This is a genomic window from Pseudoxanthomonas sp. Root630 (assembly GCF_001427585.1).
GTDB lineage: Bacteria > Pseudomonadota > Gammaproteobacteria > Xanthomonadales > Xanthomonadaceae > Pseudoxanthomonas_A.
In genome coordinates this window covers 56,215-111,875 of sequence record NZ_LMGY01000001.1, presented here as the reverse complement: position 1 = coordinate 111,875, position 55,661 = coordinate 56,215, and the positions used below count along the sequence as shown (strand labels likewise).

The following is a 55,661-nucleotide window of genomic DNA, read 5'->3' as shown; positions in this document are numbered from 1 at the left end:
CGTTGCGGGTCTGGTGGTCGTCCACGGCCTGCGGGAACGGCACCAGCACACTGCCTACGCCGACGGCGCAGAGCTCAGCCAGCGTCGACGCGCCCGCGCGGCAGACGACGAGGTCCGCCCACGCATACGCCACCGCCATGTCGGTGATGAAGGCTTCGACGCTCGCGGCGACGCCGGCATCGGCGTAAGCCTTGGCGGCTTCGTCGCGCATTTTCTCGCCGCACTGGTGGCGCACCTCGACGGCGCCCGCCGGCAATATGGCGAGTGCGCGCGGCACGGCCATGTTCAACGCGCGCGCGCCCTGGCTGCCGCCCAGCACCAACAGGCGCAGCGGACCATCGCGACCGGCCAGGCGTTCTGCCGGCGGTGCGACGGAGGCGATCTCTTCGCGCACCGGATTGCCGACCACTTCTTCGCGGCCTGGGAACGCACCGGGGAACCCCGACATGATCCGGCGCGCGACCTTGGCGAGCATGCGGTTGGTGAAACCGGCGGCGCGATTCTGCTCATGCACCAGCAACGGCGTGCCCATCAAGCGCGCCGCGACGCCACCGGGACCGGAGGCGAAACCACCGAAGCTGACCACGGCGCGAGGCGCGCGACGGCGCAGCACGAAACCCGCGGCGCGGATCGCACGCAGCACACGCACCGGCGCGCCGAGCAGGGCGAGCTTGCCCTTGCCGCGCAGGCCGGTGATCGCCAGCGTGTCCAGTTCGATGCCGTGCTGCGGCACCAGCCGCGTTTCCATCGCGCCGTCCGCGCCCAGCCACACCACGGGCACACCGCGCGCGCGCAGCACCTTGGCCACAGCCAGTGCGGGGAAGATGTGGCCGCCGGTGCCGCCGGCCATCATCATCACGGGCGAAAATTGAGTCCCCGCATATGGATGTGCGGGCTTCTGCGAGGGATTCGCAGCATGCGCGGTGCTCATGCGATCCTCTCGAAGGTGGGTTCGACACGCGAACGCAGACGACTGGTGCCACGCAGCGTCTCGGACAGCGACGGCGCCGGCTTTGGCGTTGCCGGTGCGGCATCGGCGGGGGAACGCGCTTCGCCATTCGGCGTGGTCTGCAGCGCTTCGCCGCGCAAGGCGACCTGGCGCTGGGTGCGCTCGAGTTCGTACGACACGCGCAGCAGCAGGCCCATCGCCACGCAGGTCATCAGGATGCTGGAACCGCCGGAGGAGATCAGCGGCAGCGTCAGGCCCTTGGTCGGCAGCAGGCCCAGATTCACGCCCATCGACACGAAGCTCTGCATGCCGATCCACAGCGCGACGCCGAAGGCGACATAGCCGGCGAAGTGCCTGCGCATCTCCACACAGCGCAGGCCGATCACGAAGGCGCGACCGACCAGCAGCGCGTACAGCGCGATGACCAGGCAGACGCCGACGAAGCCGAGTTCTTCGCCGATCACGGAGAAGATGAAGTCGGTATGCACTTCCGGCAGGTAGTTGAGCTTGAGTACGGAACCGCCCAGCCCGATGCCCGCCCATTCGCCGCGACCGATCGCCATCAGCGCGTTGGTGAGCTGGTAGCCGCTGCCGAACGGATCCGCCCACGGATCGGAGAACGAGGTCAGACGGCGCATGCGGTACGGTTCGGCGATCGCGATGACCGCGAGGATCGGCAGGCCCACCAGCACCGGGCCGAACATGCGCGGCATGTTCACGCCCCCCAGCACCAGCATGCCGGCGGTGATCGCCAGCAGCAGCGAGGACGAACCGAAGTCCGGCTGCATCAGCAGCAGGGCGACCAGCAACACCACCACGCCCAGCGGCTTGAGCATCGCGGCCCACGTGGCGTTGACCTCATCCCGGAAGCGCACCAGGTAGCTGGCCAGCCAGACGATGAAGAACACCTTCACCACTTCCACGACCTGGAAATTTGACACGCCCAGGTTGATCCAGCGGTGCGCACCCTTGACGCTCACGCCCAGGCCCGGCACGAACACCATCAGCAGCAGCACTACGCAGCCCAGCAGCAGCAGGTGATTGCGCGCCTCGATGCTCTTCAGTTCGGTGCGCGTCACCCACCATGCCAGGCCCGCGCCCGCCGCCAGGAACATGCCGTGGCGGACCAGGTAGTAGAACGGGTTGCCGTGCTGGTAGATGGACGCCGATGCGACCATCACCACGCCCAGCGACGCCAGCGCCAGCATGGCGCCGAGCAACCAGGGGTCGAAGCGGCCCCCGATGGCTTCCAGTCGCGTGGCTTGGCGCGGCGTGTCGTTCATCAGCGCACCTTCAACGTGGCCAGGCCGATGAGGACGAGCACGACGGAGATGATCCAGAAGCGCACGATCACGCGCGGCTCGGGCCAGCCCTTCAGCTCGAAGTGGTGGTGGATCGGCGCCATCCGGAACACGCGCTTGCCGGTCAGCTTGAACGACGCCACCTGGATCATCACCGACAGCGTCTCGATGACGAAGATGCCGCCCATGATCACCAGCACCAGTTCCTGGCGCACGATCACGGCGATGGTGCCCAGCACCGCACCCAGCGCCAACGCGCCGATGTCGCCCATGAACACCATCGCCGGATAGGTGTTGAACCAGAGGAAGCCCAGGCCCGCGCCCGCGATGGCGGCACAGATGATGGTCAGCTCGCCGGCGCCCGGCACCTGCGGGATCTGCAGGTAGTTCGAGAACACCGCGTTGCCCGAGGCATAGGCGAACACGCCCAGTGCGCATGCCACCAGTACCGTCGGCATGATCGCCAGGCCATCGAGGCCATCCGTCAGGTTGACCGCGTTGGAGAAACCGACGATCCAGAAGTACGCGATGGCGACGAATCCGATGCCGGCCAGCGGCATGGCGATGGACTTGAAGAACGGCACATAGAAGGTCGTCGCCGCCGGCACGTCGGCGTACAGGTACAGGTACAGGCCGGCGGCCAAGCCGAAGATCGACTGCAGCAGGTACTTCCAGCGCGACTTCAGGCCGTTCGGATCGCGGCGGACGATCTTGATCCAGTCGTCGTACCAGCCGATCACGCCGAAGCAGACCATGACCAGCAGCACCACCCACACGTACTTGTTGCGCAGGTCGCCCCACAGCAGCACCGAAGCCGCCACGGTGATCAGGATCAGCGCGCCGCCCATCGTTGGCGTACCCGCCTTGGAGAAGTGCGACTGCGGGCCGTCCTTGCGGATCGGCTGGCCGCCCTTCAGCTGGCCGAGCCTGCGGATCACCGCCGGGCCCAGCCACAGCGACAGCGCCAGCGACGTCAGCGCGGCCAGGATGCCGCGGAACGTCAGGTAGCCGAACAGGCCGAAGAAGTTCTCCAGGCTCTGCAGCCAGCGAGCCAGTTCAAGCAACATGCGGTTTGTCCTCCCCGGTGGACAGCAAGGTGGCGACGATCCGGTCCATCGCGCTGCCGCGCGACCCCTTGACCAGACAGCGCACACCGGCCCGCAGCTCGGCGCGCAGGGCGTCGGCCAGCGAGGCGTGATCGTCGAATGGATGCGCGCCCTCGCCGAACGCGGCGGCGGCGGCGGCGCTGAGCGGACCCAGCGTGTACAGGCGGCGGATACCGGCGCTCTTCGCGCGACGACCGGCCTCGGCGTGCAGCGCTTCGGCGTCGGCGCCCAGTTCGCGCATGTCGCCCAGTACCAGCCAGCCCTCCCCGTTCGCCTGCGCGCTGGCCGCCGCGAGCGTGTCGATGGCGGCCATCAGCGAGCCCGGATTCGCGTTGTAGCTGTCATCGATCACCACGGCACCGTTGGCGAGCGTGCGGGCGACCTGGCGGCCAGCGACCGGCTGCGCGGCGGACAGACCTTCGGCGATCGTCGCCAGCGATACGCCGCAGGCCATCGCGACAGCCGCGGCGGCGAGGGCATTCAGCACGTTGTGGCGGCCCGGCAAGTGCAGACTGACCGGCACTTCGCCATGCGGCGCCACCAACACGAACTCCGTGCCCTCGGCACCCGGGCGCAGCGCGCGCGCGGTGATGTCGGAGGTCGCTTCCAGGCCGAACCGCAGGATCCGGCGATCCGGCACGCGGCTGGCGAAATACTCGGCGAAGGCATCGTCGGCGTTGATCACCGCGGTGCCGTCGGCCGGCAGTGCTTCGTAGATGGCGCCCTTGGTCTCGGCCACGCCCATCAACGAGCCCATGCGTTCCAGGTGGGCGGCGGCGATGTTGTTCACCAGCGCCACTTCCGGCGTCAAGATGTCCGTCAGGTAGGCGATGTCGCCCGGCTTGCCGGCACCCATCTCGTACACCGAGAAATCGGCATCGTCGGGCGCGTCGATGACCGCCATCGGCAGGCCGATCTCGTTGTTGCGGTTGCCGGGATTGAAGTAGGTGACGCCCGCGCGCTGCAGGATAGCCACCACCAGCGTCTTGACCGTCGTCTTGCCGTTGCTGCCGGTGATGGCGACGACCTTCTCCACGCGGTCGCGCTGCAGCCCGGCCGCGATGCGCGCCAGCGCCAACAACGTGTCGGGCACGACGACCTGCGGCACGTCGACCTTCACTTCATGGTCCACGAGCACGGCGGCCGCACCACGCATGGAGGCGTCGTAAGCGAAATCGTGGCCGTCGAACCGCTCGCCGCGCAGCGCCACGTACAGGCTGCCGGGCACCAGCGTGCGGGTGTCGTTCGTCAGCGAGCCGATCACCAGATCGTCGCCGAGCAGTTCGCCGCCCGCCCAGTGCGCCAGCAATGACAAGGGAAGGCGCTTCATGCGCGTTCCTCCAGGGCCTTGCGCGCCACGTTGGTGTCGTCGAACGGATGCTTCACGCCCTGGATGTCCTGGTAGGGCTCGTGGCCCTTGCCAGCGACCAGCACGATGTCGTCTGCACCCGCCATCGCGATGGCGTGGGCGATCGCCAGGCCGCGGTCGCGCTGCACGGTGGCCGCGCCCGGGCGAGTGAAGCCGGCGAGGATGTCCGCCACGATGCGGTCGCCATCCTCGGTGCGCGGATTGTCGTCGGTGACGATCACCACATCCGCCAGGCGCTCGGCGATCTCCGCCATCTGCGGGCGCTTGCCGGCATCGCGGTCGCCGCCGCAACCGAATACGCAGACCAGGCGGCCCTGGACGTGGTCGCGCAGGCTGGCCAGCGCCTGTTCGAGCGCGTCCGGCGTGTGCGCGTAATCGATCACCACCAACGGGCGGCGGCTACCGGATGCATCGGCGTCGCCACCCAGGCGGTTCATGCGGCCATGGATCGGCAGCAGGCGCGACAGCGTGCGCGCGATCTCGGACGGCGTGTCACCGAGCGCATGCAGCGCCCCGGCGACCGCCAGCAGGTTGTCGACGTTGAAACGGCCCAGCAGGCGCGACTGCACCGGCTGCTGCTCGTCGCCGATCACCAGGTCGAACGCGATGCCGTTGCCGTCCAGGCGCAGCGCATCGGCGCGCACGACGGCCTCGCCCTGGCCGCGCGAACTCACGCCCACGCGCTGCAGGCCGTGCGGCAGGCGGGTGAAAAGTTCGCGCCCATAGGCATCGTCGAGATTGACGACGCCCGCCTTCAAGCCATTGCGCGTGAACAGCAGCGACTTGGCGGCGCCGTAGCGCTCCATGTCGCCGTGATAGTCCAGGTGGTCGCGCGTGAGGTTGGTGAACACGCCCACGTCGAAGTGGACCGCGTCCACGCGGCCCTGGTCGAGCGCGTGCGAGCTGACCTCCATCGCGACCGCCTTCGCCCCGGCGTCGCGGAACTGCGCCAGCAACGCATGCATCTGCAGGACCAGCGGCGTGGTGAAGCCGGTGGGCACCACCTCGCCGTACATGCCGGCGCCGAGCGTGCCGACCGTCGCGCAGCGGACGCCCCGCAGGTGCCATGCCTGCGCCAGCAGCTGGACCGTCGAGGTCTTGCCGTTGGTGCCGGTGACGCCGACCATCTTCATGTCGTGCGACGGCGCCGCGTGGAACCGGTCCGCCATCGCGCCCATGCGGGCACGCAGACCCGGCACCGGGATCGCATCGCGGGGCGCTTCCAGGCCATCCGGCACCGGCGGCTCGAACAGCACCGCACTGGCGCCGTTCTCTTTCGCCTGCACGGCGAAGTTCAGGCCGTGCGCACCGAAGCCCGCGATCGCCACGAAGGCATCGCCCGGCTGCACGGCGCGACTGTCCAGGGTGAGCCCGCGCACGACGATGTCGCGCGGCACGTCCACGTCGGGCAGCAGCTCGGCGAGGGCCATCATGCGCCTCATCGCGCGGCCCCCGTCGTCGGCAGCGATGCATGCGGCGCATCGAAGGCGGAGGTGTCCGTCGTGTCGATGGCATCGTCCACGATGGCCGCCGGCACGGATGCCGGTGCGCCGCCATTCGGCTTCTGCGTGTTCTTGGCCTGCGCGGCGAGCCAGGTTTCGATATCGTCCGGCGGCACGTCCATCAGCCGCAGCGCACCATCCATCACGTCATGGAACACCGGCGCGGCGACCAGGCCACCGTAGTAGCCGCCTTCCTGCGAATCGTTGATCACCACCACGGCGGCGAAACGCGGATTGCTGGCCGGCACCAGGCCGGCGAAGAACGAAGCGTAGCGACCCTTCGCGTAGCCGCCGCCAGCCGCGATGCGGGCGGTGCCGGTCTTGCCCGCCACGCGGTAGCCCAACACGCCGGCGCGCTTGGCGCCGCCCTGCGTCACCACGGTCTCCATCATGCCGACGACTTCGCGTGCGATCGCCGGATCCAGCACCTGCGGCGCCTCGGCACGCTGGCCCTTCACGAAGGTCGGCGTCACCAGCCTGCCGCCATTGCCCAGCGCCGAGTAGGCGCGCGCGATCTGCAGCGGCGTCACTGCCAGGCCGTAGCCGTACGACATCGTCGCCTTCTGCAGGCCGTTCCAGCGGTCCGGCGGCGCGAGCACGCCGGCCGATTCGCCCGGAAAGCCGCTGCCCGGCTTCTGCCCGTAGCCGAAGCTGTGGATGCTTTCGTAGAAGTAGGTGTTCTGCAGCTTCTCTGCGATCTTGATGGAGCCGATGTTCGAGCTCTTGGTGATCACGCCCGTCACGGTCAGCACGCCGTTGTTACGGGGCACGTCGCGGATGGTGTAGCGGCTGTTCAACGCCATGTAGCCGGGGTTGGTGTTGATCAGCGTGGAAGGCGTGACCACGCCGGCCTTCAACGCCGTCGAGACGGTCAGCGGCTTCATCGTCGAGCCTGGCTCGATCATGTCGGTCAGCGCGCGATTGCGGCGCGCATCCGGCTTCACCCGCTCGATCGCGTTCGGGTTGTAGGTCGGCAGGTTGACCATCGCGAGCACTTCGCCGGTGGTCACGTCCATGATCACGATCGAGCCGCTGCTCGCCTGGTGCTCGAGCAGCGCGTTGCGCAACTCGCGGTGCGCGAGATACTGGATGCGGCGATCGATGCTGAGCGTCAGGTCCTTGCCCGGCTGCGCGGAGCGGATCAGGTCTACGTTCTCGACGATGCGGCCGCGGTTGTCGCGGATCACCTTCTGCGCACCCGGCGTACCGCTGAGCCATTCGTCGAAGGCCAGTTCCAGGCCTTCCTGGCCGCGGTCGTCGATGTTGGTGAAGCCCAGCACGTGGGCCATCGCCGGCCCCTGCGGATAGAAGCGACGGAACTCGCGCTGCGAGAACACGCCGGGAATCTTGTGCGCCAGGATCTTCTGTGCCTCGTCCGGGTTGATCCGGCGCTTGAGGTACAGGAACTCCTTGTCGGCCTTCTGCGAGAGGCGGTTGGTCAGGTGGTCGAGCGGCACGCCCAGCGCCTGCGCCAGTTCGGGCAGGCGGTCGGGCGCCTTCAGCAACTCCTGCGGGTTGCCCCACACCGATTCCACCGGCGAGGACACCGCCACCGGCTCGCCGTTGCGATCGGTGATCATGCCGCGCGAGGTCGGGATCGGGATCTCGCGCAGGAAGCGTGCATCGCCCTGCCGCTGGTAGAAATCGTGGTTGATCAGCTGCACGTAGGCCGCGCGCCCGACCAGGCTGATCGAACACAGGCCCATCGCGCCCAGCACCAGCGCCAGGCGGCCGCGCAGGTTGAAGCGGGCGCGGTTACGGTTCTTGGCGGGCGCGGCGTTCATGGGCGCACCACCACGATGTCGGCCGCTTCCGGCGACTTCATGCCCAGGCGCACGCGGGCGATCTGGTCGATGCGGGTCGCTTCGGCGACGGTGGCCTGCTCCAACTGCAGGCGACCGAACTCGACGTTCAGTTCGTCGCGTGCGCGCTCCAGGCGCGTCACCTCGTCGAACAGCACGCGGTGGCGGTGGCGCGCATAGACCACGCCGATCGCAGAAGCGATGCTGGCCAGCACCAGGACCGCGAGGAGGAAGCGCGTCATGCCGCCACCTCCAGCTTCTCGGCCACGCGCAGCACCGCGCTGCGGGCGCGCGGATTCGATGACACCTCGTCGGCTTCGCCCTTCCGGGCACCGCCGATGGCGCGCAGCGTGGGAACGAAGTCCGTCGCGACCGGCAACCGGCGATTGGCCGGCGGCGCCTTCGCATGCTTGTTGATGAACTGCTTGACGATGCGGTCTTCCAGCGAGTGGAAGCTGATCACGGCCAGCCGGCCGCCGACCCTGAGCCGCGCCAGCGCGGCGTCCAGGCCGGCTTCCAGATCCGCGAGTTCGCGGTTGATGTGGATCCGGATGCCCTGGAAGCTGCGCGTGGCGGGATGGATCTTTTCGCCGCGCGGCATCACCGACGCGATCACCGCGGCGAGATCGGCGGTGCGGGTGAACGGCTGCTCGGCGCGGCGCGCGACGATGGCGCGCGCGATGCGGCGGCTCTGCTTTTCTTCGCCGTAGGTCCACAGCACGTCGGCGATCGCGCGCTCGTCGGCCTGCGCGATCCACTCGGCCGCGCTCTGGCCGGCATCCGGATCCATGCGCATGTCCAGCGGACCGTCCTTGCCGAAGCTGAAACCGCGCTCGGCGACATCGAGTTGCGGTGAGGACACGCCCAGGTCCAGCAGCACGCCGTCCAGGCCGGCGGCCGTGGCATCCCATTCGGCGAGGGCGGCGAAGCTGGCACGGCGGATCGCAACGCGCGCGTCGCCCGCGAACGTCTGTTCGGCATGCGCGATCGCTTCGGGATCCTTGTCCATCAACAGCAGCCGGCCTCCCGGGCCGAGTTGTTGCAGCACGCCGCGCGCGTGGCCTCCGCGCCCGAAGGTGCCGTCCAGGTACGTTCCGTCCTCCTTCACCTGCAGCCCTTCCATGACCTGCGTGTACAACACCGGCAAGTGCAGCGCTGGGAGGTGACCGGCCGGCGCGGACTGCCGCTTGCCGTCACCCTTCCTCACAAGCGCAGCTCAAGCATGTGTGCGCTCAGATCGTCGTCAGTGAGGGTCTGACGGATCTGCGCGTGGTGCGCCTGCTCGCTCCAGAGTTCGAACTTCTCGCCCATGCCCAGCAGCACGGCTTTCTTCTCGATGCCCACCGCGCTGCGGTGGCTGGCGGGAATGCTGATGCGGCCGTTGCCATCCAGTTCCACCGGAGAGGCCGCGCCGATCAGCTTCAATTGCAGGCTGCGGTGGGCGCGCTGGGTGCTGGGCAGCTTGTTGACGTCGTCGCGGACGCGCTGCCAGACCTTTTCGGGATACAGGTACAGGCTGCCGGCTTCGAACGGGTTGTAGGTGATCACCAGGCGGTTGCCGCAGTCGCGCGCGACGACATCGCGGTACGCGGTGGGCACCGCGAGCCGTCCCTTGTCGTCCACTGTGATGGCGGTCTCACCTTGAAACACAACCCCTGCCCTTCGATCTGCCGCTGGACGGTCATTGAACCACGAAAAACCACGAAAACCCCGGTTTTCCCTCTGTTGCCCACCTTAGCACCGCGCACAAGGTTGTCAACAGGAAACCGAGGGGGAAATCGCTTGGCGGATCAATGGCTTGCAGCGAACTTCAGAGACTTGTTCAAACCTTATCCACAAGTCGCTGTTTCGTCTCAAATTTTGAGATTGGGCGACGATTCAGTGAGGTGACCATCGCTTCACATGACGCGCCTCCCAGCGGGCGGGCGCGGAGTGGAAGTGCGCGGACCGGGGGTCCAGAATCCGGGGATGTGCCTGGTCGCGCTCGCCTGGAACGTCCATCCCCGCTGGCGGCTCGTGCTGGCCGGCAATCGGGACGAGTTCCATGCCCGCCCGACCGCAGGACTGGCGGTCTGGACAGACCCGTCCGGCCTCCTCGCCGGACGCGACCTACAGTCCGGGGGTACCTGGGCCGGCACCGACCGGCAGGGGCGCGTGGCAGTGGTGACCAACGTGCGGGACCCGGCCATCGTCGTGCCCGGCGCGCCTTCGCGGGGCCAGCTCGCAACGGGATTCCTGGCTTCGCCGGATGGCGCGGACCATCGCAGCGCGGGGCTGCTGGTGGCGGCGGAGTCCTTCGCCCCCTTCAACCTGGTGCTGGCCGACGACACGACCTGCGAGTACCTCAGCAACTACCCCATTCCACGGCGCATCCCGCTGGCGCCCGGCGTGCACGGGCTCTCCAATGGCGACCTCGATGAGCCGTGGCCGAAGACGGTGGCGTTGAAGGCGCGACTGGCGGCCTGGATCGCGGCCGGCGACGAGAATGCCGATCCGCTGTGGAAGGCGTTGGCGGACGAAACATCCGCACCCGACGAACGCCTTCCCGACACCGGCGTGGGCCTTGAACTCGAACGCATGCTGTCGCCTGCCTTCATCCGCGACGCCCGCTACGGCACCCGCGCGAGCACGCTCATCGCGATCGACCACGCGGGCCATGGCTGGATCAGCGAGCGGCGCTTCGGGCCTGACGGCGTGTTCGAGGGCGAGACGACGTTGCGGGTCGGCGTCGCGGCGTAGCGCTATCGCGACTTACGTCGCTCCCACAAGCGCAATCGGAACCGCTCTTCAAAGCCCCCTGAGTCAGGGGGCGGCGAGCGCACCGCGCGAGCGGGGGTGTGGCAACGAAGGCCTGGGGCCCAAAGTTCGCCATGCGAACTTTGGGCGCTTCAACGCGCTTCGCGCGTTGAAGCTGGCGGCGGAGCCGGCCGGTAAGCCGGGTTCTGTCGTGGACAGTCATTCCTCTAGGCGCAACGTCACCGTTACGCTCAAGCAACCTACCCGGAGACACTGCGGGCCGCAGCATAGCCTCCCTATTTGGTCTTGCTCCCGGTGGGGTTTGCCGTGCCGGTCCGTTGCCGGACTCGCGGTGCGCTCTTACCGCACCATTTCACCCTTGCCGTCCTGCCGAAGCAGTCTTAGGCGGTATCTTTCTGTTGCACTTTCCGTCGGCTCGCGCCGCCCAGGCGTTACCTGGCACCGTGCCCTGTGGAGCCCGGACTTTCCTCGGCATTGTTTCCAATGACGCGACTGTCTGGCCGGCTCCGCCGACGTGCATTCTACGGCTTCGCCGTCGAATACCCCAATGTCCGCTGCGCAGACATCGCGCCCCGCTGCGCACGTCCACACCCCCATTCGCACCAAAGGCGCGAATCGCCCCCCGACTCAGGGGGCTGGCCCCGCGCCCTATAGCGCTTTGCGCGGCGCGCCGGTGATTCCCGCCATCAGCGCCGCCGCACCGTCCAGGACGTCCATCGGAAGCGGCCCGGACGCCAGGATGAAGTCGTTGTAGGCGCGCGAGTCGAATCGCGCCCCCAAGCGCTGCCGGGCCTTCTCGCGCGAAGCGAGTATCTGCTGCTTGCCGACCATGAAACTGCAGGCCTGCCCCGGGTAGACGCAATAGCGGTCGATCTCACGCTCGGCGGCGTCGCGATGTTCGCCGGCGTTGGCCACCATCCAGTCGATGGCCTGCTGGCGGGTCCAACGCGCGTGGTGGATGCCGGTGTCGACGACCACGCGGCAGGCGCGGAACAGTTGGCCTTGCAGGTAACCGATGCGCCCGGCCGGATCGCCGTCATAGGCACCGAGCTCATCCGCCAGTTGTTCGGCATACAGGGCCCAGCCCTCGGTCCAGGCCGAGAAGCGCACCGACCGCCGGAACAGTGATAGCCCGCCCGCATCGCGCAGGACGCTGTCCTGGAAATGGTGCCCGGGTATCCCCTCATGGTGCAGCAGGGTCGGGATGCGCCACAGCGCGTTCTCCGCGACTGAGCGCAGGTTGAGGTAGATGGTCGAAGGCTGGGCGGGATCGCTGCTGGCGCTGTAGAACGCGCCCGGCGCGCCGTCCTGGATCGCGGGCGAGATGCGCCGCACCTCGACCGGTCGATCCGGAATCACGTGGAAACCACGCGGCAGCAGGCCCTTGATCCGATCCAGGTGTGCGCTGGCGTAGTCGATGATCGCCTGGCGTCCCGCTTCCGTATCCGGCTTGAGGAAGCGCGGGTCGCGATCCAGGGCGGCCATGCGCTCACCCACCGATCCGCGGGCCAGGCCCTGCGCACGCAGCAGCTGATCGATCTCGGCAGACAGTTCCTTTACCCAGGCCTGGCCGAGTTGATGCAGTTCCCCCGGCGCATAACTGGCGGTGGTGTTCGAATGCAGGGCCGAGGCGTAGTAGGCCTCGCCGTCGGGCTTGGCCCAGATGCCCGCCCGATCGTCGGCGCGGGGCAGCAAGGCCGCGAGCGCTTCGCTCTGGCGTTGCAGGGCAGGAACGATACGCCCGACGAAGATCGCCGAGGCGCGACTGTCCAGATCGGCAATCCCGGCATCGCGGGCACGCGCGAGCGCCGACGTCGTCAGTGCATTGCCGGTCGGCGCGGCATCGCGCAAGGTCGCGAGCTGCTTCAGGGTCTTGGCCAGAATGAAATCCGGCGGGATGACACCCAGGCCTGCGTCGTGGTGGATCTGTTCGGTCTCCTGGTCCAGGGCCACGGCGAACTGGCCCAGCCTGTCCAGATAGCGGTCGGCATCCGCCGCGTCCTTCATGGGCGAGCGTCCGCCGATATCCTCCGGCAGCCAGAAGTAGGCACCGTTCATCTGGCTGACGACATAGGGGCTGGGCCGCAGGTTGATGTCGGAAAAGCCGTAGCGCCCGTACTGGTCCGCCATGGCCTCGTAGACGAAGCGGGCCGTGTCGTAGTCCAGGGCCGCGGCGGCCGAAAGTGCGGCACGGTCGATCCCGCCCAGTTCGTCCAGGCGCCGCACCGTCGCCTGCCGGTGACGCGCGCGTGCGGCCAGCGAATAGTCGGCCAGACGGTCCGGCCCACCCTCCTCTGCTTTCAGGGCCTGGGCATGGCGTTGCAGCAGGTCCGCCAGGCGGACGTCCTCGGCGGACGCATCCCCCATCGTGTCGGAGGCAGGAATCGAACCCGCCATGCGCGCGGCCAGGGGCCACGTCATGCCAAGCGCCACGGCGCCGACCAGCAGTTCACGACGACGCATCAGGTGCACCTCCAAAGCAAAGCGTCCCGAGCCTCGAATGCCGAGAGGCCGGAACGCAGAATGAGATCACGCAATCTCTCCGAACAGGACGCGCACCCAAGGCCTACCGTGCCGCCTCGCTCGACATCAACCAGCGGTCGATCTTGGCTTCCAGCACATCCAGCGGCAGCGCGCCGGTGTCCAGTACCTGGTCGTGGAAACGCCGGATGTCGAAATCCGGGCCCAAGCGCTCGGTCGCGCGGCGCCGCAGCTCCTGGAACTTCAGCTCACCCACCTTGTAGGCGCAGGCCTGGCCCGGATTGGTGATGTAGCGGTCGATCTCGACCGCCACGTCGCGCGGGGCCATGGAGGTATTGGCCAGCATGTAGTCGATCGCGCGCTGGCGGTCCCAGTGCAGGGCGTGGAGACCGGTATCGACCACCAGGCGCACGGCGCGCAGCATTTCCATGTCCAGGTGGCCGAACCACTGGTAGGGGTCGGTGAACATGCCCAGTTCCTGGCCCAGGGATTCGGCATACAGGCCCCAGCCCTCGGTGTAGGCGGTGGCCGGCACCTGGCCGAAACGCAACAGCTCCGGCAGGCTCTCGTCCTCCTGGACCAGTGAAATCTGGTAGTGGTGGCCCGGCACGCCTTCGTGCAGCTGCAAGGTCTCCAGGGTCGGGATGGGACGCGTGTTCAACATGGCCATGTTGAAGTACAGGACACCGGGCTCCGACGCGTCCGGCGGACCGGCGCGGTAGTAGCCCGTGCCCCGCTGGTCTCCCAGCGCCGGCAGCGGACGCAGCTCGAATTCGGCACGCGGACGACGCGAGAACAGTTCGGGCATCCGCTCCCAGACCTTGTGCTCGATGCGTTCGAAGTGGTCGATGAGGTCTTCCGGTTTGGAATAGTAGAACTCGGGCCCGGTGCGGACGTGTTCGAAGAAGGCCGGCAGGTCGCCGTCGAAGCCGGTCGCCTGGCGCGCCTGTTCCATCGCGGCGCGGATCCTGGCCACTTCGGCCACGCCGAGCTGGTGGATCTGCTGCGCGCTCATCGTGGTGGTGGTGTGTTGGGCCAGCAGGGAGGCATACACCCGCTCGCCGTCCTTCATCGCCCACAGGCCGACACCATCGGTGGCGACCGGCAGATAGCGTTCGCGCAGGAACGTGCGCCATCGCTCGTAGGCTGGCGTGGCGCGGTCCTCGATGGTCCGGCGATAGGCGGCCTGCAGGCGACTGCGGTCTGCCGCTCCAATGGCGTCAGGGAAACGCGTGACCGGCGAGTAGAAGGGATTCTCCTCGACCGGCAGCTTTAGGAAGGCCTCGACCTGCCCCAGGACGTTGTTCACCACCACCTTCGGCGGGTGATAGCCCTGGGCCATACCCTGCTCCATCCGATCCACCGTGCGGTCCATGAAGTCGGCGAAGCCCTCGAGCTGGGCCAGCCCCCGTTCGTAGTCTTCGACCGTCTTGAACCGGGCGCCCGACAGGTAGTCGGGGAACTCGACGTGCAAACCGAAGGAGGCGTTCAACGGCACCAGGTTGCGGATCGCATGGATGCCGCTGTCGATTTCGCCAAGCGCCTGCTCGGCCTGGTAGCGGAACGCGTCGTAGGCAATCTGCTCCTTCTCACCGAGGGAGGCACGGTCTATGCCGGCCAGGCCCGACAGTTCGGCACGCTTGTTCGTCGCCAGCTGCCGGGCAAAGGCCTCGCCCTGGGGGTCGACGAAAACGGCCCCGGTCGGGGGCAGGCCGCGCTCGGCGAGACGCAGTGGATGGAGCGCGTCGTCGGCCTTCTGGCTCTCCGCCACCAGCAGGCCAAAACGCGCACGGGCGTCCGGCGGGGTCGACGCGATCGCGGCGGGCGATGCCGCCACGACGATCAGCATCGCGACTGCAGCGATGCGTAGTTCACGCATTCTCATCTTCATCCCCTTTCATTCGAGGCCAGCCAACACGGCCCACTATCGCGCGCCATACAACTCCTTTCTCGGCGCGCCGGTGATCTCGGCAGCGAGCTTGGCCGCCGCCGACGGCGGCAGGTGGGCGTTCAGCAGCGCGTAGACGCGGCGGCCCTCGGCCAGGCGCGCCTCCATGTCGTCGCTGGCGCCCTGCACCATGACGACGAACTCGCCCTTGCGCTGGTTGTCGTCGGCATCGACGCGCGCCTGCAACTCGGCCAAGGTGCCGTCGAGCACGGTTTCGAACAGCTTGGTCAGTTCGCGCGCCAACACGGCCGGTCGGTCGTCGCCGAACGCGGTGCGCATGTCCGCCAGCGACTCCGCGATGCGGTGCGAGGACTCGTAGAACACCAGCGTGCGGGCCTCGCCTGCCAGGCGCTGCAATTGCTCGCGCCGCGCGGACGCCTTGGCCGGCAGGAAACCTTCGAACGTGAAGCGATCGCTGGGCAACCCCGCCACGCTCAAGGCCGCGATCGCGGCACAGGCGCCAGGCAGCGGACTGACCTTGATGCCGGCCGCGCGCGCGGCGCGTACCAGGCGGAAGCCGGGATCGCTGACCAGTGGCGTGCCGGCATCGCTGACCAGCGCCAGCGAATCGCCCGCCTGCAGGCGTTCGACGATCCGCTGCGCCAGGGCGTCCTCGTTGTGTTCATGCAGCGCCACCAGCGGCGTGGAGACGCCGAAGTGCGCCAGCAGCTGACCGCTCCGCCGCGTGTCTTCGGCGCAGATGGCGGCGACCGAGCGCAGCACCTCCAGCGCACGTGGGGTCAGGTCGCCCAGATTGCCGATCGGGGTGGCGACGATGAACAGGGTTCCGGCGGGCATTCCAGTGAGGTTCCTTGGCTGAGGGTAGAATCGTAGCCGGTTCCCCTGCCTGAACGCCGACGATGCCCATGGACCTGCATGATGCCCGCACGCTCTCCACTCGCGTGCGCCTAGGACGGACCCTCGCCGCGCTGATGTTCGCCTTCGTGCTGGTCAGTTGCGCCACCACGTCGGGAACGGGACCGGCCACCTCGACGGCTCGCGTCTCGCCCGCATTCGCCAGCGCCGGCACGCTCGCCCGCCAGGACGGCGCGCTCAGTGGCCAGGCCCGCAGCGACAACGCACGCGAGATCGACCGGCTGCTCGGCACGCTCGACGACGCCACCCTCGCCCGCGATGCCGCCACGCTGCCGGCCGGCGACCCGCTGTACAACTTCGCCGGCCGTGCGCTGCAGCGCCGCGGCCTGCCGCTGCCGCGTCCGTTCGATCGCGGTACCCAATGGCATTTCGATGCAGGCAACCGCCCGGCGGCCGATTCGGACGGTTATCGCCCGCCGATGAAGCTGGCCGTGCTGCTGCCGCTGTCGGGCACCCTGGCCACGGCAGCCGCTCCGGTGCGCGACGGCCTGCTGGCCGGCTATTACGGCGAGCATCGCCGTCGCCCGGACATCCAGTTCTACGACACGACCGGTACCGCCGCCGGTGCCACCGCGGCTTACGCGCGTGCCGCCGCCGAAGGCGCGGACTTCGTGGTCGGTCCGCTGGGCCGCGATGAAGTCAGCGCCCTCTTCCAGCAGCCCGGCCTCGCCGTGCCGATGCTGGTGCTCAACCGCGGCACCGTGGCGCCGCCCGACGGCAAGGCGGGTTTCTCGCTGGCACCGGAGGACGATGGCATCGCCGCCGCCGAATACGTGCGGGCGCGCGAGCGCAAGACCGTGCTGATCATCGAAGGCAGCGACGACAACGGTCGTCGCGCCTCGCAGGCGTTCCGCGAACGTTTCGTCGAACGCGGCGGCAAGGTCGCGCGCGTGATCAGCGTGCCCGAGACGCCGGGCGACCTGTCTGCTCCGCTCGGCACCGCCGCGCAGGAAGGCGTGGATGCCGTGTTCCTGGCGGTACGTGGCAGCACGGCGCGCAGCCTGACGCCGCAGCTCGCGCTGGCCGGCCTGGGCGGCAAGACCCGCGTGGGCACCTCGCAGCTGACCTCGGGCACCGGCAAGGTGGAAGACGACGCGGCGCTGGACGGCATCGTGTTTCCCACCGAAACCTGGACCTCGCGCGGCCTGGCCGCGTTGCCCGCCGCGGGCATGACCGGCGAACGCGTGCCGACGGCCCGCGGCCCGGCGGCCCGCCTGTTCGCCTTCGGGTACGACGCGTGGCTGTTGACGGCCTATCTGGAAAAGCTCGCGCTGGGCGCCAACACCGAAATCCGTGGCGCCACCGGTCGCCTGCAACTCGACGGCTTCGGCAATGTCGTGCGCGCACCGTCGTGGGCCACCTTCAGCGGCGGCCAGCCCGTGCCCGTCGCGGATGGCGGCTGATCGCCGCACCGACGGGCGCGCGGCCGAAGCCGCGGCCCGCACCTTGCTGCTGAAAGCAGGCCTTACCGAGATCGCCGCCAATGCGGCGTACCGCGGTGGCGAGCTGGACCTGGTGATGCTCGACGGCACCGTCACCGGCGCCAGGACCGTGGTGTTCGTCGAAGTCCGCTTCCGGCGTTCGCGCGCCTTCGGGGGCGGCGCGGCATCGGTCGATGCCGGCAAGCGCCGCAAGCTGGTGCATGCGGCGCTGCGCTTCCTGCAGGACCACCCGGCGTACGCAAACGCGCCGTGCCGGTTCGACGTCATCGATGCCGACGGCGATCCCGCCGCGCCACGACTGGACTGGATCCGCGACGCGTTCCGCGCGGACGAGGCCTGATCCCTACAGGCCTGCGGACAGGGCCAGTTCCCGTGCAACCGCGCCGCGCCGGGCGAGACCCGCGTGTTGCGTTTCCCGCAGGCGCACCGCCAGCGCCGCCGCCGCCGCACGCAGTTCGGGGACCGCCGTGATTTCCCACGACTGCCCACGCAACAACGGGCCGAGGCAGAACAGTCCGCGCACGACGTCGCCCTGGCGGTCGCGCACCTGCAAGTCATCGCCCACCTGCACGCCCAGCCCGTGCGGATCCGCCGCCAGCAGGCCTGCGTCGACCAGGTGGGATACCAGGGGGTGGGTGCTGCGGACGATGTCGGTATCCAGCCCCGTGGCCCGGATGACGTAGTCGTACTGCTCGACATCGACGCGGTCTTGGCCGCGTCCTCGCAACAGGACTTCCGCGCCCTGCGCGCGCAGGCCGGCACGCAGCAGGCGGGCGGCGCGCACGCGCAACTGGCCGCTGGCCTGCAGCGTGGCCAGCGTATCGGCGACCCGCGGCGCGATGCGGTGGCGTGCCACTTCCCAGTACGAACGCAGGTGGCGCAGGAAGCGCGCGCGCTCGGTTGCGGACAAGCTGCGCCAGAACGCTTGGGTGTGCGGCCGCAGCGCATCCACGACGCTGCGCCAGTCCGGCGCCACGCGCACGACCGAACGCACCGCCGCGAGCAGCGCGCGCACGCTGCGCCCACGCAAGGCGATCTGCACGCTGGGGGGCAGCTCGATCGCCTCGCCCGGTGTCACGGCATGCGCTTGGGGCAGCAGTCCGTGGCGCGAGATCGCGGTCAGCCCACCGCGATGACCGCGCGCAACGAGCGTGGCCGCGACATCGGCCATCGTCAGGCCGGTGCCCACGATCAGCACGCGCGCGTTGGCGGGAATCCGGTCCAGTGCATCGTCCTGCCACGGCCAGCCGATATAGCGCGCGCTCTGCGCCAGGCGCGGACCGATGCCGGCCAGCCGCTGCGGTGGCAATGCGCCGACGGCGAGCACCACGCGGTCGCTGGCGAAATAGCCGCCATCGTCCAGGTGCACACGGAAGCCTTCACCGACACGGCTGATCGCGATGGCCTCCTGGCGCACCAGCGACAGATTCCCCGACGCCTCGTTGGCCTCGCGCAGGCGCTCGGCGAGATAGTCGCCATACGCGACGCGCGGCAGGAATTCGTCTTTTCCTCGCGCGCCGAGACTCAACCAGCGCGCGAAGCCGCCGGCATCGTCGGGATGCGCGCCGAGGTGCCCCGCACGCACGTTCAGCAGGTGCTCGGGCCTTGCCTCGCCGTAGGCCACGCCGCGCGCGAACGTCTCGTCCACGCCGACCAGGCAGACATCCGGCGCGCCGGCGTCGGTCGATGCCAGCAAGGTCGCCAGCGTGCTGCCGCTGAAACCCGCTCCCACGATGGTGATGCGCATGGTGTGTCTCCGCTCGGTTGGGCCGGCGTTTTCTATCAGGCGGAACCGGGGAGGGTGTAAGGAATCGGTTAGCGGCGTGCGTCCGGACCGGCGCGCGCGGTGAGCGCTCGCACGCAGACGTTGATTTACCGGGCCTGACGCGCCGTTCGGCGCGATCATGGCGATCCGGCATCAGCACATGCCGCGGCGGCATCAATGCAGGACGCCGCACGACGAATCCGTAGAATGCACGCATGGATGCAACGCTGCCCCCCGACCTGCACGCCGCGATGTCGGCCCGCCTCGGCGACGGCTGGCTGACCGGCGACGCCTGCCGCCCGTTCGGTGGCGACGATTCGCGTCGCTGGGTCATGCCGTCTGCCGTCGCATTGCCGCGCACGCCTGACGACGTGGTCGCGCTTGTGCGCGCGTGCCGCACGCATGCCGTGCCGATCGTCGCGCGTGGCGCGGGCACCGGCACCACCGGCGCAGCGGTGCCCACGCAGGGTGGCGTGGTGGTGTCGTTCGCGCGGATGAACCGCATCCTCGAGGTGCGCGCGGCGGATCGCTGCGTGGTGGTGGAACCCGGCGTGTTGAATGGCGAGCTGCAACTGGCGCTGGTGCCGCACGGCCTGTTCTGGCCGCCGGACCCGTCCAGCGCGGACCTGTGCAGCGTGGGCGGCAACCTCGCCACGAACGCCGGCGGTCCGCGCGCGGTGAAGTACGGCACCGCGCGCGACAACGTCCTGGGCCTGGTCGCGGTGACGGGCGCGGGCGAACTGATCCGCTGCGGCGGCGCGTACACCAAGGACGCGACCGGTTACGACCTCACCCATCTGATCGTCGGTAGCGAAGGCACGCTGGCGCTGATCGTCGAAGCGACGCTGAAGCTCGCGCCCTGCTCGCGCGCGCAGGCTGGCCTGCGCGTGCTGTATCGCGACGCCGCCACGGCGGCGGCGGCGGTCTCGCGGATCATGGCGCGGCCGGCGACGCCGACGATGCTGGAATTCATGGATCGCAGCGCCATCGCGCTGATCCGCCGCAACGGCAGCGACGTGCCCGAGGCGGGCGCGATGTTGCTGGTCGAAGCCGACGGCGACGACGACACGCTGCCCTATGCGCTGCAGGCGCTGGCCGAGGCAGCAGAAGGCGACGGCTTGATCGCGCTGGATGTCGCGACCGACGGCAGCGCGCGCGACCGGCTATGGGCTGCACGCCGCGCACTCTCGCCGGCACTGCGGACGATCAAGCCGGGCAAGATCAACGAAGACGTGGTGGTGCCGGTGTCGCGCATCCCCGACCTGGTCGCGGCCATGGAAGTGCTGGCGTCGGAGGTGGACCTGCCCATCGTCGTGTTCGGCCATGCCGGCAATGGCAATCTGCACGTCAACATCATGTACGACGATGGCGACACCGCCGAAACTTCACGCGCGCACGCGGCCTTGCCGCGCGTGTTCGCACAGGTGCTGGCGCTGGGCGGCACGCTTTCGGGCGAACACGGCATCGGCCTGAGCAAGCGCGACTTCATGACCGATGCGTTCTCCGCCGCCACGCTGGATGCGATGCGCGCGGTGAAAGCGGCATTGGACCCGGACGGCATCCTCAATCCGGGCAAGGTGTTGCCGCCGCGCCAGGAATGAATGTGGGAGCGACGCAAGTCGCGAACATGCAGTTGCAAACGAACACTGGCCGCCTCTGCGCCCCGCATCGCGACTCACGTCGCTCCCACACCTGCGAGCGTCTCTAGACGCTGTCGAAGTGGTCATAGCCCCGTCGCGCCGGCTGCCAGGGTTGGCCATCGCGCCGTACCGCCTGCACCTGCTCGCCTTCCACGATGCGGCCGATGCGCGTCATCGGCAGGTCGAGCGATGCCAGCGCGAGGATGCGCTCACGCTCTGCGGCGGGCGCGGTGAAGCACAGCTCGTAGTCGTCGCCGCCACTGGCCTGCAGCGCAAGGCGATGGGCGTCATCGAACGAGGCCCGCAGCGCACCGGACGCCGGCAGCGTGTCGACGTCCACCTGTGCGCCCACGCCACTGCGCCCGCAGATGTGCCCGAGGTCGGCGAGCAGTCCATCGGAGACATCGACACAGGCGGTCGCGATGCCGGCCAGGGCACGACCGGCGTTCACGCGCGGCGTCGGACGGTCCAGGCGCGCGCGCAACACGGGCGACGACGCACGCTCCAGATGAGCGAGACCGCCCGCCGCATCGCCGAGCGTCCCGGTCACCCAGACGTCGTCGCCCACGCGCGCGCCGTCGCGACGCAATGCGCGGCCGGGCGCGACCAGGCCCATCGCCGTCACCGAGACCGACAGCGGTCCGCGCGTGGTGTCGCCACCGACGAGGGCGATACCGTGCTGCGCGGCGAGCGCAAGGAAGCCATCGAGGAAACTGTCGATCCATGCCGCCTCGGACTGCGGCAACGACAGCGACAGCGTGCACCAGGCCGGTTCCGCGCCCATGGCCGCCAGGTCGGAGAGGTTCACCGCCAGCGCCTTCCAGCCGATGTCGGCCGGCACGGTGGCATGTGGAAAGTGGACGCCGTCATTCAACGTGTCGGCGGTGACGACCAGCTGCCGATCCGGCGGCAGCGCCAGCAACGCCGCATCGTCGCCGATGCCGAGCACGATGTCGGCGCGCGTGCCCGCGCGTGCGCGGATGCGGGCGATCAGGTCGAATTCGCTGGCGGCCATGACGGCGTCAGGCCCGCGAACGCGCGAAATCCACAGCCGACTGGATGGCGACGCGTGCCTGCGGACTGTTCTTCCAGCAGGTGGAGCCGGTCAGGCCGGCCGCGCTGGCAACGATCTCGGACGGCTCGGCCGTCGCCAGCTGTCGCAGCGAGGTGACGCCCATCTGTTCCAGCCGCTGCAGGACAGTGGGGCCGACGCCCTTCAGCGCGAGCAGCGCGTCGCGTTCGGCGGCGGAGAAGCGCGCTTCGCCGGCCGCCATGTCAGCGCCGCGCCTGCGCCTCGGCCGGGCGCCAATCGACGGCGGCATGATCAAGCACGCCGTTGACGTAGGTGTGGCCGTGTTCGGCACCGAAACGCTTTGTGGTTTCGATGGCCTCGTTGATGACCACGCGGTACGGCACGTCCAGGCGATGGATCAGTTCGTACGCGGCGATGCGCAGCACGGCGCGCTCGATGGGGTCGACTTCTTCGACGGCGCGATCGAGGAAGGGCAGCAGTGCCTCGTCCAGCGACGCGCGGTGCCGCACGACGCCACGCACCAGATCCTCGAAATACTCGAGGTCGGCGATCTCGTGCGCCTGCTCGTGCGCGAACTGGGCGATCACCTGGCCGACTTCGCCCCCCGACATCTGCCACGCGTACACGGCCTGCAGTGCGCGGCGACGCGCGCGTGCGCGGGTGACCGGGTCAACGCCGTCCTTGCGGTTGGAATGGGGATGTCGGCTCACGGTGGCTCCTGTGCTGCGTGTTCGTTACGTTCGGAAGATCAGGACAGCTGCGAAAGCAGGTGCGCCATCTCGATGGCGGCCAGCGCCGCTTCTTCGCCCTTGTTGCCGTGGCTGCCACCGGCACGCGCTTCCGCGTCCTCGATGCGCTCCACCGCCAGCACGCCATTCAGCACGGGCACGCCGGTGTCCAGTTGCACGCGCATCAGGCCTTCGGCGCAACGATCGGCGACGTGCTCGTAATGGCGCGTGTCGCCACGGATCACGCAGCCCAAGGCGATGATCGCCGCGTGCTTGTTGCCTGCCGCCAGTCGCGCGGCGGCGACCGGGATTTCCCAGGCGCCGGGCACGCGGACCACGTCGACGGCGGCCTCGCCCACGCCATTCCCGGCCAGACTCTGGCGCGCACCGGCCACCAGCACATCGGTGATGCGCGGGTTCCAGCGGCTGGCGATGATCGCGAAGCGGGCGCCGTCGGGCGCGCGCAGATCGCCTTCGTAGTGGGACATGGCGGGTTCCTTGGGGGTGGGGAAGTCTACCAGCCGGGGCGACCGGCCGGTCCGGGGATCACGGCTGCACGTACTCGACCACGTCCAGGCCGAACCCGGCCAGGCCTACCTGGCGGCGCGGCGTACCGAGCACGCGCAGCCGTCCCAGACCGAGGTCGGCCAGGATCTGCGCGCCCGCGCCATTCCGGCGCCACTGGCCCACGTCCTTGGCGTTGGCGCGCACCTCGGGCTGCTTGCGCAGGCGGGCCAGCAGGGCCTCGGCGTTGCGGGGCTCGGAGAGCACGACCATCACGCCCTGCCCTTCGGCCGCGATCGCGCGCAGGGCATCGGTCGCGTGCACGCCGAAATCGTCGCGCCGCCAGTGCAGCAGGTCGCTCAGCGGGTTCTCCACCTGCACGCGCACCAGCGTGGGCGTGGTCTTGTCGGGCGTGCCGCGGACCAGGGCGAAATGCAGGTCGTGGGCGATGCGGTCGCGGTAGGTGACCAGGCGGAACGGACCGAACTCGGTGTCGATCTCGCGTTCGTCGAGGCGCTCGACGGTGTGTTCGGTGGCCAGCCGGTAGGCGATCAGGTCGGCGATCGACCCCATCTTCAGGCCGTGTTCGCGCGCGAACACTTCCAGTTCTGGACGCCGCGCCATGGTGCCGTCCGGGTTCAGCACCTCGACCAGGACGCCCGCCGGCTCCAGACCCGCCAGCAGCGGCAGATCGTTGGCGGCTTCAGTGTGGCCGGCGCGGGTGAGTACGCCGCCGGGCTGGGCGATCAGCGGGAAGATGTGGCCGGGTTGGCTGAGGTCGGTGGGCTTCGCGTCGGGACGCACGGCGGTACGCACCGTGTGTGCGCGGTCGTAGGCGGAGATGCCGGTGGTGACGCCTTCGGCGGCTTCGATGCTGACCGTGAAGTTGGTGTGGAACTGCGCCGTGTTGGTCTGCACCATCGGCGCCAGGCCCAGCTGTGTGCAGCGCTCGCGGGTCAGCGACAGGCAGACCAGGCCGCGCGCATGGGTGACCATGAAGTTGATGTCCGACGGCTTGACCAACTCCGCCGCCATGATCAGGTCGCCTTCGTTCTCGCGGTCCTCGTCGTCCACGATGACGACCATGCGGCCGTTGCGGATTTCCTCGAGCAGTTCGGGAATCGGGGCGAAGTTCATGCGCCGCTCCTCTCGCCCAGCAGGCGCTCGACATAGCGCGCGACCAGGTCGATTTCCAGGTTCACCGCATCGCCGACGGCGGTCTGCGAGAACGCGGTGTGCGAGACGGTGTGGGGGATCAGCGCGACCTCAAAGCCTTCGCCGTCCACCTCGTTGACGGTCAGGCTCACGCCATCGACGCAGATCGAGCCCTTCTTCGCGATGTATTTCAGCAGCGGCGCCGGGGCGGCGAATCGCCAGCGTTGCGCGCGCGCGTCCTCGTGCACCGACAGCACGCGGCCGACGCCGTCTACATGGCCGCTGACCAGGTGGCCGCCGAGGCGATCGGTCGGGCGCATCGCCCGCTCCAGGTTCACCAGCGCGCCTGCGGCCAGGCCGCCGAGCGTCGTCAGCGAAAGGGTTTCGGTGGAGGCGTCGGCCTGGAAGCTGGCGGCGTCGAACGCGATCACGGTCAGGCACACGCCGTTCACCGCGATGCTCTCGCCCAGCTGCACGGCGTCGAACGGCAGCGTGCCCACGGCCACGGTCAGGCGGACGTCGCCGCCGACGGGTTCCAGCGCCGCGATGCGGCCGACGCCCTCGATGATGCCGGTGAACATCAGCAGGCCTCCTGCAGGAGGACGGGGGAAGCAGTGGGAAGCGTGGAAGGCATGCAACGTCTCTCGCGAAAGCAAAGCGGAGACGCCTCCGGGCGCGAAGGCAGGCGCACGACGCCGCGCTTGCGCGCGGTTCGGCGATGCCGTCTTCTTTCATCCGGACTATGACCGTCGGCTCCGGCATCTGACCGGATCTGCTGACCCTTCGGTGGCATTTGAAAGTCCGCACAGGGATGTGCGGGCTCTTGCGAGGGAATCGCATGCCGCCCAAGGCGCTCGCGGGCTCGTCGCTGGGCGACCTACCGCCGGTGGGGAATCGCACCCCGCCCTGAAGACGTCGTTGGTGGTGTGCCGGCGAACCGGCCCGCGCATTCTACACCGCGCCTCCGGCGCAGGCCGGCGAACGGAGTGTTCCGCGGGGGTTTCAGGCCGGCTTGCGGCGCAGGTGCAGGATCAGCGGCCAGCGCATGGTGCGCCGACGCTGCGGATCGCCCCAGACCTCGGCCAATGCCGGGGTATGAGCATAGACAGGGTCCTCGCCGGTTGCGGCGCGGTAGCTGCCGGTCGCCGAGAGGCTGCCGAAATAGCCCAGCAGCGTGGGCAGGTTCCATTCGGCGGTCAGCCACAGCCGCGGTGTCGGCAGGGCGTCGAACGGCCACACGTAGTCGCCGTAGCCCATGTCCACGTCGGCGCGTTCAGGCGGCCAGTACGGGTCGATGTCGTCACGGACCTTCTCGGCCACCTCGGCCAGATCGTCCTCGAAGATGATGTCCTGGTAGGTCCAGGCCGCCAGCACGCCGCCCGGACGCAGCACGCGCTCGCAGGTGGCGAAGAAGCGGTAGCGGTCGAACCAGTGCAGCGCCTGCGCCACGGCGACCAGGTCCACGCTGGCGTCCGGCAGCGCGGTCGTCTCCGCCGGTTCGATGGTCAGGCTGACGTTGCTGCCCGGCTGGCCGTGCGCCCAATGGCGCTCGATCTGCGCCGCGCTGGGGTCGGTGGCGTGCACATGGGCGAAGCGGGCCGCGAGGCCCCGCGTGGCCTGCCCGCTGCCGGCGCCCGGCTCCCACACGTGGGCGCTGGCGGGCACGGCGTCGGCGATCACGTCGTACAACGCATCGGGATACGTGGGACGGGAAGCGACGTAAACGTCGGCGACCCCGGAGAAATGGTCCTTGAAGGCCACCATGGCGAGCGTCAGCGGGCTGGTTGCAGCAGGAGGCGGTGATCTTCGCCAATCATGCGGCTGTCCACAATCTCCAGCTTCAGCCGCTCCGCCATCGCCTGGATGCCCAAGCCGCCGAACAGGGGTCGCGCCTGGTCGCCCAGCAGCACCGGCGCGACATACAGCAGCACCTCGTCGGCCAGGCCCGCCGCCAGGAATGCGCCGGCCAGGGTGGCGCCGGCTTCCACGTGGAGTTCGTTCACCCCCCGCTGCGCCAGCAGTTCCAGCACCGCCTTGAGATCGAAATTGCTGCCCGTCGCGGGCGCCACCACGCGCTGCACGTCGGTTTCGCGCGGCGGCTTGGCGTCGGCGGTATGCACGTAGAGCGTGGGCGCGTCGCCCTGGCGCACGTTGCCCCGGGCCACGGTTGCCAGGCCGGGGTCGAGCACCACGCGCAGCGGCGGCGCGAACGCGGTGTCGTCGCCGAAGCGCACCGTCAGTGACGGATCATCGGCCAGCACCGTACCGGCACCGGTCAGGATCGCGCCGGCCCTGGCACGCCAGCGCATCACGTCGCGACGCGAGGCCTCGCCGCTGATCCATTTGGAATCGCCGTTGGCCATCGCCGTGCGGCCATCCAGACTGGTGGCCAGCTTGACCCGCACCCATGGCCGCCCGCGTTCGATCCGCGAGAGGAATCCGCGGTTCAACCGCCGCGCCTGCGCTTCCATCAGCCCGGACTGCACGCCGATGCCTGCCGCGGTCAGCTTGTCGAAACCGGCACCATCCACCTGCGGGAAGGGATCGCGCATGGCGGCGACCACGCGGCCCACGCCCGCGGCGATCAGCGCGTCCGCGCAAGGCCCCGTGCGTCCGGTATGCGCGCAGGGTTCCAGGGTGACGTAGGCGGTCGCACCGCGTGCACGGTCGCCGGCCGCCTGCAAGGCGAAGACCTCGGCATGCGGCTCGCCCGCCTTCTGGTGCCATCCCTCGCCGACAGTCTCCTCGCCCTGCGCGATCACGCAACCCACCATGGGGTTGGGCCGCGTGGTGTAGGCACCGCGCTCGGCCAGGCGCAGCGCGCGCGCCATGCACTGGTGGTCGAAGGCGGAGAAGGCGATGGACATGCGTCAGCCGTGCGACGAAGGGGCGCCAGTATGCGCTACCCGCTCGGCGGGTACGATCGACATGATCACGACCGGCGTGCCGTGCAGCGCGGTGCGTTCTGCGACCTGCCAGCCGAGCGCGGCATAGAAATCCTCGTGCCACAGCGTGAACAGCCGCAACAGCGCAACGCCCTCGCGGGCCGCATGCGCAACGGCGGCGTCGACCAGCACGCGCCCACCGCCCCGCCCTCGCGCCTCGGGCCGCATGTAGAGGCTGCCCAGCCAGGGGCTGCCACGGTCCTGCAACGCCGGCGCATCTTCGATCAGCACGCTGACCGACCCCAGCAGCGTGTCGCCGTCCATCAACAGCAGCGTGGTGGGTAACGACGTGCGCGTCGCGTGATCGACCAGCTCGGCCGTCGCCGCTTCCAGCGTCCAGTCGTCGTAGAGCGGCCCCCACTCGGCGTGGTGCCAGGCGGCGAGGTCCGGAATGTACTGCGGGTACCGGCCGATCGCGTCGATGCGCACGGCTCAGCGCTTCTTGTTCTTGTCCGCGTGCTTGTCGAACGGGACGACGTCGCCGCCCAGCAGCGAGAGCTGCCCGGCACCGGCCGGCAGGTCGCGCTCCAGCTTCTCGATCTCCTCGCGGAAATCGGCGACATCCTCGAAGCTGCGGTACACCGACGCGAAGCGCACGTAACCCACGTGGTCGAGCTTGCGCAGCTCGTTCATCACGAACTCGCCGATCTTGCGCGAGGCGATCTCGCGCTCGCCGCTCATGCGGATGCTGTGCACCACCGCGCGCACCGCGGCCTCGATCTGTTCTTCCGACACCGGCCGCTTCTGCAGCGCGCGGTCGAAGCCCGCGCGAAGCTTGCGGGCATCGAACGCGTCACGACGGCCATCGCCCTTGATGACCGCCGGCAACTTGATCTCGATGTTCTCCAGCGTCGAGAACCGCTCCCCACAGGCCTCGCACTCGCGACGGCGCCGGATCGTGGCGCCGTCCTCGGACACGCGCGAATCGATCACGCGGGTGTCGGTGTGCTGGCAGAAGGGGCAGTGCATCGTCGTCGGTCAGCCGTAGACCGGGTACTTGCGGCACTGCGCGGTGACGTTGTCCCGTACCTTGGCCAACACGGCTTCGTCGGTCGGTGCGTCGAGCACGTCGCAGATCCAGTTGGCCAGGTCGATGCAGTCCTGCTCGCCATAGCCGCGCGTGGTCACGGCCGGGGTGCCGATGCGCAGGCCCGAGGTCACGAAGGGCTTGCGCGGATCGTTCGGCACGGAGTTCTTGTTGACGGTGATGTGCGCCTTGCCCAGCGCCTCTTCCGCGTCCTTGCCGCTGACGTCCTTGCCGATCATGTCGACCAGCATCAGGTGGTTCTCGGTGCCGCCGGACACGATCTTGTAGCCGCGCGCGATGATCGTCTTCGCCATCGCCTGGGCATTCTTCACCACCTGCGCCTGGTAGTCCTTGAACTCCGGCTCCAGCGCTTCCTTGAAGGCCACGGCCTTGGCCGCGATGACGTGCATCAGCGGACCGCCCTGGATGCCCGGGAAGACGATGCTCTGCAGCTTCTTCTCGATCTCTTCGCCAGCGCCCTTGGCCACGATGATGCCGCCGCGCGGGCCGCGCAGCGTCTTGTGGGTGGTCGAGGTGACCACGTGCGCGTGCGGCAGCGGGTTCGGATAGACGCCGGCGGCGACCAGGCCTGCCACGTGCGCCATGTCGACGAACAGGTAGGCGCCGACCTTGTCGGCGATGGCGCGGAAGCGCGCCCAATCCACCACCTGCGAATAGGCGGAGAAACCTGCCACGACCATCTTCGGCTTGTGCTCCAGCGCCAGCTTTTCCACTTCGTCGTAGTCGATCAGGCCCTGGTCGTTCACGCCGTACTGGACGGCGTTGAAGATCTTGCCCGAGGCGTTGACCTTGGCGCCGTGGGTCAGGTGGCCGCCGTGGGCCAGGCTCATGCCCAGGATGGTGTCGCCCGGCTGCAACAGGGCGAAGTACACGGCCTGGTTGGCCTGCGAACCGGAATGCGGCTGCACGTTGGCATAGTCGGCGCCGAACAGCTGCTTCACGCGGTCGATCGCCAGTTGCTCGGCGATGTCCACGTACTCGCAACCGCCGTAATAGCGCTTGTGCGGGTAGCCCTCGGCGTATTTGTTGGTCAGCACGCTGCCCTGGGCCTCCAGCACGCGGGGGCTGGCGTAGTTCTCGCTGGCGATCAGCTCGACGTGATCCTCCTGCCGGCGCGCCTCGTGGGCGATGGCCTGGGCCAGTTCGGGATCGTAGCTTTCGATGCGGGCGTCGCGCGGGAACATCGGGTCTCCGGGGCTAGGGCGGGCGGGGTCCCCGATTGTAGCCCGCCGGGGGGCCGGCCACGACCCGCCCAACCCCTCCCCCGGAAAAGGAAAAGCGCGCCGGAGCGCGCTTTTCCCGTGACCGGAGGGAGTCCGGCTCAGTGGTGCAGGAGCAGGTCGGCGATGATGCCGGTGGCGATGGCGACCATCAGCATGTTGCCGCGGTCGTCCCGCACCCAGTGGTAGCCGCGGGGCGGACGACGCAGATCGTAGTAGTCGTAGTCGTTCACCACGTAGACCGGGCCGCGGTAGTAGTCGCGGTAGCGCTGGCCCTTGGCCCAACGGTGGTAGCTGGGGGCGGGGCGGTACACCACGCGCGGCGGCGGCGCGTAGTACCGGCGGTCGTCGTAGCGGCGGTCCTGACGGTAGTCGTCGCGGCGACCGTCCCGGTAACCGTTGCGGTAGGCATGGCGCTGGTCGCGGTGGTCGTCGCGGCGATCATGGCGATCGTCCCGGCGGTCATCGCGCCAGTCGCGATCGTAGTGCTGGCGGCCACGGTCACGGCCGCGGTCGTCATCGCGCGCCAGCGCCGGGACGGTGGTGGCGACGGCCAGCACCGCGATGGCCAGGCCCTGGAAGAATCGACGGCTGTTCATGGCAACTCCGTTGTTAGGGGTACGTGAGTTGCATGATGCGTATTGCGTCTGAACCGTTTCCCGCTGGAAAACGGTTACGGGACAACGGTCAAAAAATGCTGGGATCCCGTTCAGCCAGCGGCCCCGGCGGCCTGAACGGCTATACTGGGCGCCTTCCCCATTTCCCTGCTCGCCTGCCGGTCCCCGGTCGGGTGACGGGTCCTGCGTACCGGAGCCTGCATGTCCTCGCAATACATCTACACCATGAACCGGGTCAGCAAGGTGGTCCCGCCGAAGCGGCAGATCATCAAGGACATTTCGCTGTCCTTCTATCCGGGCGCGAAGATCGGCCTGCTGGGCTTGAACGGTGCCGGCAAGTCCACTGTGTTGAAGATCATGGCGGGCGTGGACAAGGACTTCGAAGGCGAAGCGCGCCCGCAGCCCGGCATCAAGGTCGGCTATCTGGCGCAGGAGCCGGAACTGAATCCCGAGCACACCGTCCGCCAGGCCGTTGAGGAAGGCGTGGGCGACGTGCTGCAGGCACAGGCCGCGCTGGAAGCGGTCTACGCCGCGTATGCCGAGGAAGGCGCCGACTTCGACGCCCTCGCCAAGGAGCAGGAGCGCCTGGAGGCGATCCTCGCTGCTGGCGACGCGCACACGCTGGAGAACCAGTTGGATGTGGCCGCCGATGCGCTGCGCCTGCCGCCGTGGGATGCCATCGTCGGCAAGCTGTCCGGCGGCGAGAAGCGTCGCGTCGCGCTGTGCCGCCTGCTGCTGCAGAAGCCGGACATGCTGCTGCTCGACGAACCGACCAACCACCTCGACGCCGAGTCCGTCGAGTGGCTGGAACAGTTCCTCGCCCGCTACACCGGCACCGTGGTGGCCGTCACCCACGACCGTTACTTCCTCGACAACGCCGCCGAATGGATCCTCGAACTGGATCGCGGCCGCGGCATTCCGTGGAAGGGCAACTACACCGACTGGCTGGTGCAGAAGGACGAGCGCCTGAAGCAGGAAGAGAACCAGGAAAAGGCCCGCCAGAAGGCCATCCAGAAGGAACTGGAATGGTCGCGCCAGAACGCCAAGGGCGGCCGCTCCAAGGGCAAGGCCCGCTTGGCCCGCCTGGAAGAGCTGCAGTCGGTCGACTACCAGCGCCGCAACGAAACCAACGAGATCTTCATTCCGCCGGGTGAGCGCCTGGGCAACAACGTCATCGAGTTCAAGAACGTCTCGAAGACGTTCGGCGACCGCCTGCTGATCGACAACCTGAGCTTCCTCGTCCCCGGTGGCGCCATCGTCGGCATCATCGGCCCGAACGGCGCCGGCAAGTCGACGCTGTTCAAGATGATCACCGGCCAGGAAAAGCCGGACTCCGGCACGATCACCACCGGCCCGACCGTGCAGCTGGCCTATGTCGACCAGAGCCGCGACAAGCTGGAAGGCAACCACAACGTCTTCCAGGAAATCTCGGGCGGCCTGGACATCCTCAACATCAACGGCGTCGAGATCCAGTCGCGCGCGTACATCGGCCGCTTCAACTTCAAGGGCCAGGACCAGCAGAAGATGGTCGGCTCGCTGTCGGGCGGTGAACGCGGCCGCCTGCACATGGCCAAGACGCTGCTGCAGGGCGGCAACGTGCTGCTGCTCGACGAACCGTCGAACGACCTGGACATCGAAACCCTGCGTGCGCTGGAAGACGCGCTGCTGGAATTCCCCGGCAACACCTTCGTCATTTCGCACGACCGCTGGTTCCTGGACCGCATCGCCACGCACATCCTCGCCTTCGAGGGCGATTCGCACGTGGAGTTCTTCCAGGGCAACTACCGCGAGTACGAGGAAGACAAGAAGCGCCGCCTGGGCGAAGAAGGCGCGCGTCCGCACCGCCTGCGGTTCAAGGCGCTGAAGTAAATTCGGGATCCAGCGTCCCTGCGATTGCGTCGAGCAATCTGTCTCGACGGAAAAGCCCGCGATAAAGCGGGCTTTTCTTTTCCTGCGTGCAGACGCATCAGCGCGGCATCAATGCTTCGAGTCGCCCCGCCGGGCGACAACACGCTCAGGCAGGCAAATGGATCCTTCCGCTGCCCACCAGGACGCCAAGCACCATCGCACCGATGAGCGTGGCCACCATCAACACCACTTGGACGATGGCCCAACCGGCCGCCCCGCGCAGGAAGGCTTTCCATCGAGAATATCCCGGGAAAACCTGAGTCAACGAGAATAGGTTCAGGAGAACCGCCACCAGCACCATCACCACCTGCGCATCCGACCACCAGCGCTGAAGCGGCATGAAAACCACCCATACGACGAACAGCTGCGCCATCAGGAACGAGGTGATCACCAGCCATTCCGGGTAGTTGATCTGCTTGAAGCGTCGGAACGTCAGTTTGAATGCCGCCGCCTGCACCGGCAGCAGCAGCAAGGTGATGAGGGTCAGGTGACGATTCATCCAGTCCTTGACCACCCCGAACACATTCGCCATCTGGGCCATGGCTTCGGCCTGCTTGGCATTCAAGCTGCCTTGATGTCCTGCTCCGGCCTCCATGCCCGCAGTGAGGGAGGCTCCAAGCGCATCACCATCCAGCGCGTAGTGCGCCATCAACGTCGCAGCAGCGCCCGTCATCATGATCAGCAAGACGGGTTTGACGACACCCGCCCGCCGTCCCTCGATGTAGTTCCGGATGAGGCGCCCCGGCCTCAGCATCAACTGCTTCAAGGTATAGAGGAAGCCGCGGTCCATATGGAACACGCTGTGCTCCAGCTCATGGCCGAGGAAATGCCAGTCGATGCGGTGCGCCGGCGTGGGTTGGCCGCAGGCGGGACAGAACTTCTGTTGGGGATCGGCGACGGCTCGGCCGCAGTTGATGCAGATGCTCGCGTCGCCCATGCCGGTCCCCTTCCCGTGGTCGGCGGATTCTAGGGAAGCGCCGCGCGAACGTCCAACATCCTCGCCCGGCCCGCCCCATCGAGGGGAAAACATGCACCGCGAAGGTGCCGGTTAAAGCCGCTGCGGGGCACGCCGATAGCGCTTCAATGACGACCATGCGCGCACGCATGGTCACCCCTCTACGCAAGGAGCCCCATGAACGCACGCGCCGCCGCCCCCACCGACGACGCCGGCATCGACGACCACATCCAGTCCGTCTCCGGACTGTCGGACGCGCTGCTGAAGCAACTGCGGCAATCGCTGCAGAAGATCGACGAGATCAACCGCATCACCCGCATCATCTCGATGAATGCCCGCATCGAGGCCGTGCGCATCGGCACGGCCGGACGCAGCTTCGGCGTGATCGCCGAAGAAATGGACACGCTCTCGCGCCGCGTCAGCGACACCGCGCAGGAGATCGACCGCATGGCCGGACGCACCAGCACCGACCTGCGGGAACGGCTGGAGCAGTTGCAGACCGACGTGCGCCGCACCCGTCTGACCGACCTGGCGTTGGCTAACATCGACCTGATCGACCGCAATCTCTACGAGCGCAGCTGCGACGTCCGCTGGTGGGCCACCGATGCGGCCGTGGTCGCCGCCGCGCAGGATCCGCAACCCGCGGCACTCGCCCACGCCAGCCAGCGCCTCGGGCAGATCCTGGATTCGTACACGGTCTACTTCGACCTGGTGCTGGCCGACCTGCACGGCAACGTGGTCGCCAACGGGCGGCCGCGGCAGTACCGCTCGGTCGGCCAGTCGGTGGCCCAGCAACCGTGGTTCCAGTCGGCGATGGCGACGCAGAGCGGCGAGGCGTTCGGCTTCCAGTCGATGCACGCCAGTCCGCTGGCCGGCGGAGAACGCGTGCTCGTCTATTCCTGCACCGTGCGCGAGGGCGGACGCGTGCAGGGCCGTCCATTGGGCGTGCTGGGCATCGTGTTCCGCTGGAACGCGCTGGCGCAGACCATCGTCGAACATACGCCGCTGTCCGATGCCGAATGGGGCCGCAGCCGCGTCTGCATCGTCGACGGCCAGGGGCAGGTGCTGGCCGACACGCAGTCCGTCGATGCGGCGGCACGACTCGACTTCCCGGGCCGCGCCACGTTGTTCGCCGAACCCCGCGCCGCCACCGAACTGTTGCTCGACGGCCGGCCGCACTGCATCGCGCAGGCCGCATCACCCGGCTACGAAACCTACCGCACCGGCTGGCACTGCGTGATCCTGCAAGGCACCGGCTGAGCCGGCGCAACGGCTCAGCCGAGCCATACCTCGCCGTCGCGGACCTGCACCGCGACGGCATGCAGGGCGTCGCCCCGGCACGGACCGGCGACGCAGTCGCCGCGCTGCAATTCGAAGGACGCGCCATGCGCCGCGCAGACCAGATGCCCGTCCTTGCTCTTCAGGAACTGGCCCGGCGCCCAGTCCAGCCGGCGACCGGCATGCGGGCACACATTGAGCCACGCACGCACGGCATCGCCATCGCGATGGAGGATGAGGGATTCCGCATCGTCGCCGATCGTGGCCTCAACTTCGGCAAAACCACCGTCGGCGATGTCATTCAGTGCAGTCAGTCGCATACGGCTTAACGAAGTTCTCACACGGTCATGTAACGGTCATCCGATACTGCGTGCACCGGCCCCCGCCGCATTCTGTCACGACGCAACGCCATGTACGCACGCCACTTTCAGTTCAACGCCTTCCGCAACGCGTTCGCGCCCCGCAAGCCGCGTCACCCGCTGCTGCGCGTGGGTATCGGCCTGCTGGGCCTGGCCGTGCTGGCGGTGCTGGTGTTCTTCAGCGTGTTCGTCGGCGCGGCGATGATCGCCGGCGGCCTGCTCTACAAGCTGCTACGCCAGCGTGGCAAGCCGGTGGCGCGCGACAATGCGATGGAAGGCGAGTACCAGGTGGTCAGCAAACCGCGCCCCCTGGAACCTGCCATCGCCGCGATCCCGAGCGCGTCGCAACGCGCCTGATTGGCGAACGACCCTAGCGAAGCGATGCCGCGCCCAACTTGATCGGGCCAACATCCGCCCCGCCTCTCCTCTAAACTCCGTGCGCTCCCCCGCACGGAACCGCCATGTCCGACATCATCCCGACCCCGCCGGTGCCTCGCGTTCCCGTGCGCGGTGGCGGCACCTTCCCCGTGCGCCGCATCTTCTGCGTGGGCCGCAACTTCGCCGACCACGCGCGCGAAATGGGCGCTGCCGCACCCGCGTCGAAGGCTGAGCGGGGCGTGCCCGTGTTCTTCCACAAGCCGGCCGATGCCATCGTCACCGGCGACGCGAACGTGCCTTACCCGCCCGGTACGAACGACCTGCACCACGAGATCGAACTGGTCGCGGCGCTCGGCGTCGATGCGCCGGCAGGCGAGCTGTCGCGCGAGGCCGCCGAGGCCCTGGTACTCGCCTACGGCGTCGGCCTGGACCTGACCCGTCGCGACCTGCAGGGCGCCGCCAAGGCGAAGGGCCTGCCGTGGGATACCGGCAAGGGATTCGATCACTCGGCGCCCATCAGCGAACTGGTCGCCGCCGCGGATGTCGGCACGCTCGATGCCCGCACGCTGACCCTGCGCGTGAACGGCGATGTCCGCCAGCACGGCGCGCTGCACGACCTGATCTGGGACGTGCCCGACATCCTGCACGAACTGTCGAAGCTCTATGCGTTGAAGGCTGGCGACCTGGTCTTCATGGGCACGCCCGCGGGCGTCGCGGCGCTGGTGCCGGGCGATGCGTTCGTGGCCTCGCTGGATGGCGTGGTCGAGCTGCACGGACGCATTACCGGCTGATGCCCTGCCTTGCGTCATCGACGCACGGGGTTATAGTCCACGCCAGTGGCGTGTCGGCGCCGTTCACGGAGATCCCTCGATGGGCATGATCAGCGAGTTCAAGGAATTCATCGCACGCGGCAATGTGGTCGACCTCGCCGTCGGCGTGGTGATCGGCGCGGCCTTCGGCAAGATCGTCAGCAGCCTGGTGGATGGCATCGTGATGCCGCTGGTGGGCTTGTTGCTCGGCGGCGTGAAGTTCGGCGACCTGGCGGTGACCCTGCGTGCAGCCGAGCTCGATGCGGCCGGCAAGGAACTCGCACCGGCGCTGCTGCTGAAATATGGCGCCTTCCTGCAGACCATGATCGACTTCCTGCTCATCGCGTTCGTGATCTTCCTCGTCCTGAAAGCCTACAACCGGGTACGTGCGCCTGCACCGGCAGCGGCGACGCCTGAAGACATCGTGCTGCTGCGCGAGATCCGCGACGCGCTGAAGAAATAACGAACGCGGCGTTCCGTATCGGCAACGCCGTCGACGGAAACACGGGGCCACGGGCTGCTAAGCTCGTGGCCTTCGTTTTTACGGGACTTTCCATGCGCCTTGCTCCGTTGTTGCTCGCCCTGGCCGTCACCGCACCCGCTTTCGCCGCATCGCGCGAAACCCGCATCCCCGACACCGCCCTCGCCACCGCCGCGCAACTCCGCGAACAGGCGCTCGCAGACCGCACCGGCTGGAACGTCGTCGAATCGCTGACGACGGAAGTGGGCCCGCGCCTGGCCGGCAGCGAGGCCGATGCGAAAGCCGTCGCCTGGGCGCAGGCGAAGTTCAAGGCACTCGGCTTCGACAAGGTGTGGACCGAACCGGTGACGTTTCCGAAGTGGGTGCGCCGCAGCGAGCGTGCGGCCGTACTCGGCGAGCATGCGCAACCGCTGACCGTCACCGCACTGGGCGGCAGCCCGGCCGGCAAGGTGGAAGCAGAGATCGTCCGCTTCGCCGACCTGGCCGCACTGGAAGCGACCCCGGCGGGATCGCTGGCCGGCAAGATCGCCTTCGTCGACTACCAGATGACCTCCGCGCGCGATGGCAGCGATTACCGCAATGGCGGCGCGATCCGTTCGAAGGGTCCGTCGGCCGCGATCCGCAAGGGCGCGATCGCCTTCCTGATGCGCTCGGCCGGCACCGACAACCACCGCGTCGCGCACACCGGCATCACCCGCTTCGACGAAGGCCTGACGCCGGTGCCGTCGGCGTCGCTGACCATCCCCGATGCGGACCAGCTGGCGCGCCTGCTCGCGCGCGGCCCGGTGCGCGTCTCGCTCGCGCTCGATTGCGGCTGGGACGGCGAGTACACCTCTCAGAACGTGATCGGCGAAATCACCGGGCGCAGTTTGCCGAAGGAGGTCGTGGTGATCGGCGGGCATCTGGATTCGTGGGACCTCGGCACCGGCGCGATCGACGACGGCGCCGGCATCGCCATCACCATGGCGGCCGGCCACCTGATCGGCCAGCTGAAGCAGGCGCCGAAGCGCACGATCCGCGTGATCGCCTTCGCCAACGAGGAGCAGGGCCTGTACGGCGGCAAGGCGTATGCGGAGAAGCACCTGGCCGACATCACGCGCCACCAGATCGGCGCGGAGAGCGACTTCGGCGCCGGCCGCATCTATGCCTTCAACACCGGCGCACCGGACCACGCGCGCAAGGCCACCGAGCAGATCGCGCAGGCGCTGGCGCCGCTGGGCATCGAGTACGCCCCCGGCAAGGGCAGCGCGGGCCCGGACATCAGCCCGTTCGCGGCGAAGGGCCTGGCGTGGGCGTGGCTGGCGCAGGATGGCAGCGACTACTTCGACCTGCACCACAACGCGGACGACACCCTCGACAAGATCGACCCGGCGGCGCTGGCGCAGAACGTCGCGGCGTACACCGTATTCGCCTACCTGGCGGCGGAAGCCGATGGCGACTTCGGCAGCCAGCTGAAGGAATAAACCTGTAGGAGGGACTTCAGCCCCGACCTCCGGATCAAGCAGCCCGAAGTCCGAACGAAAGGCGTCGGGGCTGAAGCCCCTCCTACACGGGGTCAGCGATCACGCCTTCTGCTTCCACTGCGCCAGGAACACCGCCGTCGCCGCCGCCACATTGAGGCTCTCGACGGCGCCGCTGCCGGGGATCGACAGGCGCGTATCGCAGGCATCGGCGAGGCGTGCATCCATGCCCTCGCCCTCCGCACCCATCACGTACACGAGGCGCCGCGGCAGCTTGGCGGCGAACAGGTCGTCGCCGCCGCGCACGACGGTGGCGGCCAACGAGAAGCCCGCGTTCCGCAGCTGGGCCGCCGCATTGTCGGCCTGCCCCATGCGCACCAGCGGCACCTGCTCGGCACCGCCTTCGGCCACGCGTGCGGCCGCGCCGGAGATCGCCAGCGTCGAATCGCGGGGCAACAGGATGCCGGCCACGCCGAAGTGCGCGGCCGAGCGCAGGATGGCCCCGAAGTTGTGCGGATTGCCCACGCCATCGAGCCACAGGGCGGCCACGGGCTTGCCCTCGGGCAACGCGCGCAGCCAGTCGGCCATCGACAACGGCTCCACCCTCAGCACGTCGGCGACCACGCCTTCGTGGTGCGTACTGCCGGCGAGGCGATCGAGATCGCCCTCCTCCACCACGCGATAGCCCACGCGCTGCTTCACGCACCACGCCAGCAACGGCTTCAGCGCGGGAATGCGTGCTTCGGTCAGATAGACCTTGCGGATGGCCTCGGGCCGCCGCGCGAACACCGCATGCAGGGCGTTCAGCCCATACAGGCGCAGTTCGCTACGCGATGCGGCGGCGGCCGGCGCCGATGCCGTCGGTACCGGCGCACGAGGCCCGGCGGCACGCGGCGGACGCGGGCCATCGCCGCGCGGAGGGCGACCCGCAGGCCGCTTGTCCCAGGGACCGGTCATGTCATGCCCGCCTGATCGATGCTGTATTCATGCGGGGATTCTTCCATGATCGCACCGGCCTGCGAAGCGTTATCCGCCCGCTAGGCGCCGAACAGCCGCCCGAACAGCCTCAGGTCGTGCAATCCATCGGGCTTCAGGACGGCAGCGCGCCGGATGCCTTCCTCGGCGAAGCCATTCTTTTCCAGCACCCGCGCGGAGCCCGGGTTGGTATCCAGCACGTTGGCCTCGATCCGGCGCAGCGCCAGCGCAGGCACGACCCACGCCACGTATGCGGCGACCACGCGCGTCATGTGGCCCTGCCCCCAGTGCGCGCGACCGAGCCAGTAGCCGAGTTCGGCGCCATGGGCCCGTTCGCCCGCCTGCGGACGCACGGCGATGCCGCCGCAGGCCTCGCCATCGATCTCGATGGCGAACACCGGATGGCGGAGATCCACCACGCGGCCAGCCAGGAAGGCTTCGCCGTCGGCACGCGTATAGGGATGGGGAAAGCGCTCGCTCAGGCCACGCGGGACCTGCGGATCGTCGGCATGTCGCAGCAGGGCGTCGAGATCGTCCTGCCGCCATGCACGCAGCCGGAATCCTTCGCCTTCGATGCGCACGCCGTCGAACGGGCGTGCGCCTGGGTCAGCCATGGCCGCCGACGGAAGGCGTTTCGGCTTCCAGCTTGCTCAATTCGTGCGCCACGGCTTCGGGCGAGCGCGTGAACGGCGCGAGCAACGCGTAGAACGCCGGCACCACGTACAGCGACAGCAGCGTGGAGAACGTCACGCCGAAGATCACCACGATGCCGATGGTGGCGCGGCTGGCCGAACCCGGGCCGCCGGCGAGCACCAATGGCACCGCACCGACGACGGTGGCCACCGACGTCATCAGGATCGGGCGCAGGCGCACGCGCGCGGATTCGGCGATGGCCTGCGCCACGCTGGCGCCGTCGTCGCGCAGCTGGTTCGCGAATTCCACGATCAGGATGCCGTTCTTCGCCGCCAGGCCGATCAGCATCACGATGCCGATCTGGCTGAAGAGGTTCAGCGTGCCGCCCGTCACCCACAAGCCGATCAGCGCACCCAGCACCGCCAGCGGCACCGTCAGCATGATGACCAGCGGATGGACGAAGCTCTCGAACTGCGCGGCCAGCACCAGGTAGACGATCAGCAGCGCCAGCGTGAACGTCAGCAGGATCGCACCGCCGGCTTCCTGGTACTCGCGCGACTCGCCCTTCCAGTCGATCTGGGCGTAGTCCGGCAGTTCTTCCGATACGGCCTGCCGCGTCCATTCCAGCGCCTCGCCCATCGTGTAGCCCGGCGCGAGGCCGGCGCTGATGGTGATGGCGCGCAGGCGGTTGAAGCGGTTGAACGTGCCCGGCTCGGCGATCTCGGTGAGCGTCACCAGGTTCGACAGCGGAATCAGGGCGCCATCGCTGCCACGCACGTAGGTCTGCGCCAGGTCTTCGGTGTTGGCGCGCTTCTCGCGACCCGCCTGCAGCATGACGTCGTATTCCTCGCCGTTGTCCACGTACGTGGTCACCTGGCGCGAACCCATCATCGTTTCCAGCGTGCGGCCGATCTCCTGCACCGACACGCCCAGGTCGGCGGCGCGGTCGCGGTCGATGTTCACGCGCATCTGCGGACGCGTTTCCTTGTAGTCCGAATCCGGGTCCTGGATGCCCGGGTTGGATTCCATCCGCTGCAGGATGCGGTCGCGCCACTGCGCCAGTTCGGCATAGTCGGGGCCGCCCAGCACCAGCTGGTAGCGCTGGCCGCGACTGCCGACCAGGCCGCCGGCCACGTTGGCGCGCGCCTGCACGCCGGGAAGTTTGGAAAGTTCGGCACGCAGGCCGTTGACGACGTCGTCGGTGGTGGCCTTGCGCTCGTGCCAGTCCTGCAGGAACACGATCACCTGCCCGGTATGCATGTCGTCGCTGCCGCCGAAGCCACGCGGCACGCGCGAATTGGCGCGCTCAATCGGCTTGTCGCCGCCGACCTGCCCCATCACGATGCGCTCCACCTGCTGCATCTGGTTGACCATGTAGTCGAAGCCGGCGCCTTCCGGTCCGTCCACCATCACGAAGAAGCGGCCGCGGTCCTCCGCGGGCGCCAGCTCGCTGGGCACGCGCAGGCCGAGCACGACGATCGCCACGCCACAGAGCGCCATCGCCAGCAGCACCAACCCGAGGATGCGCTTGCCGCTCAGCGACACCAGTCGTTCGACGTGATGGCCGTAGCCGGTGCTGACGCGGTTGAGCGTGCGGTTGGTCCAGGCATTCAATCCGCGCGGCTCGGTGTGCGGCTTCACCAGCTTGGACGACATCATCGGCGTCAGCGTCAGCGCGACGAAGGCGGAAATCGCCACCGCCGCCGCCAGCGCGACCGACAGTTCGCGGAACAGGCGACCGGTGTTGCCTTCCATGAAACCCACCGGCAGGAACACCGCCACCAGCACCGCGGTGGTCGCGATCACCGCGAACGCGACCTGCGTGGTGCCGCGGCGCGCGGCGACCAGCGCCGGCTCGCCCAGGTCGGCGCGACGCTGCACGTTCTCCAGCACCACGATGGCATCGTCCACCACCAGGCCGATGCAGAGCACCAGCGCGAGCAGGGTCAGCAGGTTGATCGAGAAGCCGAACGCGTACAGCGCGATGAACGCCGAGATCAGGCACACCGGCACGGTCACCGCCGGGATCAGCGCCGCCCGCAGGCTGCCGAGGAACAACCAGATCACCAGGAACACCAGCACCATCGCCTCGGCCAGCGTCCAGTACACGCGCTCGATGGAGGCTTCGATGAAGGTGGTGCTGTCGAAGGCGACGAAGATGTCGGTGCCTTCGGGCAGCGTCTGCTGGATCACTTCGGCCTCGGCGCGTGCGGCACGGGCCACGTCCAGCGCATTGGCGGTCGAGGTGCGCACGATGCCCAGGCCGACGTTCGGCACGGCATTGCTGCGCAGGTAGGAGCGGCGCTCTTCCGCACCCAGCTCCACCTGCGCCACGTCGCCCAGGCGTACGACATAGCCGTCCGCGCCCTTGCGCAGCGGCAACTGCGCGAACTGTTCGGGCCGCTGGTAGCCGCGCTCGACGCGCAGGGTGAAGTCGCGCGTCTGCGATTCGATGCGGCCGGCCGGCAGCTCGACGTTCTGCGCGCGCAACGCCGTCTCGACATCGCTGGTGGTCACGCCGCGCGCGGCCATCGCCTCTCGGTCCAGCCAGATGCGCATCGCGTAGCGCTGGCCGCCGCCCAGCTGCACGCGGGCCACGCCGTCGAGCGCGGACAGGCGGTCCAGCACGTAGCGGTCGGCGTAGTCGGTCAGCTCCATCGTGTCCATCACGGTGGAGCGCATGTTCAGCCAGATGATGACGTCCGCGTCGGCTTCGACCTTCGAGATCTGCGGCGGATCGGCTTCTTCCGGCAGGCGGTTCATCACCCGGCTGACGCGGTCGCGCACGTCGTTCGCGGCGGCCTCGATGTCGCGGCTGAGGTTGAACTCGATGGTGACGTCGGCGCGGCCGTTGCGGCTGCTCGACTGGATGGTCTTGATGCCCTCGATGCCGGACAGGCCGTCCTCGAGGATCTGGGTGATGCGCGTCTCCACCACGGCGGCCGACGCGCCCGGGTAGTTCACTTCCACCGACACGATCGGCGGATCGATGTTCGGCAGTTCGCGCAGGGTCAGGCGCAGGAACGACATCACGCCCAACACCACCAGCAGCAGGCTGACCACCACCGCGAAGACGGGGCGCTTGATCGACAGATCGGAGAGCTTCATGGCGCTCAGCCCTTGCCGGCGGCGGCGGGCGCGTCCTGCTTCGGCGGCGCGGCCGGCGCGGCATCCACCACCTTCACGCCGGGGCGCAGCTTGCCGGTGCCGTCGATGACGATACGGTCGCCCGCGGCCACGCCCTTCACGATCTCGACCTGCCCATCGCGGCGCACGCCCGCCGCGACCGGCGCCTGCTCGACGCTGCCGTCGGCCTTCACCCGGTACACGAACGAATCACGCCCCACCTGCACCACGGCGATCTCCGGGATCACCAGCGCCTGCCGCTCCGGACGGAACAGGCGCACGTCGAGCAGCATGCCGGGCCGCAGCTTGCGGTCGTCGTTGGGGAACACGGCGCGCACGGTCACCGCGCGCGTGGTGGGATCGATGCGCGCATCGACGGTCTCGACCTTGCCTTCGAACGTCTCGCCCGGGAATGCGGTCGCGCCCGCGGTGACGGCATTGCCGACACCGACGGTCGCCAGCGCGGCTTCCGGCACCTGGAAGTCCACGTACATGCGCGAGACGTCGTCCAGCGTGGCGATGGAGCTGTTCGCGGTGATCAGCGAACCGGGGCTGACCTGGCGGATGCCGAGCACGCCGGCGAACGGCGCACGCACGCTGCGGTCGCCGATGTCGGCGCGCGCCTGGCGCACGCGCGCGGCGGCGACATCACGCAGGACCAGTTGGGTGTCGAGTTGCGAGCGCGCGATCAGCTGCTGGTCCGCCAGCTCCTTCTGGCGGCGGTACAGGCGGTCCGCTTCCGCGTAAGTCGCTTCGGCCTGGACCAGCGCAGCATGCGCGGCGTCGCCCTTCAGGGTGACCAGCGTCTGGCCCGCGGCGACCTGCTGGCCGCTTTCGAAATGCACGTCCTGGACGATCTCGCTGACTTTCGCGGTCAGCGTCACCGACTCACGCGCCTTGGCCGTGCCGAGCGCCTGCAGCGTGTCGTTCCATGCGGACAGCTGGACGACGCGCGTCGTGACCGGGACCGGTCGCTCGGCCGCGTTGCCGTTCGCCTTCGCCTGCGGCTCCGAGCCGCCGCACGCGGCGAGCAGCAGGAGCGGCAGGACGACCGCAAGGCGGAGGGTTCCGGATCGGCTGAGCATGGATCATCCCGTAATTTTCGTTATCCACGCAGTTTAGCGAGCCTGCGTGACATACGCTGCGGTAGATGCGGCGGTTCGTGCCTGAAACGCGCCGAAGGGCGCGCGGTGGACACGCCCGACCATGACCAATGACCCTTGCAGGCTACCGCCCGTCAGTCAAGGCCGAGATGGGCCAGGACCTGCAGCGCGAGCGCTTCCGGATCCGCGGCGCCGGCATCCAGGTGCAGGTCGGGATGTTCCGGTGCTTCGTACGGGGAATCGATGCCGGTGAAGTTGGGGATCAGGCCGGCACGCGCCTTCTTGTACAGGCCCTTCACGTCGCGCGATTCGGCCACGGACAACGGTACATCGACGAAGACCTCGACGAACTCCCCGTCGCCGAAGCGCTCGCGCGCCATCCGGCGCTCGGCGCGGAACGGCGAAATGAAGCTGACCAGCACGATCAGACCGGCGTCGGTCATCAGCTTCGCCACCTCGGCGACACGGCGGATGTTCTCCACACGGTCTTCGTCGGTGAAACCGAGATCGCGGTTCAAGCCGTGGCGCACGTTGTCGCCGTCCAGCAGGAAGCTGTGGTAACCCAGCGCATGCAGGCGCTTGTCCACCAGGTTGGCGATGGTCGACTTGCCGGCGCCGGACAGGCCGGTGAACCAGAGCACCTTGGGCGCCTGGCCTTTCTGGCGCGCACGCGCGGCCTTGTCCACGTCGACATGCTGCCAGTGCACGTTGCCGGCACGGCGCAGGGCGAAGTCCAGCGTGCCGGCACCGGCGGTCGCGTTGTCGTAGCGGTCGATCAGGATGAAGCCGCCCAGCGCGCGGTTGCGCACATAGGGTTCGAAGGCGATCGGCTCGTCCAGGCTGAGGTTGCAGTAGCCCACTTCGTTGAGTTCCAGCCGCTTGGCGGCCAGGTGCTCCTGGGTGTTCACGTCGATGCGGTGCTTGATCTCGGTGACCGTGGCCGACACGGTGCGCGCGCCGATCTTCAGCAGGTAGGGCCGGCCCGGCAGCAACGGCGCATCCGACATCCACAGCAGGTGGGCGGCGAACTGGTCCGCCACTTCGGGTGGATCGCCGGCGGCGGCGATCACGTCGCCGCGGCTGATGTCGATCTCGTCGGCCAGGGTCAGCGTGACCGCCTGCCCGGCCGACGCGGCCGCGACCTCGCCGTTGGCGTCGAGCACCTGGGCGACGCGCGTGCGGCGCGAGGACGGCAGCACCACCACTTCGTCGCCAGGCTTCACCTGCCCAGCCGCGATCGTGCCGGCGTAGCCACGGAAGTTCTGGTGCGGGCGGTTGACCCACTGCACCGGCAGGCGCAGGCCGTCGCCGCTTTCCTGCGCTTCCACTTGCACTTTTTCCAGATGCTCCAGCAGCGCGGGCCCGGCGTACCAGGGCGTGCGCGACGAACGCGACGACAGGTTGTCGCCCTCCAGCGCCGACAGCGGGATGCAGGTGACCTCGGCGATGCCCAGGCGCTGCGCCAGCGCACGGTAGTCGGCGGCGATGCGCGTGAACACCGCTTCGTCGAACCCGACCAGGTCCATCTTGTTCACCGCCAGCACCACGTGGCGGATGCCGAGCAGCGAGACGATGTAGCTGTGCCGGTGCGTCTGGGTCAGCAGGCCCTTGCGCGCATCCACCAGCACCACCGCCAGGTCCGCGGTGGACGCGCCGGTGGCCATGTTGCGGGTGTACTGCTCGTGGCCGGGGCAGTCGGCGACGATGAACTTGCGCTGGTCGGTGTCGAAGTAGCGGTAGGCCACGTCGATGGTGATGCCCTGCTCGCGCTCGGCGGCCAGGCCGTCCAGCAGCAATGCGTAATCGATGCGCTCGCCCTGGGTGCCGTGCTTGCGGCTGTCCTTCTCCAGTGCGGCCAGCTGGTCGTCGAACAAGCGCTTGCTGTCGTACAGCAGGCGCCCGATCAGGGTGCTCTTGCCGTCGTCCACGCTGCCGCAGGTGATGAAGCGCAGCAGCGGCTTGGCTTCGTGCTGCTTGAGGTAGCGGGCGATATCGCTGTCGGTGCTCATGTTGCCGCCACCTCGACCTTCCTCACGGCATACGCATCGAACTCCGGCTCGCCATCCCGGCGTACGCCGGGATCCATCTTGATGTTGCCTTGCATACGGTCGACGGGCGGGGACTTCGCGAAAATCGAAGTGGATCCCAGCGTACGCTGGGATGACGGCGTGGGGGTCATCATCAGAAATACCCCTCCAGCTTCTTCTTCTCCATCGACGCACCCGGATCGTGGTCGATCACCCGGCCCTGGCGCTCGGAGCTGGTGGTGACCAGCATCTCGGCGATGATCTTCTCCAGCGAGTCGGCCTCGGATTCGATCGCACCGGTCAGCGGGTAGCAGCCCAGCGTGCGGAAGCGCACGCGCCGCAGCTGCGGCACTTCGCCGTCGCGCAACGGCAGGCGTTCGTCGTCGACCATCAGCAGCGCGCCGTCGCGTTCGACGACGGGCCGCTCGGCGGCGAAGTACAGCGGGACCACCGGGATGTTCTCGCGGTAGATGTAGAGCCAGATGTCCAGCTCGGTCCAGTTCGACAGCGGGAACACCCGCACGCTCTCGCCGGTGTTGATGCGCGCGTTGTAGACGTTCCACAGTTCCGGGCGCTGGTTCTTCGGGTCCCAGCGGTGCTTGTCGTTGCGGAACGAGAACACGCGCTCCTTGGCGCGCGACTTCTCCTCGTCGCGGCGGGCGCCGCCGATGGCCGCATCGAAGCGGTAGTGGTCCAGCGCCTGCTTCAGGCCCTGGGTCTTCATCACGTCGGTGTGGACGGTGGCGCCGTGGGTGATCGGGCCGATGTCGCGGGCGATGCCGTCCGGATTGATGTGCACGCGCAGGTCCACGCCGGTCTCGGCGGCGCGCCGGTCGCGGAAGGCGATCATCTCGCGGAACTTCCAGCGCGTGTCCACGTGCAGCAGCGGGATCGGCGGCCGGGCCGGGGCGAACGCCTTCAACAGCAGGTGCAGCAGCACCGAGCTGTCCTTGCCCACCGAATACAGCAACACCGGATTGCGGAACTCGGCGGCGACCTCCCTCAGGATGTGGATGCTTTCCGCTTCCAGGCGGTCGAGATGGGACAGGCGGTCTACGGCGGTCATCGAGGGGCGCGGCAGGGGTGGAATCCGGACGCGCTAGCCTAGCAGGGCTTCGCTGTATGGCCGGGAGGGCCGCCAGTATTCGGCCGCGGGCTGATGCCGGCGAAATAAGCGGGGGACATAAGCCCATAACCATGCGTCCTTTCTGCCCGCGGGAACGGGTTCCTAACATCGACCGTCCCAGTCGCGCCCGTGGGCCCTGCCGATGTCCGCCACCCAGCCTGTCCTCGCCCCCATCCCCCTCGCGGAGGAACGGCGGGCGCTGCTGGCCCAGGCGGTGTCCGGCCTGGATGGCGCGAGCCTGTGGTGGATCTCCGGCTATGCCGCCGGCCTGGCGCAGGCCCAGCTGGCGCCGCAGGCCTCGCCCGCCGCGTTGCCGAAAGCGATCTCCCCTGCCGCCGGTGCGCAGGCCGCACAGCGCCTGACCATCGTCTACGGCAGCCAGACCGGCAACGCACGCCGTGCCGCCGAGGCGCTGTCCCAACAGGCCGAAGCCGCCGGACTGTCGGTCCGCCTGTTGCGCGCCGACGCCTACCCGCAGCGCGAACTGGCCAGCGAGCGCCTGCTCTATATCGTCATCAGCACCCAGGGCGAAGGCGACCCGCCGGATGACAGCATCGGCCTGGTCGAGTTCCTCCGCGGCAAGCGTGCGCCGAAGCTGCCGGAACTGAAGTACGCCGTGCTCGGCCTGGGCGACTCCAGCTATGCCGACTTCTGCGGCATCGCGTCGCGGCTGGATGCGCGCCTGGCCGAACTCGGCGGCAGCCGGCTGTTCGCCGCGGGCCTGGCCGACCTCGACATCGACACCGTCGCCACGCCGTGGCGCGAGCAGGCCCTGGCCCACGCCCGCGACCTGCTGAAGGCACCGGCGGCGGCCACGACCCCGTTGGCGACCGTCACCCCGCTGCGCCCGGGTCACGCCGCCGCGTGGTCGCACGAGCACCCGTTCCCGGCCGAGCTGCTGCTCAACCAGCGGATCAGCGGCCGCGACTTCAAGGGTCCGCGCTTCGGCCAGCACGGCGCCGCCGACAAGGACGTGCGCCATGTCGAACTGTCGCTGGAAGGCAGCGGCCTGCAGTACGAACCCGGCGACGCGCTGGGCATTCGCCACCGCAACCCCTCGGCGCTCGTGGATGCGGTGCTCGATGCGCTGCGCCTGGACGGCAACGCCACCGTCAGCGAAAGCGGCGATACCCTGCCGCTGCGCGAGTGGCTGGCCGCGCGCCGCGAGCTGACCCGGCTGTCGCGCCCGTTCCTGGCCACGCATGCGGCGCACGCGCAGGCGGACGAACTCAACGCGCTGCTCGCACCCGCGCAGAACGCCGCGCTGGCGCAGCTGTCCAATACGCACCAGCTGATCGACGTGTTGCGCCGCTGGCCCGCGGGCTGGAGCGCGCAGGAGCTGGTCGCCGCACTGCGCCCGCTCGCGCCGCGCCTGTACTCGATCGCCTCCAGCCGCAAGCGCGTCGGCGAGGAAGCGCACCTCACCGTGGACGTGCTGGGCTACGAAGCCTTCGGCCACGCGCATGGGGGTGCGGCCAGCGGTTTCCTGGCGGCGCTGGACGAAGGCGACCAGGTGCCGGTGTACATCGAAGCCAACGAGCGCTTCCGCGTACCCGCCGACGGCAGTCGGGACATCCTGATGATCGGCCCGGGCACCGGCGTGGCGCCATTCCGCGGCTTCGTGCAGGAACGCGCGGAGACCGGTGCGCGCGGCCGCAACTGGCTGTTCTTCGGCGCCCCGCACTTCAACCACGGCTTCTTCTACCAGAGCGAATGGCAGGACGCGCTGCGCAACGGCGAGCTGCACCGCCTGGACCTGGCCTTCTCGCGCGACCAGGCGCGCAAGATCTACGTGCAGGACCGCCTGCGCGAGCGCGGCCGCGAGGTCTACGACTGGCTGCAGAACGGCGCGCACCTGTACGTCTGCGGCGCCATCGGCATGGGCAAGGACGTGCACACCGCCCTGCAGGCGATCGTGGCCGAGCATGGTGGGCTGGACGAGGATTCGGCGCGCGAGTACCTGGTGAACCTGCAGACGGAGGGGCGCTACGGGCGCGATGTGTATTGACGCTGGCTCCGATGTGGGAGCGACGTAAGTCGCGATCCCAGTATCCCGGACAGCGCCATCGCGACTTGCGTCGCTCCCACGCCAAAGAACGAACATGAGCAGCCACTCCGTCGAAGACATCAAATCCGAGAGCCACCGCCTGCGCGGCAGCCTGCTCGACAGCCTGGCCGACCCGGTCACCGGCGCGCTGCGCGAATCGGACCAGACCCTGATCAAGTACCACGGCAGCTACCAGCAGGACGACCGCGACCTGCGCGACGAGCGCCGCCGGCAGAAGCTCGAGCCGGCCTACCAGTTCATGATCCGCACGCGCACGCCCGGCGGCGTGGTCACGCCGGAGCAGTGGCTGAAACTGGATGCGATCGCCACGCAATACGCCAACCATTCGCTGCGCATCACCACGCGGCAGGCGTTCCAGTACCACGGCGTGATCAAGCGCGAACTGAAGGCGACGATGCAGGCCATCAATGCCGCGCTGATCGACACACTGGCCGCCTGCGGCGACGTCAACCGCAACGTGCTGGTCGCGGCCAATCCGCTGGAATCGCGTGCGCATGCCGAGGTGCAGGCCTGGGCGGCGACGCTGTCCGGGCATCTGCTGCCGAACACGCGTGCCTACTACGAAATCTGGCTGGACGAGGAGCGCGTGGCCGGCAGCGGCGAGGAAGAGGAGCCCATCTACGGCGCCACCTACCTGCCGCGCAAGTTCAAGATCGGCTTCGCGGTGCCGCCGGTCAACGACGTGGATGTCTTCGCCAACGACCTCGGCTTCATCGCCATCCTCGAAGGCGGTGTGCTGGCCGGTTTCAACCTGGTGATCGGCGGCGGCATGGGCGCGACCCATGGCGATGCGGAGACCTACCCACGCGTCGGCAACGTGGTCGGCTTCATCACGCCCGACCAGCTGCTCGAGGTCGCCACGGCCGTCGTCACCACCCAGCGCGACCTCGGCAACCGCGAGCTGCGCAAGCGCGCGCGCTTCAAGTACACCATCGACGACCATGGCCTGGACAAGGTGGTCGGCGAGATCGAGCGCCGCAGCGGCGTGGCCCTGCAGCCCGTGCGCGCGTTCCGCTTCGACCACAACGGCGACCGCTACGGCTGGGTGGAAGGCGAGGACGGGCGCTGGCACCTGACCCTGCACCTGTTCGCCGGTCGCATCGCCGACACCGCGCATGCCACCCACCTGACCGGCCTGCGCGAGATCGCCAACGTGCATCGTGGCGAGTTCCGGATGACGCCGAACCAGAACCTGGTGATCGCCGGTGTTCCCGCGGGCGAACGCGAGCGCATCGACGCGCTGGTGAAGACGCACGGGCTGGACGACGGCCAGCGCCTGGGCACCGCCCTGCAGCGCGCGGCCGTGGCCTGCGTCTCGCTGCCGACCTGCGGCCTGGCGATGGCCGAAGCCGAACGCTACCTGCCCGACTTCACCGACCGCCTGCAACCGCTGCTGGAGAAGCACGGCCTGCGCGACGCGCCGATCCTGCTGCGCATCTCCGGGTGCCCGAACGGCTGCTCGCGCCCCTACCTCGCCGAGATCGCCCTCGTCGGCAAAGCGCCGGGCCGCTACAACCTGATGCTCGGCGGCGACGCGCGCGGCCAGCGCCTCAACACGCTGTACCGCGAGAACATCGACGAAGCCGCGATCCTCGACACCCTCGACGGCCTGTTCGCGCGCTATGCCGGCGAACGCGCCGACGACGAAGGCTTCGGCGACTTCCTCCATCGCAGCGGCGTGGTCGCCCTGCCGTCGTACCCCACCCACCGACAGATCGCACTGGAACTGCACGCATGAGCGCCCCCGCCCTTTCCCTGGACACCGACCAGATCGCCGAGCACAACGCCTGGCTGGAAACGCAGACGGCCGAGCAACGGGTCGCCTGGGCGCTCAAGCACGGGCCGGCGGAAGCGGCGATGTCCTCGAGCTTCGGCGCGCAGGCCGCGGTACTGCTGCACATGGTGTCGCAGCAGAAGCCGGACGTGCCGGTGATCCTGATCGACACCGGCTACCTGTTCCCGGAGACCTACCGCTTCGCCGACGAACTGGTCGAGCGCCTGAAACTCAACCTGCAGGTCTTCCGTCCGCTGGTCAGCCGCGCCTGGATGGAAGCCCGCCACGGTCGCCTGTGGGAACAGGGCCTGGTCGGCATCGAGCAGTACAACAGCCTGCGCAAGGTGGAACCGATGAAGCGCGCGCTGAAGGACCTCGGCGTGGGCACCTGGTTCACCGGCCTGCGCCGCACGCAGTCCACCAGCCGTGCGAACGCGCCGGTGCTGCAGCAGCGCGAGGCCCGCTGGAAAGTCAACCCCATCGTCGACTGGACCGACCGCGACGTCTGGCAGTACATGAAGCAGCATGACCTGCCCTACCACCCGCTGTGGGAACAGGGCTACGTGTCGATCGGCGACTTCCACACCACGCGCCGCTGGGAACCCGGCATGCGCGAGGAGGACACCCGCTTCAACGGCCTGAAGCGCGAGTGCGGGATTCACGTCGAGGTCTGATGGCGACCCCGGCGGCCTGACGCATTCGCGCCGGGCCAGCCCCGTTTCATCGCCGGATCACCGGCTCCGTCGCGGCCCCCCTTCCCTCCGCAGGCGACACCGTTATCCTCCACGGCACTCCCCAAGCCGTGGTGCCCGACGTGTTCCCCAGCCTGCTCCTGATCATCCGCATCCTCGTTGCCTGGTTCGGCGCGATCCTGATGGCGGGCTTCGTGTGGAACGGCATCTTCGACCGGACGTTCGTGTCCGGCGGCGCCAGCTGGCTGTTCAACCTGGCCGCGACGCTGGTGATGATCTCGGTGCTGATCGGCCTGATCAGCCACCTGCGCCGCATCTGGCTGATCACCGGGCGCCTGGACAGCGCCGCGCTGTCGAGCCGGCAGCGCCGGCAGATCGAAGTGCCGCTGGATACGACCGCGGCCTTCGCCCTGATCGAAGGCGTGCTGCGCGAACTTCCGCGCGCCGAAGAGCTGGAAAGTGCCCCCGACAGCCTGCAGGTGCGGGTCAAGGTGCGCCGCGTGGACAGTTTCGACGGCCCCAGCCAGCCTTCGCGCTTCAACATCATGGCCCGCTTCGCGGTGAAGCGCGATCTGGTGCAGGCCACGGTCACACCGGGCAACGGCACCAGCAGCATCACCCTGATGGTCGGCCCGGATGCGAGCGCGTGGCTCGACCTGTTCGTCCTCGACGATGGCGTCAACGTGGAGAACGCCGAAGCCGTCACCCGTGCCATCACCCGCCGCGTCGCCGACCAGCGCCGCCAGGAACAGGCCGATGTCGTGAAGACCGTCAGCGAGAAAGAATTGACCGTGGCGCGCCTGAATCTGCTCAACGCGCAGGTGGAACCGCACTTCCTCTACAACACGCTGGCCAGCGCGCAGGTGCTGACCCGCACCGATCCGCCGCGCGCCGACATCATGCTCGGCCACCTGATCCAGTACCTGCGCAGCTCGTTGCCGCGCACCGACGACACGCTGTCCACGTTGGGCGAGGAACTGGAGCGCACCCAGGCCTACCTGGAAATCCTGAAGATCCGCATGGGCTCGCGCCTGAACCTGCAGGTGGAAGTGCCCGATGCACTGAAGTCGGTGCCCATGCCTTCCATGATGCTGCAGACGCTGGTCGAGAACGCCATCAAGCACGGCCTGGAACCGAAGACCGGCGGCGGCACCATCTGGATCCTCGCCCGCCGGCACGACGACCACGCCACCCTTACCGTCGCCGACGACGGACAGGGCTTCGGCGGCCAGAGCGCCGGCACCGGCATCGGCCTGAAGAACCTGCGCGAACGCCTGCGCCTGACCTTCGGCAACGACGCCTCGTTCGCCATCGTGTCCAACTTCCCGAGTGGCGTCGCCGCCACGCTGACGCTGCCGCTGGCCGGCAAGGCAGGTGCCGCATGAATTTCCGGGGCGTGATCGCCGAAGACGAGGAGCTGCTGCGCACCGCGCTGTCCTCACTGTTGAAAGAGGCGTGGCCGCAGTTGGAGATCGTCGCCGAATGCGAGGACGGCGCCAGCGCGCTGGAATCGATCGCCGAGTTGCAGCCCGACGTCGCCTTCCTCGATATCCGCATGCCCGGCCTGACCGGCATCGAAGTCGCGCGCGGCCTGGCCGATGCCAGCCCGCGCACACAGGTGGTGTTCGTCACCGCTTACGACCAGTACGCGATCGATGCGTTCGAACAGGGCGCCATCGATTACCTGCTGAAACCGATCACGCGCGAACGGCTGCTGGCCACCGTGCAGCGCATCCAGGCGCGCGCAGCGGCCGGGCACCCCGACGGCGCCACGCTCGAAGCCTTGCTGCGCCACCTGTCCGCACGCGAGATGCCGTCGTCCAGGCCGCCGCTGGTGTGGATCACGGCCAGCGCGGGCAAGGACACCAAGCTGATCATGGTGGACGACGTGGCCTACTTCCAGGCCGACAACAAGTACACCACGGTGATGACGGCCGACGGCGAATCCCTGTTGCGCACGCCGCTGCGCGAACTGCTCGACTCGCTGGACGCCACCACCTTCAAGCAGATCCACCGTTCCACCATCGTCAACATGAAGGCCGTGGCCTCGGTCAGCCGCGACGACACCGGTCGCGGCCGGCTGAAGCTGAAGAACCGCCCGGAGACGCTGACCGTCAGCCAGCCCTTCATGAGCCTGTTCCGCAACATGTAGCGCCGACGTAAACCCTGCCGCCCCGTGCGGCATCCAACGTGGCATCGCCGGCATGGCGCTCACGCGCCGTGGTGGGCATGCCCTTGCCGAATGGAAACCGAGGAACCGCCATGCGCATCATCACGTCCCTGATGTCCTGCCTGCTGGCCCTGGCAGGATGCAACGAGAAACCCAGCGTCACCACGATCCACCACAGCAGCGAGAACGGGGTGGATACGCTCTTCAGCAAGACCACGTTGCGCGATGGCGTGGCGAGGTTCGAGTGCTTCGCCAGCGAGAGCGGGCAATGCCACTATCGCGTCTACACCGAACAGTGCCCGGCGCCCGCGCCCGGGGCGAATCCGGCCGCCTGCGCGCGAACGCCGCTCGAGGATTTCACCCTCGCACCGGGCAAGACGCACGAGATCCATGGCCTGCCGCAGGACTTCCGGCAATGCGTATCGAAAGAGGACGGCACCGGCCAGGGATGCGAAGGCTGAAGATTCTCAGCGTGCCTTCCGCGGCTTGCGCGGCTGCAACATGCCCGGCCGCAACAGGCGCTCGTTGCGCATGACGTGCAGGATCAGCACGCGGCCCTGCGCGTGCCGGTAGATGACGCGACACGGAGGCTCGACGACCTGGCGATAGCGTCCCCGCCTGATTTCCGGCGGACGACTGCCGCTGTCCGGATGCTCCGCAAGATGGTCCACGTGCGCGAAGACACGCTGCACCAGTTCGGCGGCGGCGACCGGATTGTCCAGCGCAATGTAGTCGGCGATGGCGTCGAGATCGGCCAGCGCCGGTTCGGACCAGACTATCTCAACCATCTGGCAAGCCGTTCCCTGGCTTGATCATGGGTGATCGCACGGCCTTCAGCGATGGCCTGCTCGCCGCGCGCGATGCCTTCCAGCATCGCCATGCGCGCCAGCAGCGTCTCATAGGTTTCCACGTCGACGAGATACGCGCTGGGCAACCCGTGCTGGGTGATCAGGATGGGTTGCTTGTCCCGCTCGATATCGGCCAGCAGGTCGGTGGCCTGGCGCTTCAGCGTGGTGACGAGTTCGGTGCGCATGGAGTGACACTACAGTATCACTCCTTACCCGGCAAGCAGACCGCGCTCACCCGCCGCAGTGCGCGCCTTCCAGCGACGTGCCGCCGCAGGCCAGGCACTTGCGGTACTTCTGCCGTTGCCGGTCGTAGCGCACGCGCGACATCATGCCGCCGCAGGCGCAGCGTAACTCGCGACCGCGGGCCCAGCGGTAGAGCCGCCAGGTGGAATGCAGCGCCCAGGCGGTGCCCAGCAGGATCGCGAGCAGGAACGCGAGCGACGCCAACCGCTGCGGCGTGATCTCGCCCAGCGTGCGTCCGGTGCGGGTGACGGCTTCGGCGGTGGCGAATCCGCCCACGGCGATCGCCGCCGCCGGCACGTACATGCGCACGACCATCTTGGAAATGCGATTCATGGGGATGCCGACACATGCCCGGGAAGATGCCGCCAGCGTCGCCCGGACGCCGGTTTCCGTCAATCACGCCAACGGGTGATCGCTCAACTCGTGATGGTCTGGGTGAGCGCCTGCCACGTGGGCGGTTCGGGCCAGTCCGGATCCTGGTTGCCGTCGATCACCCGGCGCAGGTCGCGACGGTCGATCTGCGGCGCCAGCGCGCGCACCAGGTCGAGCGCGTAGTCGCGCAGCACGCGTTCGCGCGGCAGCACGGCCCATGCGATGCATTCCTTCACCTCCGCCGGTGCCGGCCACGCGCGCAGGTCGGTATCCGCGGCGCTGACCGCCATCTCCGCCAGCAGGCCCACGCCCAATCCGGCGCGGACGTAGGTCTTGATCAGGTCGGCATCGAGCGCGGTCAGCGCGATGTTGGGTTCCAGCCCGACCTTGGCGAACGCGCGCTGCAATGAAGAGCCAGGACGCGTCGAGGATTCGTAGCTGATCAATGGCTGCTCGGCGAGGTCGGCCATGGCCGGCACGCCGCCCGCCTGTTCCAGCGCATGGCCGCGCGGCACCAGTACCAGCCGCCGCCAGCGGTACAGCGGCACCGCGATGCCGGCCTGCGGCTGATCGCCGGCGGTGCTGACCACCGCCATGTCGGCATCGCCCTGGGTGAGCAGGTCCAGCGCGGTGCTTTCCGGCGCCTGCTGCAGGTGGACGCTGACCTGCGGGTAGTCGCGCTTGATCT

Annotated in this window: 53 protein-coding genes, 1 other RNA gene, 1 pseudogene and 1 riboswitch (2 of these 56 only partly in view); of the genes and pseudogenes, 16 read left to right on the top strand and 39 right to left on the bottom strand. The window is 68.7% G+C overall.

Going from position 1 to position 55,661, the window contains the following annotated elements:
• The 9 genes from murG to mraZ form a co-directional block, all read right to left on the bottom strand.
• A protein-coding gene (gene murG, locus ASD72_RS00530) for an undecaprenyldiphospho-muramoylpentapeptide beta-N-acetylglucosaminyltransferase (RefSeq protein ID WP_235577912.1) crosses the window boundary here: on the bottom strand, positions 1-856 show its 5' portion. Its footprint begins 215 nt before the window's first position; the window shows 856 of its 1,071 coding nt (coding positions 1-856); the start codon lies at positions 854-856; its stop codon lies off the left edge, out of view.
• A gap of 71 nt (positions 857-927) precedes the next feature.
• Positions 928-2,232: a putative lipid II flippase FtsW gene (ftsW, locus tag ASD72_RS00525; RefSeq protein WP_056878023.1), complete on the bottom strand. Its 1,305-nt coding sequence runs from the start codon at positions 2,230-2,232 to the stop codon at positions 928-930.
• The gene (gene mraY / locus ASD72_RS00520; protein WP_056878022.1) at positions 2,232-3,317 is read right to left on the bottom strand and encodes a phospho-N-acetylmuramoyl-pentapeptide-transferase; all 1,086 of its coding nucleotides are present in this window, start codon (positions 3,315-3,317) and stop codon (positions 2,232-2,234) included. The genes ftsW and mraY overlap by 1 nt, the downstream gene beginning before the upstream one ends.
• Positions 3,307-4,686 (bottom strand): UDP-N-acetylmuramoyl-tripeptide--D-alanyl-D-alanine ligase, encoded by a 1,380-nt coding sequence (murF, locus tag ASD72_RS00515; protein ID WP_056878021.1) that lies wholly within the window; start codon positions 4,684-4,686, stop codon positions 3,307-3,309. The genes mraY and murF overlap by 11 nt, the downstream gene beginning before the upstream one ends.
• Positions 4,683-6,167, bottom strand: a complete 1,485-nt coding sequence (locus ASD72_RS00510; RefSeq protein WP_056878020.1) for a UDP-N-acetylmuramoyl-L-alanyl-D-glutamate--2,6-diaminopimelate ligase — start codon at positions 6,165-6,167, stop codon at positions 4,683-4,685. Before ASD72_RS00510 ends, murF begins: the two co-directional genes overlap by 4 nt.
• Positions 6,164-8,011 carry a penicillin-binding transpeptidase domain-containing protein gene (locus ASD72_RS00505; protein ID WP_056878019.1) on the bottom strand — a complete coding sequence of 616 codons (1,848 nt, stop codon included), beginning with the start codon at positions 8,009-8,011 and terminating at the stop codon, positions 6,164-6,166. The genes ASD72_RS00510 and ASD72_RS00505 overlap by 4 nt, the downstream gene beginning before the upstream one ends.
• Positions 8,008-8,271, bottom strand: coding sequence for a cell division protein FtsL (ftsL, locus tag ASD72_RS00500; protein WP_056878018.1), 264 nt, complete (start codon positions 8,269-8,271; stop codon positions 8,008-8,010). The genes ASD72_RS00505 and ftsL overlap by 4 nt, the downstream gene beginning before the upstream one ends.
• The gene (rsmH, locus tag ASD72_RS00495; protein ID WP_056878017.1) at positions 8,268-9,236 is read right to left on the bottom strand and encodes a 16S rRNA (cytosine(1402)-N(4))-methyltransferase RsmH; all 969 of its coding nucleotides are present in this window, start codon (positions 9,234-9,236) and stop codon (positions 8,268-8,270) included. The genes ftsL and rsmH overlap by 4 nt, the downstream gene beginning before the upstream one ends.
• Complete coding sequence (gene mraZ / locus ASD72_RS00490; RefSeq protein WP_056878016.1) at positions 9,233-9,679, bottom strand: division/cell wall cluster transcriptional repressor MraZ; 447 nt, start codon at positions 9,677-9,679, stop codon at positions 9,233-9,235. Before mraZ ends, rsmH begins: the two co-directional genes overlap by 4 nt.
• A gap of 318 nt (positions 9,680-9,997) precedes the next feature.
• Between mraZ and ASD72_RS00485 the strand changes: the two genes are divergently transcribed.
• The gene (locus ASD72_RS00485) at positions 9,998-10,768 is read left to right on the top strand and encodes an NRDE family protein (protein ID WP_056878015.1); all 771 of its coding nucleotides are present in this window, start codon (positions 9,998-10,000) and stop codon (positions 10,766-10,768) included.
• 176 nt (positions 10,769-10,944) lie between these two features.
• On the opposite strand, the gene rnpB is transcribed toward ASD72_RS00485, so the two are convergent.
• The 4 genes from rnpB to rsmI all read right to left on the bottom strand — a co-directional run bounded on the left by rnpB (position 10,945) and on the right by rsmI (position 16,013).
• An RNA gene (gene rnpB, locus ASD72_RS02960) (RNase P RNA component class A) lies at positions 10,945-11,294 on the bottom strand.
• 140 nt (positions 11,295-11,434) lie between these two features.
• Positions 11,435-13,249 (bottom strand): DUF885 domain-containing protein, encoded by a 1,815-nt coding sequence (locus ASD72_RS00480; protein ID WP_056878454.1) that lies wholly within the window; start codon positions 13,247-13,249, stop codon positions 11,435-11,437.
• A 103-nt stretch (positions 13,250-13,352) separates the two neighbouring features.
• Complete coding sequence (locus ASD72_RS00475; protein ID WP_200948793.1) at positions 13,353-15,146, bottom strand: DUF885 domain-containing protein; 1,794 nt, start codon at positions 15,144-15,146, stop codon at positions 13,353-13,355.
• A 45-nt stretch (positions 15,147-15,191) separates the two neighbouring features.
• Complete coding sequence (gene rsmI / locus ASD72_RS00470) at positions 15,192-16,013, bottom strand: 16S rRNA (cytidine(1402)-2'-O)-methyltransferase (RefSeq protein WP_056878014.1); 822 nt, start codon at positions 16,011-16,013, stop codon at positions 15,192-15,194.
• A gap of 236 nt (positions 16,014-16,249) precedes the next feature.
• On the opposite strand from rsmI, the pseudogene ASD72_RS00465 reads away from it, so the two are divergent.
• Both ASD72_RS00465 and ASD72_RS00460 read left to right on the top strand, forming a co-directional pair.
• Positions 16,250-17,494: pseudogene (locus ASD72_RS00465) on the top strand (penicillin-binding protein activator); the annotation flags it as partial.
• Positions 17,484-17,873 (top strand): YraN family protein, encoded by a 390-nt coding sequence (locus ASD72_RS00460; RefSeq protein ID WP_056878013.1) that lies wholly within the window; start codon positions 17,484-17,486, stop codon positions 17,871-17,873. The pseudogene ASD72_RS00465 and the gene ASD72_RS00460, both read left to right, overlap by 11 nt.
• Before the next feature lie 3 nt (positions 17,874-17,876).
• On the opposite strand, the gene ASD72_RS00455 is transcribed toward ASD72_RS00460, so the two are convergent.
• A complete protein-coding gene (locus ASD72_RS00455; protein ID WP_056878012.1) occupies positions 17,877-19,280 on the bottom strand; it encodes an FAD/NAD(P)-binding protein in 1,404 nt (467 codons plus the stop codon).
• 233 nt (positions 19,281-19,513) lie between these two features.
• Between ASD72_RS00455 and ASD72_RS00450 the strand changes: the two genes are divergently transcribed.
• Positions 19,514-20,899: an FAD-linked oxidase C-terminal domain-containing protein gene (locus tag ASD72_RS00450; RefSeq protein WP_056878011.1), complete on the top strand. Its 1,386-nt coding sequence runs from the start codon at positions 19,514-19,516 to the stop codon at positions 20,897-20,899.
• Between the two features lie 103 nt (positions 20,900-21,002).
• On the opposite strand, the gene thiL is transcribed toward ASD72_RS00450, so the two are convergent.
• The 12 genes from thiL to ASD72_RS00390 all read right to left on the bottom strand — a co-directional run bounded on the left by thiL (position 21,003) and on the right by ASD72_RS00390 (position 30,170).
• Positions 21,003-21,953, bottom strand: coding sequence for a thiamine-phosphate kinase (thiL, locus tag ASD72_RS00445; RefSeq protein ID WP_056878010.1), 951 nt, complete (start codon positions 21,951-21,953; stop codon positions 21,003-21,005).
• Between the two features lie 7 nt (positions 21,954-21,960).
• Entirely contained in the window at positions 21,961-22,212 is a 252-nt protein-coding gene (locus ASD72_RS00440; RefSeq protein WP_056878009.1) for a Pathogenicity locus, read from the bottom strand.
• A gap of 1 nt (position 22,213) precedes the next feature.
• On the bottom strand, positions 22,214-22,681 hold the full coding sequence (gene nusB / locus ASD72_RS00435; RefSeq protein WP_056878008.1) for a transcription antitermination factor NusB: 468 nt from the start codon (positions 22,679-22,681) through the stop codon (positions 22,214-22,216).
• 38 nt (positions 22,682-22,719) lie between these two features.
• Positions 22,720-23,187, bottom strand: coding sequence for a 6,7-dimethyl-8-ribityllumazine synthase (ribH, locus tag ASD72_RS00430; protein WP_056878007.1), 468 nt, complete (start codon positions 23,185-23,187; stop codon positions 22,720-22,722).
• A gap of 58 nt (positions 23,188-23,245) precedes the next feature.
• Positions 23,246-24,340 carry a 3,4-dihydroxy-2-butanone-4-phosphate synthase gene (ribB, locus tag ASD72_RS00425; RefSeq protein ID WP_056878006.1) on the bottom strand — a complete coding sequence of 365 codons (1,095 nt, stop codon included), beginning with the start codon at positions 24,338-24,340 and terminating at the stop codon, positions 23,246-23,248.
• Positions 24,337-24,939, bottom strand: coding sequence for a riboflavin synthase (locus tag ASD72_RS00420; protein WP_056878005.1), 603 nt, complete (start codon positions 24,937-24,939; stop codon positions 24,337-24,339). The genes ribB and ASD72_RS00420 overlap by 4 nt, the downstream gene beginning before the upstream one ends.
• 138 nt (positions 24,940-25,077) lie before the next feature.
• Positions 25,078-25,276: riboswitch (FMN riboswitch) on the bottom strand.
• Positions 25,277-25,360: 84 nt separating this feature from the next.
• Positions 25,361-26,122, bottom strand: a complete 762-nt coding sequence (locus ASD72_RS00415) for a class I SAM-dependent methyltransferase (protein WP_056878004.1) — start codon at positions 26,120-26,122, stop codon at positions 25,361-25,363.
• An 8-nt stretch (positions 26,123-26,130) separates the two neighbouring features.
• Positions 26,131-27,225, bottom strand: coding sequence for a bifunctional diaminohydroxyphosphoribosylaminopyrimidine deaminase/5-amino-6-(5-phosphoribosylamino)uracil reductase RibD (gene ribD / locus ASD72_RS00410; RefSeq protein ID WP_056878003.1), 1,095 nt, complete (start codon positions 27,223-27,225; stop codon positions 26,131-26,133).
• Positions 27,226-27,228: 3 nt separating this feature from the next.
• Positions 27,229-27,732, bottom strand: coding sequence for a GNAT family N-acetyltransferase (locus tag ASD72_RS00405; RefSeq protein WP_056878002.1), 504 nt, complete (start codon positions 27,730-27,732; stop codon positions 27,229-27,231).
• A 3-nt stretch (positions 27,733-27,735) separates the two neighbouring features.
• Complete coding sequence (gene nrdR / locus ASD72_RS00400) at positions 27,736-28,272, bottom strand: transcriptional regulator NrdR (RefSeq protein ID WP_056878001.1); 537 nt, start codon at positions 28,270-28,272, stop codon at positions 27,736-27,738.
• A gap of 9 nt (positions 28,273-28,281) precedes the next feature.
• Positions 28,282-29,535, bottom strand: a complete 1,254-nt coding sequence (glyA, locus tag ASD72_RS00395) for a serine hydroxymethyltransferase (RefSeq protein ID WP_056878000.1) — start codon at positions 29,533-29,535, stop codon at positions 28,282-28,284.
• Between the two features lie 137 nt (positions 29,536-29,672).
• The gene (locus ASD72_RS00390; RefSeq protein ID WP_056877999.1) at positions 29,673-30,170 is read right to left on the bottom strand and encodes an RcnB family protein; all 498 of its coding nucleotides are present in this window, start codon (positions 30,168-30,170) and stop codon (positions 29,673-29,675) included.
• A gap of 219 nt (positions 30,171-30,389) precedes the next feature.
• On the opposite strand from ASD72_RS00390, the gene ettA reads away from it, so the two are divergent.
• On the top strand, positions 30,390-32,057 hold the full coding sequence (gene ettA, locus ASD72_RS00385; RefSeq protein WP_056877998.1) for an energy-dependent translational throttle protein EttA: 1,668 nt from the start codon (positions 30,390-30,392) through the stop codon (positions 32,055-32,057).
• Positions 32,058-32,202: 145 nt separating this feature from the next.
• On the opposite strand, the gene ASD72_RS00380 is transcribed toward ettA, so the two are convergent.
• Positions 32,203-33,033, bottom strand: coding sequence for a DUF3667 domain-containing protein (locus ASD72_RS00380; RefSeq protein ID WP_056877997.1), 831 nt, complete (start codon positions 33,031-33,033; stop codon positions 32,203-32,205).
• 195 nt (positions 33,034-33,228) lie between these two features.
• Between ASD72_RS00380 and ASD72_RS00375 the strand changes: the two genes are divergently transcribed.
• Positions 33,229-34,311 (top strand): cache domain-containing protein, encoded by a 1,083-nt coding sequence (locus ASD72_RS00375; RefSeq protein ID WP_056877996.1) that lies wholly within the window; start codon positions 33,229-33,231, stop codon positions 34,309-34,311.
• Between the two features lie 14 nt (positions 34,312-34,325).
• Here ASD72_RS00375 and ASD72_RS00370 read toward each other — a convergent pair whose 3' ends face one another.
• A complete protein-coding gene (locus tag ASD72_RS00370; protein ID WP_056877995.1) occupies positions 34,326-34,649 on the bottom strand; it encodes a Rieske (2Fe-2S) protein in 324 nt (107 codons plus the stop codon).
• 90 nt (positions 34,650-34,739) lie between these two features.
• Between ASD72_RS00370 and ASD72_RS00365 the strand changes: the two genes are divergently transcribed.
• The 4 genes from ASD72_RS00365 (at position 34,740) to ASD72_RS00350 (ending at position 37,819) form a co-directional block, all read left to right on the top strand.
• The gene (locus ASD72_RS00365) at positions 34,740-35,045 is read left to right on the top strand and encodes a hypothetical protein (RefSeq protein ID WP_056877994.1); all 306 of its coding nucleotides are present in this window, start codon (positions 34,740-34,742) and stop codon (positions 35,043-35,045) included.
• Between the two features lie 104 nt (positions 35,046-35,149).
• A complete protein-coding gene (locus ASD72_RS00360) occupies positions 35,150-35,857 on the top strand; it encodes a fumarylacetoacetate hydrolase family protein (protein WP_056877993.1) in 708 nt (235 codons plus the stop codon).
• A 79-nt stretch (positions 35,858-35,936) separates the two neighbouring features.
• Positions 35,937-36,338: a large-conductance mechanosensitive channel protein MscL gene (gene mscL / locus ASD72_RS00355; RefSeq protein WP_056877992.1), complete on the top strand. Its 402-nt coding sequence runs from the start codon at positions 35,937-35,939 to the stop codon at positions 36,336-36,338.
• A gap of 92 nt (positions 36,339-36,430) precedes the next feature.
• Complete coding sequence (locus ASD72_RS00350) at positions 36,431-37,819, top strand: M28 family peptidase (RefSeq protein WP_056877991.1); 1,389 nt, start codon at positions 36,431-36,433, stop codon at positions 37,817-37,819.
• Between the two features lie 99 nt (positions 37,820-37,918).
• Here ASD72_RS00350 and ASD72_RS00345 read toward each other — a convergent pair whose 3' ends face one another.
• The 7 genes from ASD72_RS00345 to cysD form a co-directional block, all read right to left on the bottom strand.
• Positions 37,919-38,773 carry a TrmH family RNA methyltransferase gene (locus ASD72_RS00345; protein ID WP_056877990.1) on the bottom strand — a complete coding sequence of 285 codons (855 nt, stop codon included), beginning with the start codon at positions 38,771-38,773 and terminating at the stop codon, positions 37,919-37,921.
• Between the two features lie 80 nt (positions 38,774-38,853).
• Positions 38,854-39,405, bottom strand: coding sequence for a GNAT family protein (locus ASD72_RS00340; protein WP_056877989.1), 552 nt, complete (start codon positions 39,403-39,405; stop codon positions 38,854-38,856).
• Positions 39,398-42,532 carry an efflux RND transporter permease subunit gene (locus tag ASD72_RS00335; RefSeq protein WP_056877988.1) on the bottom strand — a complete coding sequence of 1,045 codons (3,135 nt, stop codon included), beginning with the start codon at positions 42,530-42,532 and terminating at the stop codon, positions 39,398-39,400. The genes ASD72_RS00340 and ASD72_RS00335 overlap by 8 nt, the downstream gene beginning before the upstream one ends.
• A 5-nt stretch (positions 42,533-42,537) precedes the next feature.
• Positions 42,538-43,635: an efflux RND transporter periplasmic adaptor subunit gene (locus ASD72_RS00330; RefSeq protein WP_056877987.1), complete on the bottom strand. Its 1,098-nt coding sequence runs from the start codon at positions 43,633-43,635 to the stop codon at positions 42,538-42,540.
• 152 nt (positions 43,636-43,787) lie between these two features.
• Positions 43,788-45,662: a sulfate adenylyltransferase subunit CysN gene (gene cysN, locus ASD72_RS00325; protein WP_056877986.1), complete on the bottom strand. Its 1,875-nt coding sequence runs from the start codon at positions 45,660-45,662 to the stop codon at positions 43,788-43,790.
• On the bottom strand, positions 45,659-45,835 hold the full coding sequence (locus ASD72_RS20755) for a hypothetical protein (RefSeq protein WP_155944405.1): 177 nt from the start codon (positions 45,833-45,835) through the stop codon (positions 45,659-45,661). Before ASD72_RS20755 ends, cysN begins: the two co-directional genes overlap by 4 nt.
• Positions 45,835-46,746, bottom strand: coding sequence for a sulfate adenylyltransferase subunit CysD (gene cysD, locus ASD72_RS00320; RefSeq protein WP_056877985.1), 912 nt, complete (start codon positions 46,744-46,746; stop codon positions 45,835-45,837). The genes ASD72_RS20755 and cysD overlap by 1 nt, the downstream gene beginning before the upstream one ends.
• 202 nt (positions 46,747-46,948) lie before the next feature.
• On the opposite strand from cysD, the gene ASD72_RS00315 reads away from it, so the two are divergent.
• From ASD72_RS00315 to ASD72_RS00290, 6 genes are all read left to right on the top strand, one after another.
• Complete coding sequence (locus ASD72_RS00315; protein WP_056877984.1) at positions 46,949-48,814, top strand: assimilatory sulfite reductase (NADPH) flavoprotein subunit; 1,866 nt, start codon at positions 46,949-46,951, stop codon at positions 48,812-48,814.
• Positions 48,815-48,908: 94 nt separating this feature from the next.
• Positions 48,909-50,612 (top strand): assimilatory sulfite reductase (NADPH) hemoprotein subunit, encoded by a 1,704-nt coding sequence (gene cysI / locus ASD72_RS00310; protein ID WP_056877983.1) that lies wholly within the window; start codon positions 48,909-48,911, stop codon positions 50,610-50,612.
• Positions 50,609-51,322: a phosphoadenylyl-sulfate reductase gene (locus ASD72_RS00305; protein ID WP_056877982.1), complete on the top strand. Its 714-nt coding sequence runs from the start codon at positions 50,609-50,611 to the stop codon at positions 51,320-51,322. The genes cysI and ASD72_RS00305 overlap by 4 nt, the downstream gene beginning before the upstream one ends.
• 140 nt (positions 51,323-51,462) lie before the next feature.
• Positions 51,463-52,725 (top strand): histidine kinase, encoded by a 1,263-nt coding sequence (locus ASD72_RS00300; RefSeq protein ID WP_056878451.1) that lies wholly within the window; start codon positions 51,463-51,465, stop codon positions 52,723-52,725.
• On the top strand, positions 52,722-53,492 hold the full coding sequence (locus ASD72_RS00295) for a LytTR family DNA-binding domain-containing protein (protein ID WP_056877981.1): 771 nt from the start codon (positions 52,722-52,724) through the stop codon (positions 53,490-53,492). The genes ASD72_RS00300 and ASD72_RS00295 overlap by 4 nt, the downstream gene beginning before the upstream one ends.
• A gap of 110 nt (positions 53,493-53,602) precedes the next feature.
• Positions 53,603-53,971, top strand: coding sequence for a hypothetical protein (locus ASD72_RS00290; protein WP_056877980.1), 369 nt, complete (start codon positions 53,603-53,605; stop codon positions 53,969-53,971).
• Positions 53,972-53,977: 6 nt separating this feature from the next.
• Here ASD72_RS00290 and ASD72_RS00285 read toward each other — a convergent pair whose 3' ends face one another.
• From ASD72_RS00285 to ASD72_RS00270, 4 genes are all read right to left on the bottom strand, one after another.
• Positions 53,978-54,298, bottom strand: a complete 321-nt coding sequence (locus ASD72_RS00285) for a type II toxin-antitoxin system RelE/ParE family toxin (RefSeq protein WP_056877979.1) — start codon at positions 54,296-54,298, stop codon at positions 53,978-53,980.
• Positions 54,286-54,543: a type II toxin-antitoxin system Phd/YefM family antitoxin gene (locus ASD72_RS00280; protein ID WP_056878450.1), complete on the bottom strand. Its 258-nt coding sequence runs from the start codon at positions 54,541-54,543 to the stop codon at positions 54,286-54,288. Before ASD72_RS00280 ends, ASD72_RS00285 begins: the two co-directional genes overlap by 13 nt.
• A gap of 46 nt (positions 54,544-54,589) precedes the next feature.
• Positions 54,590-54,934, bottom strand: a complete 345-nt coding sequence (locus tag ASD72_RS00275; RefSeq protein ID WP_056877978.1) for a hypothetical protein — start codon at positions 54,932-54,934, stop codon at positions 54,590-54,592.
• A gap of 83 nt (positions 54,935-55,017) precedes the next feature.
• On the bottom strand, positions 55,018-55,661 hold the 3' portion of the coding sequence (locus tag ASD72_RS00270; RefSeq protein WP_056877977.1) for a LysR family transcriptional regulator. Its footprint extends 340 nt past the window's final position; only the last 644 of its 984 coding nucleotides appear in the window; its start codon lies beyond the right edge, outside the window — the gene reads right to left on this strand; the stop codon is at positions 55,018-55,020.

What these genes read in the sequence shown, in the direction of transcription:
- ASD72_RS00415 (WP_056878004.1), bottom strand. Translation starts at nt 26,122, where the DNA reads ATGGTGGCCTTCAAGGACCATTTCTCCGGGGTCGCCGACGTTTACGTC.
- cysN (WP_056877986.1), bottom strand. Translation starts at nt 45,662, where the DNA reads ATGAGCACCGACAGCGATATCGCCCGCTACCTCAAGCAGCACGAAGCC.
- ASD72_RS00480 (WP_056878454.1), bottom strand. Translation starts at nt 13,249, where the DNA reads ATGCGTCGTCGTGAACTGCTGGTCGGCGCCGTGGCGCTTGGCATGACG.
- ASD72_RS00510 (WP_056878020.1), bottom strand. Translation starts at nt 6,167, where the DNA reads ATGAGGCGCATGATGGCCCTCGCCGAGCTGCTGCCCGACGTGGACGTG.
- cysI (WP_056877983.1), top strand. Translation starts at nt 48,909, where the DNA reads ATGAGCAGCCACTCCGTCGAAGACATCAAATCCGAGAGCCACCGCCTG.
- ASD72_RS00380 (WP_056877997.1), bottom strand. Translation starts at nt 33,033, where the DNA reads ATGGGCGACGCGAGCATCTGCATCAACTGCGGCCGAGCCGTCGCCGAT.
- ASD72_RS00375 (WP_056877996.1), top strand. Translation starts at nt 33,229, where the DNA reads ATGAACGCACGCGCCGCCGCCCCCACCGACGACGCCGGCATCGACGAC.
- murF (WP_056878021.1), bottom strand. Translation starts at nt 4,686, where the DNA reads ATGAAGCGCCTTCCCTTGTCATTGCTGGCGCACTGGGCGGGCGGCGAA.
- ASD72_RS00285 (WP_056877979.1), bottom strand. Translation starts at nt 54,298, where the DNA reads ATGGTTGAGATAGTCTGGTCCGAACCGGCGCTGGCCGATCTCGACGCC.
- ASD72_RS00290 (WP_056877980.1), top strand. Translation starts at nt 53,603, where the DNA reads ATGCGCATCATCACGTCCCTGATGTCCTGCCTGCTGGCCCTGGCAGGA.
- nrdR (WP_056878001.1), bottom strand. Translation starts at nt 28,272, where the DNA reads ATGCACTGCCCCTTCTGCCAGCACACCGACACCCGCGTGATCGATTCG.
- ASD72_RS00360 (WP_056877993.1), top strand. Translation starts at nt 35,150, where the DNA reads ATGTCCGACATCATCCCGACCCCGCCGGTGCCTCGCGTTCCCGTGCGC.
- glyA (WP_056878000.1), bottom strand. Translation starts at nt 29,535, where the DNA reads ATGTTCCCGCGCGACGCCCGCATCGAAAGCTACGATCCCGAACTGGCC.
- ASD72_RS00340 (WP_056877989.1), bottom strand. Translation starts at nt 39,405, where the DNA reads ATGGCTGACCCAGGCGCACGCCCGTTCGACGGCGTGCGCATCGAAGGC.
- rsmI (WP_056878014.1), bottom strand. Translation starts at nt 16,013, where the DNA reads ATGCCCGCCGGAACCCTGTTCATCGTCGCCACCCCGATCGGCAATCTG.
- thiL (WP_056878010.1), bottom strand. Translation starts at nt 21,953, where the DNA reads ATGGCCGCCAGCGAATTCGACCTGATCGCCCGCATCCGCGCACGCGCG.
- ASD72_RS00305 (WP_056877982.1), top strand. Translation starts at nt 50,609, where the DNA reads ATGAGCGCCCCCGCCCTTTCCCTGGACACCGACCAGATCGCCGAGCAC.
- mscL (WP_056877992.1), top strand. Translation starts at nt 35,937, where the DNA reads ATGGGCATGATCAGCGAGTTCAAGGAATTCATCGCACGCGGCAATGTG.
- ASD72_RS00370 (WP_056877995.1), bottom strand. Translation starts at nt 34,649, where the DNA reads ATGCGACTGACTGCACTGAATGACATCGCCGACGGTGGTTTTGCCGAA.
- ASD72_RS00275 (WP_056877978.1), bottom strand. Translation starts at nt 54,934, where the DNA reads ATGAATCGCATTTCCAAGATGGTCGTGCGCATGTACGTGCCGGCGGCG.
- ASD72_RS00455 (WP_056878012.1), bottom strand. Translation starts at nt 19,280, where the DNA reads ATGCGCATCACCATCGTGGGAGCGGGTTTCAGCGGCAGCACGCTGGCG.
- ettA (WP_056877998.1), top strand. Translation starts at nt 30,390, where the DNA reads ATGTCCTCGCAATACATCTACACCATGAACCGGGTCAGCAAGGTGGTC.
- ftsL (WP_056878018.1), bottom strand. Translation starts at nt 8,271, where the DNA reads ATGACGCGCTTCCTCCTCGCGGTCCTGGTGCTGGCCAGCATCGCTTCT.
- cysD (WP_056877985.1), bottom strand. Translation starts at nt 46,746, where the DNA reads ATGACCGCCGTAGACCGCCTGTCCCATCTCGACCGCCTGGAAGCGGAA.
- mraY (WP_056878022.1), bottom strand. Translation starts at nt 3,317, where the DNA reads ATGTTGCTTGAACTGGCTCGCTGGCTGCAGAGCCTGGAGAACTTCTTC.
- ribH (WP_056878007.1), bottom strand. Translation starts at nt 23,187, where the DNA reads ATGTCCCACTACGAAGGCGATCTGCGCGCGCCCGACGGCGCCCGCTTC.
- ASD72_RS00460 (WP_056878013.1), top strand. Translation starts at nt 17,484, where the DNA reads ATGGCGGCTGATCGCCGCACCGACGGGCGCGCGGCCGAAGCCGCGGCC.
- ASD72_RS00475 (WP_200948793.1), bottom strand. Translation starts at nt 15,146, where the DNA reads ATGCGTGAACTACGCATCGCTGCAGTCGCGATGCTGATCGTCGTGGCG.
- ASD72_RS00365 (WP_056877994.1), top strand. Translation starts at nt 34,740, where the DNA reads ATGTACGCACGCCACTTTCAGTTCAACGCCTTCCGCAACGCGTTCGCG.
- ASD72_RS00485 (WP_056878015.1), top strand. Translation starts at nt 9,998, where the DNA reads ATGTGCCTGGTCGCGCTCGCCTGGAACGTCCATCCCCGCTGGCGGCTC.
- ASD72_RS00390 (WP_056877999.1), bottom strand. Translation starts at nt 30,170, where the DNA reads ATGAACAGCCGTCGATTCTTCCAGGGCCTGGCCATCGCGGTGCTGGCC.
- ASD72_RS00450 (WP_056878011.1), top strand. Translation starts at nt 19,514, where the DNA reads ATGGATGCAACGCTGCCCCCCGACCTGCACGCCGCGATGTCGGCCCGC.
- ASD72_RS00335 (WP_056877988.1), bottom strand. Translation starts at nt 42,532, where the DNA reads ATGAAGCTCTCCGATCTGTCGATCAAGCGCCCCGTCTTCGCGGTGGTG.
- ribD (WP_056878003.1), bottom strand. Translation starts at nt 27,225, where the DNA reads ATGTCCATCGCCTTCTCCGCCTTCGACCACCAGTGCATGGCGCGCGCG.
- ASD72_RS00440 (WP_056878009.1), bottom strand. Translation starts at nt 22,212, where the DNA reads ATGGCGGCCGGCGAAGCGCGCTTCTCCGCCGCCGAACGCGACGCGCTG.
- ASD72_RS00330 (WP_056877987.1), bottom strand. Translation starts at nt 43,635, where the DNA reads ATGCTCAGCCGATCCGGAACCCTCCGCCTTGCGGTCGTCCTGCCGCTC.
- ASD72_RS00315 (WP_056877984.1), top strand. Translation starts at nt 46,949, where the DNA reads ATGTCCGCCACCCAGCCTGTCCTCGCCCCCATCCCCCTCGCGGAGGAA.
- ASD72_RS00505 (WP_056878019.1), bottom strand. Translation starts at nt 8,011, where the DNA reads ATGAACGCCGCGCCCGCCAAGAACCGTAACCGCGCCCGCTTCAACCTG.
- ASD72_RS00420 (WP_056878005.1), bottom strand. Translation starts at nt 24,939, where the DNA reads ATGTTCACCGGCATCATCGAGGGCGTCGGCCGCATCGCGGCGCTGGAA.
- ASD72_RS20755 (WP_155944405.1), bottom strand. Translation starts at nt 45,835, where the DNA reads ATGATGACCCCCACGCCGTCATCCCAGCGTACGCTGGGATCCACTTCG.
- ribB (WP_056878006.1), bottom strand. Translation starts at nt 24,340, where the DNA reads ATGAACTTCGCCCCGATTCCCGAACTGCTCGAGGAAATCCGCAACGGC.
- ASD72_RS00280 (WP_056878450.1), bottom strand. Translation starts at nt 54,543, where the DNA reads ATGCGCACCGAACTCGTCACCACGCTGAAGCGCCAGGCCACCGACCTG.
- ASD72_RS00350 (WP_056877991.1), top strand. Translation starts at nt 36,431, where the DNA reads ATGCGCCTTGCTCCGTTGTTGCTCGCCCTGGCCGTCACCGCACCCGCT.
- ASD72_RS00295 (WP_056877981.1), top strand. Translation starts at nt 52,722, where the DNA reads ATGAATTTCCGGGGCGTGATCGCCGAAGACGAGGAGCTGCTGCGCACC.
- ftsW (WP_056878023.1), bottom strand. Translation starts at nt 2,232, where the DNA reads ATGAACGACACGCCGCGCCAAGCCACGCGACTGGAAGCCATCGGGGGC.
- ASD72_RS00345 (WP_056877990.1), bottom strand. Translation starts at nt 38,773, where the DNA reads ATGACCGGTCCCTGGGACAAGCGGCCTGCGGGTCGCCCTCCGCGCGGC.